Origin of the sequence: Photorhabdus sp. RM322S (genome assembly GCF_042879395.1) — a bacterium.
Classification (GTDB): domain Bacteria; phylum Pseudomonadota; class Gammaproteobacteria; order Enterobacterales; family Enterobacteriaceae; genus Photorhabdus; species Photorhabdus khanii.
On the sequence record NZ_JBHFKW010000014.1, the window covers coordinates 57,672 to 115,342 of the forward strand.

At 43.6% G+C, this 57,671-nt stretch carries 51 protein-coding genes and 1 pseudogene (2 of these 52 cut by a window edge); 21 read left to right on the forward strand and 31 right to left on the reverse strand.

The window, feature by feature from the left end:
* A protein-coding gene (gene tesB, locus ACGF63_RS10405; RefSeq protein WP_036842466.1) for an acyl-CoA thioesterase II crosses the window boundary here: on the forward strand, positions 1-289 show its end. 575 nt of this gene lie to the left of the window's left edge; only the last 289 of its 864 coding nucleotides appear in the window; its start codon lies beyond the left edge, outside the window; its stop codon occupies positions 287-289.
* 72 nt (positions 290-361) lie between these two features.
* On the opposite strand, the gene amtB is transcribed toward tesB, so the two are convergent.
* From amtB to ACGF63_RS10430, 5 genes are all read right to left on the reverse strand, one after another.
* Positions 362-1,645 carry an ammonium transporter AmtB gene (gene amtB / locus ACGF63_RS10410; protein ID WP_152962524.1) on the reverse strand — a complete coding sequence of 428 codons (1,284 nt, stop codon included), beginning with the start codon at positions 1,643-1,645 and terminating at the stop codon, positions 362-364.
* Between the two features lie 22 nt (positions 1,646-1,667).
* Positions 1,668-2,006 carry a P-II family nitrogen regulator gene (gene glnK, locus ACGF63_RS10415; RefSeq protein ID WP_152962525.1) on the reverse strand — a complete coding sequence of 113 codons (339 nt, stop codon included), beginning with the start codon at positions 2,004-2,006 and terminating at the stop codon, positions 1,668-1,670.
* Positions 2,007-2,173: 167 nt separating this feature from the next.
* A complete protein-coding gene (locus ACGF63_RS10420; RefSeq protein WP_152962526.1) occupies positions 2,174-3,958 on the reverse strand; it encodes a SmdB family multidrug efflux ABC transporter permease/ATP-binding protein in 1,785 nt (594 codons plus the stop codon).
* Positions 3,951-5,720, reverse strand: a complete 1,770-nt coding sequence (locus ACGF63_RS10425) for a SmdA family multidrug ABC transporter permease/ATP-binding protein (RefSeq protein WP_387630544.1) — start codon at positions 5,718-5,720, stop codon at positions 3,951-3,953. The genes ACGF63_RS10420 and ACGF63_RS10425 overlap by 8 nt, the downstream gene beginning before the upstream one ends.
* Positions 5,721-5,806: 86 nt before the next feature.
* A complete protein-coding gene (locus ACGF63_RS10430) occupies positions 5,807-6,268 on the reverse strand; it encodes an Lrp/AsnC family transcriptional regulator (RefSeq protein ID WP_036842459.1) in 462 nt (153 codons plus the stop codon).
* Between the two features lie 126 nt (positions 6,269-6,394).
* Here ACGF63_RS10430 and ACGF63_RS10435 point away from each other — a divergent pair, with 126 nt between their 5' ends.
* Positions 6,395-7,447: a PLP-dependent cysteine synthase family protein gene (locus tag ACGF63_RS10435; RefSeq protein WP_152962527.1), complete on the forward strand. Its 1,053-nt coding sequence runs from the start codon at positions 6,395-6,397 to the stop codon at positions 7,445-7,447.
* Between the two features lie 32 nt (positions 7,448-7,479).
* Positions 7,480-8,178 carry a 7-cyano-7-deazaguanine synthase QueC gene (queC, locus tag ACGF63_RS10440; protein ID WP_036842457.1) on the forward strand — a complete coding sequence of 233 codons (699 nt, stop codon included), beginning with the start codon at positions 7,480-7,482 and terminating at the stop codon, positions 8,176-8,178.
* Between the two features lie 28 nt (positions 8,179-8,206).
* Here the strand turns inward: queC and ACGF63_RS10445 are convergent, their stop codons facing one another.
* The 9 genes from ACGF63_RS10445 to bolA all read right to left on the reverse strand — a co-directional run bounded on the left by ACGF63_RS10445 (position 8,207) and on the right by bolA (position 18,711).
* Positions 8,207-8,614, reverse strand: coding sequence for a thioesterase family protein (locus ACGF63_RS10445; RefSeq protein WP_021323860.1), 408 nt, complete (start codon positions 8,612-8,614; stop codon positions 8,207-8,209).
* Between the two features lie 153 nt (positions 8,615-8,767).
* Complete coding sequence (locus tag ACGF63_RS10450; protein ID WP_132353768.1) at positions 8,768-9,142, reverse strand: helix-hairpin-helix domain-containing protein; 375 nt, start codon at positions 9,140-9,142, stop codon at positions 8,768-8,770.
* 150 nt (positions 9,143-9,292) lie between these two features.
* The gene (gene ppiD / locus ACGF63_RS10455) at positions 9,293-11,164 is read right to left on the reverse strand and encodes a peptidylprolyl isomerase (protein WP_387630547.1); all 1,872 of its coding nucleotides are present in this window, start codon (positions 11,162-11,164) and stop codon (positions 9,293-9,295) included.
* A gap of 177 nt (positions 11,165-11,341) precedes the next feature.
* Positions 11,342-11,617 (reverse strand): nucleoid-associated protein HU-beta, encoded by a 276-nt coding sequence (gene hupB / locus ACGF63_RS10460; RefSeq protein ID WP_081738128.1) that lies wholly within the window; start codon positions 11,615-11,617, stop codon positions 11,342-11,344.
* A gap of 230 nt (positions 11,618-11,847) precedes the next feature.
* Positions 11,848-14,202: an endopeptidase La gene (lon, locus tag ACGF63_RS10465; protein ID WP_036842448.1), complete on the reverse strand. Its 2,355-nt coding sequence runs from the start codon at positions 14,200-14,202 to the stop codon at positions 11,848-11,850.
* A gap of 209 nt (positions 14,203-14,411) precedes the next feature.
* Positions 14,412-15,683, reverse strand: coding sequence for an ATP-dependent protease ATP-binding subunit ClpX (gene clpX, locus ACGF63_RS10470; RefSeq protein WP_036842447.1), 1,272 nt, complete (start codon positions 15,681-15,683; stop codon positions 14,412-14,414).
* A 137-nt stretch (positions 15,684-15,820) separates the two neighbouring features.
* Positions 15,821-16,444, reverse strand: coding sequence for an ATP-dependent Clp endopeptidase proteolytic subunit ClpP (gene clpP / locus ACGF63_RS10475; RefSeq protein ID WP_036842445.1), 624 nt, complete (start codon positions 16,442-16,444; stop codon positions 15,821-15,823).
* Positions 16,445-16,717: 273 nt separating this feature from the next.
* Positions 16,718-18,022: a trigger factor gene (gene tig, locus ACGF63_RS10480; protein WP_152962529.1), complete on the reverse strand. Its 1,305-nt coding sequence runs from the start codon at positions 18,020-18,022 to the stop codon at positions 16,718-16,720.
* A gap of 377 nt (positions 18,023-18,399) precedes the next feature.
* The gene (gene bolA, locus ACGF63_RS10485; protein ID WP_036842439.1) at positions 18,400-18,711 is read right to left on the reverse strand and encodes a transcriptional regulator BolA; all 312 of its coding nucleotides are present in this window, start codon (positions 18,709-18,711) and stop codon (positions 18,400-18,402) included.
* Between the two features lie 244 nt (positions 18,712-18,955).
* Here bolA and ACGF63_RS10490 point away from each other — a divergent pair, with 244 nt between their 5' ends.
* The 9 genes from ACGF63_RS10490 (at position 18,956) to ACGF63_RS10530 (ending at position 28,697) form a co-directional block, all read left to right on the forward strand.
* Positions 18,956-19,534, forward strand: a complete 579-nt coding sequence (locus tag ACGF63_RS10490; protein WP_036842437.1) for a lipoprotein — start codon at positions 18,956-18,958, stop codon at positions 19,532-19,534.
* A gap of 52 nt (positions 19,535-19,586) precedes the next feature.
* The gene (gene ampG / locus ACGF63_RS10495) at positions 19,587-21,065 is read left to right on the forward strand and encodes a muropeptide MFS transporter AmpG (RefSeq protein ID WP_036842435.1); all 1,479 of its coding nucleotides are present in this window, start codon (positions 19,587-19,589) and stop codon (positions 21,063-21,065) included.
* Positions 21,066-21,306: 241 nt separating this feature from the next.
* Positions 21,307-22,068 (forward strand): outer membrane protein OmpK, encoded by a 762-nt coding sequence (locus ACGF63_RS10500; protein ID WP_036843444.1) that lies wholly within the window; start codon positions 21,307-21,309, stop codon positions 22,066-22,068.
* A gap of 364 nt (positions 22,069-22,432) precedes the next feature.
* Positions 22,433-23,359, forward strand: coding sequence for a cytochrome o ubiquinol oxidase subunit II (cyoA, locus tag ACGF63_RS10505; RefSeq protein WP_152962531.1), 927 nt, complete (start codon positions 22,433-22,435; stop codon positions 23,357-23,359).
* Between the two features lie 4 nt (positions 23,360-23,363).
* Positions 23,364-25,355 (forward strand): cytochrome o ubiquinol oxidase subunit I, encoded by a 1,992-nt coding sequence (gene cyoB / locus ACGF63_RS10510; protein WP_152962532.1) that lies wholly within the window; start codon positions 23,364-23,366, stop codon positions 25,353-25,355.
* Positions 25,345-25,959: a cytochrome o ubiquinol oxidase subunit III gene (locus ACGF63_RS10515; RefSeq protein WP_036842423.1), complete on the forward strand. Its 615-nt coding sequence runs from the start codon at positions 25,345-25,347 to the stop codon at positions 25,957-25,959. Before cyoB ends, ACGF63_RS10515 begins: the two co-directional genes overlap by 11 nt.
* Positions 25,959-26,291, forward strand: coding sequence for a cytochrome o ubiquinol oxidase subunit IV (locus ACGF63_RS10520; RefSeq protein ID WP_036842421.1), 333 nt, complete (start codon positions 25,959-25,961; stop codon positions 26,289-26,291). Before ACGF63_RS10515 ends, ACGF63_RS10520 begins: the two co-directional genes overlap by 1 nt.
* A 13-nt stretch (positions 26,292-26,304) precedes the next feature.
* Entirely contained in the window at positions 26,305-27,189 is an 885-nt protein-coding gene (gene cyoE / locus ACGF63_RS10525; RefSeq protein ID WP_152962534.1) for a heme o synthase, read from the forward strand.
* Positions 27,190-27,338: 149 nt separating this feature from the next.
* On the forward strand, positions 27,339-28,697 hold the full coding sequence (locus ACGF63_RS10530) for an MFS transporter (RefSeq protein ID WP_152962535.1): 1,359 nt from the start codon (positions 27,339-27,341) through the stop codon (positions 28,695-28,697).
* Between the two features lie 154 nt (positions 28,698-28,851).
* Here ACGF63_RS10530 and ACGF63_RS10535 read toward each other — a convergent pair whose 3' ends face one another.
* Positions 28,852-29,343 carry a YajQ family cyclic di-GMP-binding protein gene (locus ACGF63_RS10535; RefSeq protein ID WP_036842418.1) on the reverse strand — a complete coding sequence of 164 codons (492 nt, stop codon included), beginning with the start codon at positions 29,341-29,343 and terminating at the stop codon, positions 28,852-28,854.
* Between the two features lie 134 nt (positions 29,344-29,477).
* Here ACGF63_RS10535 and panE point away from each other — a divergent pair, with 134 nt between their 5' ends.
* Positions 29,478-30,389 (forward strand): 2-dehydropantoate 2-reductase, encoded by a 912-nt coding sequence (gene panE, locus ACGF63_RS10540; protein WP_152962536.1) that lies wholly within the window; start codon positions 29,478-29,480, stop codon positions 30,387-30,389.
* Between the two features lie 77 nt (positions 30,390-30,466).
* Here the strand turns inward: panE and thiI are convergent, their stop codons facing one another.
* A complete protein-coding gene (gene thiI, locus ACGF63_RS10545; RefSeq protein WP_152962537.1) occupies positions 30,467-31,915 on the reverse strand; it encodes a tRNA uracil 4-sulfurtransferase ThiI in 1,449 nt (482 codons plus the stop codon).
* Positions 31,916-32,111: 196 nt separating this feature from the next.
* Here thiI and xseB point away from each other — a divergent pair, with 196 nt between their 5' ends.
* The 3 genes from xseB (at position 32,112) to dxs (ending at position 35,298) form a co-directional block, all read left to right on the forward strand.
* Positions 32,112-32,390: an exodeoxyribonuclease VII small subunit gene (gene xseB / locus ACGF63_RS10550; protein WP_036842413.1), complete on the forward strand. Its 279-nt coding sequence runs from the start codon at positions 32,112-32,114 to the stop codon at positions 32,388-32,390.
* A gap of 4 nt (positions 32,391-32,394) precedes the next feature.
* The gene (gene ispA / locus ACGF63_RS10555) at positions 32,395-33,312 is read left to right on the forward strand and encodes a (2E,6E)-farnesyl diphosphate synthase (protein ID WP_036842411.1); all 918 of its coding nucleotides are present in this window, start codon (positions 32,395-32,397) and stop codon (positions 33,310-33,312) included.
* A 120-nt stretch (positions 33,313-33,432) separates the two neighbouring features.
* Positions 33,433-35,298 carry a 1-deoxy-D-xylulose-5-phosphate synthase gene (gene dxs / locus ACGF63_RS10560; RefSeq protein WP_152962538.1) on the forward strand — a complete coding sequence of 622 codons (1,866 nt, stop codon included), beginning with the start codon at positions 33,433-33,435 and terminating at the stop codon, positions 35,296-35,298.
* Between the two features lie 240 nt (positions 35,299-35,538).
* Here dxs and ACGF63_RS10565 read toward each other — a convergent pair.
* The 12 genes and pseudogenes from ACGF63_RS10565 to queA form a co-directional block, all read right to left on the reverse strand.
* Positions 35,539-36,548: pseudogene (locus ACGF63_RS10565) on the reverse strand (MFS transporter); the annotation flags it as partial.
* 308 nt (positions 36,549-36,856) lie between these two features.
* Positions 36,857-37,348, reverse strand: coding sequence for a phosphatidylglycerophosphatase A (pgpA, locus tag ACGF63_RS10570; RefSeq protein WP_387630560.1), 492 nt, complete (start codon positions 37,346-37,348; stop codon positions 36,857-36,859).
* Positions 37,341-38,330 (reverse strand): thiamine-phosphate kinase, encoded by a 990-nt coding sequence (thiL, locus tag ACGF63_RS10575; protein WP_036842406.1) that lies wholly within the window; start codon positions 38,328-38,330, stop codon positions 37,341-37,343. Before thiL ends, pgpA begins: the two co-directional genes overlap by 8 nt.
* Before the next feature lie 102 nt (positions 38,331-38,432).
* Positions 38,433-38,849 (reverse strand): transcription antitermination factor NusB, encoded by a 417-nt coding sequence (nusB, locus tag ACGF63_RS10580; RefSeq protein ID WP_036842405.1) that lies wholly within the window; start codon positions 38,847-38,849, stop codon positions 38,433-38,435.
* A 26-nt stretch (positions 38,850-38,875) separates the two neighbouring features.
* A complete protein-coding gene (gene ribE / locus ACGF63_RS10585) occupies positions 38,876-39,346 on the reverse strand; it encodes a 6,7-dimethyl-8-ribityllumazine synthase (protein WP_152962541.1) in 471 nt (156 codons plus the stop codon).
* Between the two features lie 126 nt (positions 39,347-39,472).
* Complete coding sequence (gene ribD, locus ACGF63_RS10590) at positions 39,473-40,582, reverse strand: bifunctional diaminohydroxyphosphoribosylaminopyrimidine deaminase/5-amino-6-(5-phosphoribosylamino)uracil reductase RibD (RefSeq protein WP_387630564.1); 1,110 nt, start codon at positions 40,580-40,582, stop codon at positions 39,473-39,475.
* 6 nt (positions 40,583-40,588) lie between these two features.
* Positions 40,589-41,038, reverse strand: coding sequence for a transcriptional regulator NrdR (gene nrdR, locus ACGF63_RS10595; RefSeq protein WP_036842402.1), 450 nt, complete (start codon positions 41,036-41,038; stop codon positions 40,589-40,591).
* Between the two features lie 114 nt (positions 41,039-41,152).
* Positions 41,153-42,121 (reverse strand): protein translocase subunit SecF, encoded by a 969-nt coding sequence (secF, locus tag ACGF63_RS10600; RefSeq protein WP_132353813.1) that lies wholly within the window; start codon positions 42,119-42,121, stop codon positions 41,153-41,155.
* Between the two features lie 10 nt (positions 42,122-42,131).
* On the reverse strand, positions 42,132-43,979 hold the full coding sequence (secD, locus tag ACGF63_RS10605) for a protein translocase subunit SecD (protein WP_071992917.1): 1,848 nt from the start codon (positions 43,977-43,979) through the stop codon (positions 42,132-42,134).
* A 27-nt stretch (positions 43,980-44,006) separates the two neighbouring features.
* Entirely contained in the window at positions 44,007-44,339 is a 333-nt protein-coding gene (gene yajC / locus ACGF63_RS10610; protein ID WP_021323460.1) for a preprotein translocase subunit YajC, read from the reverse strand.
* Between the two features lie 94 nt (positions 44,340-44,433).
* The gene (gene tgt / locus ACGF63_RS10615) at positions 44,434-45,558 is read right to left on the reverse strand and encodes a tRNA guanosine(34) transglycosylase Tgt (RefSeq protein ID WP_036842395.1); all 1,125 of its coding nucleotides are present in this window, start codon (positions 45,556-45,558) and stop codon (positions 44,434-44,436) included.
* A gap of 60 nt (positions 45,559-45,618) precedes the next feature.
* Positions 45,619-46,686, reverse strand: coding sequence for a tRNA preQ1(34) S-adenosylmethionine ribosyltransferase-isomerase QueA (gene queA, locus ACGF63_RS10620; RefSeq protein ID WP_036842393.1), 1,068 nt, complete (start codon positions 46,684-46,686; stop codon positions 45,619-45,621).
* Positions 46,687-46,790: 104 nt separating this feature from the next.
* On the opposite strand from queA, the gene ACGF63_RS10625 reads away from it, so the two are divergent.
* The 3 genes from ACGF63_RS10625 to ggt all read left to right on the forward strand — a co-directional run bounded on the left by ACGF63_RS10625 (position 46,791) and on the right by ggt (position 50,161).
* The gene (locus tag ACGF63_RS10625; protein ID WP_036842391.1) at positions 46,791-47,411 is read left to right on the forward strand and encodes an ACP phosphodiesterase; all 621 of its coding nucleotides are present in this window, start codon (positions 46,791-46,793) and stop codon (positions 47,409-47,411) included.
* A gap of 160 nt (positions 47,412-47,571) precedes the next feature.
* Positions 47,572-48,174 carry a peroxiredoxin C gene (locus ACGF63_RS10630; RefSeq protein ID WP_387630569.1) on the forward strand — a complete coding sequence of 201 codons (603 nt, stop codon included), beginning with the start codon at positions 47,572-47,574 and terminating at the stop codon, positions 48,172-48,174.
* Positions 48,175-48,397: 223 nt separating this feature from the next.
* A complete protein-coding gene (gene ggt / locus ACGF63_RS10635) occupies positions 48,398-50,161 on the forward strand; it encodes a gamma-glutamyltransferase (protein WP_036842388.1) in 1,764 nt (587 codons plus the stop codon).
* A 125-nt stretch (positions 50,162-50,286) separates the two neighbouring features.
* On the opposite strand, the gene brnQ is transcribed toward ggt, so the two are convergent.
* The 3 genes from brnQ to phoB form a co-directional block, all read right to left on the reverse strand.
* Positions 50,287-51,618: a branched-chain amino acid transport system II carrier protein gene (gene brnQ / locus ACGF63_RS10640; RefSeq protein ID WP_152962544.1), complete on the reverse strand. Its 1,332-nt coding sequence runs from the start codon at positions 51,616-51,618 to the stop codon at positions 50,287-50,289.
* A 349-nt stretch (positions 51,619-51,967) separates the two neighbouring features.
* On the reverse strand, positions 51,968-53,305 hold the full coding sequence (gene phoR, locus ACGF63_RS10645) for a phosphate regulon sensor histidine kinase PhoR (protein ID WP_036842384.1): 1,338 nt from the start codon (positions 53,303-53,305) through the stop codon (positions 51,968-51,970).
* A 23-nt stretch (positions 53,306-53,328) separates the two neighbouring features.
* Positions 53,329-54,018, reverse strand: coding sequence for a phosphate regulon transcriptional regulator PhoB (phoB, locus tag ACGF63_RS10650; protein WP_036842382.1), 690 nt, complete (start codon positions 54,016-54,018; stop codon positions 53,329-53,331).
* 261 nt (positions 54,019-54,279) lie between these two features.
* On the opposite strand from phoB, the gene sbcD reads away from it, so the two are divergent.
* Together sbcD and ACGF63_RS10660 are read left to right on the forward strand one after the other, a co-directional pair.
* A complete protein-coding gene (sbcD, locus tag ACGF63_RS10655; protein ID WP_387630573.1) occupies positions 54,280-55,515 on the forward strand; it encodes an exonuclease subunit SbcD in 1,236 nt (411 codons plus the stop codon).
* A protein-coding gene (locus ACGF63_RS10660; RefSeq protein WP_387630576.1) for an AAA family ATPase crosses the window boundary here: on the forward strand, positions 55,512-57,671 show its 5' portion. 1,527 nt of this gene lie beyond the right edge of the window; 2,160 of the gene's 3,687 nt are visible here — the first part of the coding sequence; its start codon is at positions 55,512-55,514; its stop codon lies off the right edge, out of view. The genes sbcD and ACGF63_RS10660 overlap by 4 nt, the downstream gene beginning before the upstream one ends.

Below are 57,671 nucleotides of genomic sequence, written 5' to 3' on the forward strand. Positions count from 1 at the left end.
TTTTATGCATCAATATCTGCTCGGATATGCCTCTGATTTTAATTTCCTACCAACAGCATTACAGCCACACGGTGTTGGATTCCTTGAGAAAGATATTAAGATAGCAACTATTGACCACTCTATGTGGTTCCATCGCCCGTTTAAACTAGACGACTGGTTACTCTATGCTATAGATAGTCCATCAGCTTCTGGGGCCCGTGGTTTTGTTCGTGGACAAATTTATAATCATGAAGGTGTGCTTGTTGCTTCCACTGTGCAAGAAGGGCTAATCAGGAAACGACACAGATAAAAATAATAAGGGCAGCAAATAAGAAATTAGCATCACACTTACGATCTTATTGCTGCCTGTTTATATCACAGATTAATTATAAGCGCTCTCTCCATGGGAATTAATATCCAGACCTTCTCTTTCAATTTCAACAGAAACCCGCAGCCCTACCAGCAGATCTGCTATTTTAAAAGCAATAAAAGAAACAATTACTGACCAAACCACACAAATCAATATACTAAAAGCCTGAATACTCACTTGTTCCAACATAGTTATACCCTCTGCATAACCGGTTCCGCCCAATGATTTCGCCGAAAAAACTCCAGTTAGGAGGCAACCCACGATCCCACATACGCCATGTATACCAAATACATCACACACATCATCAACGCGTAACCACCGTTTTAAGGCCACCACTCCCCAAAGCCCGGCAAAACCCGCGATTAAGCCAATAATTAGTGCACCACCAACACCAACCATTCCCGCAGCAGGTGTAATACCAACCAATCCGGCTATACAGCCTGAGCATGCCCCTAAAAGAGAAGGTTTATTACGGAAAAGCCATTCTGCAAAAACCCATGACAGAATAGCGGCGGCAGTCGCCACAATTGTATTCAAAAATGCCAGAGCAGCGATTTCATTAGCAGCCCCAGCAGAACCCGCATTAAAACCAAACCAACCGATATAGAGCACAGCAGTACCGATAAAGACCATCGGCAAGTTATGCGGTTTAAATGCTTCTTTCCCAAAACCAGTACGTTTTCCCAATAAGTAAGCACCAACCAATCCAGCTACAGCAGCATTAATATGTACAACTGTACCACCAGCAAAATCCAGCGCACCATCCTGTGAAAGAATACCACCACCCCAAACCATATGTGCCATAGGCAAGTAAGAAAACGTCAACCACAGCACACTGAAAATTAACAAAGCCGGAAAATAAATACGCTCCCCCAGCGCACCAATAATCAAAGCAACTGTGATACAAGCGAAAGAGCCCTGAAATGCCACATGAATTAACTGATAAAAATTGCCACTTAAGTTGGTGAGTGCCAAATTCTTTAGCATCATTTGACTAAAACTACCAAAAAAACCATTCCCTGGCTCAAAAGCCAGACTATAACCGTAAATCACCCACAATACACATACCAGAGCAAAGCTCACCATAACCTGAACCATCAGTGATAAAACGTTTTTACTCCGTAACAATCCACCATAAAATAGAGCAATTCCCGGAATTGTCATAAACAGAACAAGTACTGTACAAACCATCATAAAAGCATTATCGGCTTTATCAGCAACACCTTCCGCTGCCTGAGATAATGATGGTAAAAAACTGGCCACAACACCGGTAGCCACAGAGAATTGTCTTTTCATATATATCGTCTCTATCAGTGACTTACAGTGCCGCATCATTAATCTCACCAGTTCTGATACGGATAGCCTGTTGTAATTCGACGACAAAAATTTTACCGTCGCCAACTTTTCCAGTGAAAGCCGATTGCTGAATTGCATGAATTACCTCCTCAACTAACTCATCTGCTACAGCAATATCTACCTTCACCTTAGGTAAAAAATTGACGCTATATTCAGCTCCACGATAAAGCTCCGCATGCCCTTTTTGACGACCAAATCCTTTTACCTCTGTTATAGTCAATCCTTGAACACCAAGACCAGAGAGAACCTCCCTAATATCCTCCAATTTGAATGGTTTTATAATTGTCGTAATGAGCTTCATATATCCCCCTGCCATCCGGCGATTGTGTTTGCAATAAAGGAATAGCAAATGGTGTGCCAGAAATTAGAAATATATAAAAATCAAGTAATAATAGAGTAAGGGGAGAAGAAGAGAGGAGAGCAACGAATGTACTCTCCAGTTAGCGCACCAAATCAGTGCAAATCTGATTAAACCAACATCTCTTCCTCAGAGATTATGCTACATTCATTTAATGTATTGCTTACTTGTTGTAACTGATACATCTGATAATAACGCCCACGTCTTATCAATAATTGTTGATGGCGTCCTTGTTCAACAACTGCACCACGATGCAGCACCAAAATATTATCAGCCTCCACAATGGTAGACAGACGATGAGCAATCACGATCAACGTTGTTTGCTGACGAATCAATCTTAAAGCCTGTTGTACCGCCTGTTCCGTACCAGAATCAATATTTGCTGTCGCTTCATCAAGGATCAAAATTTGCGGTGCTTGCACTAACACTCTCGCCATAGCAAGCAATTGTTTTTGGCCAGCTGACAACGTATTGCCCTGTTCTCCCAAGATAGTATGAAGGCCATCAGGAAGCATACGCACTAACTCAGCTAATTGCACAGTTTCCAGTACCTGCCAAACTTTCTCTTCTGAAATATTTCGACCAAGCGTAACATTGTTAAAGAAAGAGTCAGCAAGAACAACTGGATCCTGCTGAACCATTGCCACACCATTGCGTAATACCGAATGAGACAGAGACGATACAGGCCGGCTATCAAGGTAAATCTCCCCTTTCTGCCACGGGTAATATCCCATCAGTAAATTTGCCAGCGTACTTTTTCCACTACCGGTATGACCAACCAAAGCAATAAAACCATAAGCCGGAACCTGTAAATTAATATCTTGTAAAACTATTTTGTCACCCTGGTAGGAAAAACTGACATTTTCTATATCAATTCGACCATTGGATAATGGTTGACTATCCATGCCATAACCTTGTTGAGGGCTATCCATTAATTCAAATATCCTCTCACCAGAAACTACAGCCTGTTGCAGGATTGATTGTTGAGAAGTCAGTTCGATTAGTGGTTCATTCAACCGCCCAAGATAATTGATAAAAGCATACAATACCCCGACACCAATCACTCCTGCCCCACTGAACCCAAACAAAACAATAAGACCGCACAACACCATAGTAGACAATAAACTTAGTAATGGGCGTAACAAAATCCCATCTAATCGCAATGCCTGCATTCTCGCTTTATAATGAGCACGATTTGTTGACAACATACGTTCACCAAAACGAGCCTGCTGCCGGAACTGCTGAACAACACTCATGCCATTGATGATCTCATTAAAGTTATCATTAATATCAGCTAAATAACTGCGTACCCGTCGGACAATTGGCGTACTTAGATGCTGGTATATCGCCATGACAATCAACACGGCAGGAAAAATAAGAATTGCAATCAATGCCATACGCCATTCCAGCACAAACATGGCAATCATCATCGTACCAATCAACGCTATACTACGGAATACCGTAGGAACCACATTGACATAAAGATCTTTAATGACCTCAGTATCATTCGTTACACGGGAAATCAATTGCCCTACCGGTTGATTATCAAAAGCACTCAAAGGCTGGCGCAATGCTGCATTCATCACATCAGTACGAAGTTGCTGAACCACATCAACTGACACTTGATTGAACAATAAAGTCTGGAAATAGTGTAATGCGGCCGTAATCAGTTGCAGAGAAATAAAGGTTACAGACAGCCCAATAATCACTCCTGCTGGCATATTACCCGTTGCAACCATATTATCGATAAAGTAACTAACCAAAATCGGACCACTTACTTCCGCAATTGCAGCCCCCCACAGCATTAGTACCGCCAGCCCCAACGGCTTACGATAATTTTTTCCATAAACCAGCAAACGTTTCAAAGACGGCCACAATCGGCGAACCTTAGTCATCTTTATCTCCCTCTGTGGTTTCCTCGTCATCCAATGCTGCTTCAAGCTGCTGATAATGATACATATCACGATACCATCCTGGCTGCTCCGCCAGTTGCTGATGCCGCCCTTGATGTATAACAGAACCTTGCTGAATCACCAGAATATTATTAGCATCAGTTAATGCAGACAGGCGATGGGCACTGATAATAACCGTGCGTTGTTGTCTCCACTGGTTGAGGTTTTGTAAGATATTGTGTTCAGTTTGCCCATCAACCGCAGATAAAGCGTCATCCAGAATCAAAATCTCTGCATCTAAAAGCAACGCTCTTGCAATAGAGATGCGCTGCTTCTGCCCACCAGAAAGCATCACTCCACGCTCGCCCACTTCCGTCTGGTACCCTTCAGGTAAACGAAGAATATCTTCATGAACATTGGCAAGACGGGCAACTTCTTCGATCTGTTCCTGTGTTGCCTCAGGACGTCCCAAAGCAATATTCCCGGCAACTGTATCTGAAAATAGAAAAGGAGTTTGATTGACAACGGCAAACCGTGCTCGCCATTCATCTAACCGGATATCTGCAATTTTAATCGACTGGAAAAGAATTTCCCCATCAGTCACATCAAACTGTCTCTGTATCAACGCAAGTAGTGTGCTCTTACCGGAACCGGTTGGGCCACATATCCCCAGTAACTGTCCGGGTGATAACCGGAAGTTAATTTGACTTAAAATAGTTTTGTTACTTTGCGGATAATGAAACGCGTTGATATTCACATTCAGAACACTACGCTCAGGAGATAAATGACGGTTACCATCCGCAATAACCAGAGGCTCCTGCAACAAGCTACGGATACGGCTGTATGCAGCACTTCCCCGTTCAACGATATTAAACATCCATGCCAGCGCTAACATTGGCCAAATCATCAGGCCAAGGTACATCACAAAGCTAGTAAGCTCCCCAAGAGTCAAAATGCCATTCAGCACCATCCAGCTACCACCACCGATAGCCAGAAAGTTTGACATACCGATAGCAATAAAAATCGTCGGATCAAATCGGGCATCCACCCTGGCAACATACATATTCTTACGACCAGCTTCCACAGCAACCTGTTCAAACTGATTTGATTGCAGATCTTCAAGACCAAACGCCTTGATCATGCGAATGCTGGTCAGACTTTCCTGAGCCTGGTTATTCAGAGCAGAAAAGGCACCTTGTGCAGATTTGAAACGATGATGAAGTTGATCACCATATCGTTTAATGATGATTGCCATAATTGGCATAGGTAACAAAGATAATAAAGTTAACTGCCAACTAATTTGTACACTCATCATAATCAGCACTGCGCAACCCATAACCAACGAGTCAACTAAAGTGAGCACCCCTTCACCCGCAGCAAATACCACACGGTCCACATCATTAGTAGCACGGGCCATCAAATCACCCGTACGGTGACGCAGATAAAACTCAGGGGTTTGTCGGCTAAGCTGCCGGTAAAAATTATTCCGTAATTTAACCGCTAATCGATATGACGCCCCAAACAACCATAAGCGCCATATATAACGCAGAATATAAACAATCAATGCAATGACCAGCATAACACCAATCCACACCATCAGTTGGTGAGATGGCATAGAACCAGCACGGATGCCGTCAACAATTACGCCCACCAGATATGGAGGAACCAGTAGCAGAATAGAGATGATAATAAGCAGAGTCACTGCGCCAAGATAGCGACGCCACTCGCTGCGGAAGTACCAGCTTAATTGAGAAAATAATCTCACACGCGTATATCCTGAAATAGAAATAGATAGTATAAATGTTGAACAACATTCAGAATAATGAAGTTAACTCATTGAATAATCATTAGTTAATCTGGTATCGGTAATGCTGTAGTGTACTTGATTTTTTCCATTGCAAAGCTGGATGTAACATCAATCAATCCCGAAACACCATTAACCATGCGCTTGTAGAAGAGATCATAGCTTTTCATATCCACAACTTCTACATGCATCAGATAATCACATTCACCGGCCATACGGTAAAAAGCCAGAACTTCTGGCATTTGCTTTATAAATGCAACAAATTCCTCATACCAACTACTGTTATGCTGCTGAGTTCTGATCATGACAATCACTGTCAACCCTAGTCCTAATTTTTCACTATCAAGCAGAGCAACTTTGCCAACGATATAGCCTTCGTCTTCAAGCCGTTTTAAACGTTTCCAGCAAGGGGTAGAGGTAAGATTAACAGCTTCCGCCAACGCATTCAGAGACAGGCTACAATCTTTCTGTAGTAACTTAAGCAACTTGCGGTCTATTTTATCTAACATAGCCACCTCTTATAGAAAATTTTTCCATAAAGAAACCACATATTGAAAAAAATAACAACCCATTTCTCCCAGTATAAAGTTAATCTACTCATCATCAATCATATTCTAATTAAGAGTGAACAATTTATGTCGCACAGCTGGACAACCAAGGCAATCAAAGAGATTCAGGCAGATTACCAACGCAGTTCTGATACTCATCTCATCCGCCTTAATTTACCGGCTTTTCCAGGTATCCATTTATATCTGAAAGATGAAAGTACCCACCCGACCGGCAGTCTAAAACACAGACTTGCCCGTTCTTTATTCCTTTACGCACTTATCAATGGCTGGATTAAGGAAGGTACTCCAATTATTGAATCCTCATCTGGTAGTACTGCTGTATCCGAAGCCTATTTTGCCCGTCTACTTGGATTACCTTTTATTGCGGTTATGCCCTCATACACCGCAAAACGTAAAATTCAAGAAATTGAATTCTACGGCGGTAAATGCCATTTTGTTAATCATCCAGCGCAAATTTATGACGAATCAGAACAACTAGCGAAAGAATTAAATGGTCATTATATGGATCAATTCACTTATGCTGAACGTGCAACAGACTGGCGGGGTAATAATAATATTGCTGAAAGTATTTTCCGCCAGATGCAAATGGAACCCTTTCCTGAACCAGATTATATCGTTATGAGCGCTGGCACTGGCGGGACTTCCGCAACATTAGGACGCTATATCCGTTACCAGGGGTACAACACCAAACTGATTGTTGTTGATCCAGAAAACTCTGTATTTTATGACTGCTACCGTCAAAATTGTTGTGATATACGTGGCAATTACAGCAGCAAAATTGAGGGTATTGGCCGTCCCCGGGCAGAGCCTTCTTTTATTCCTACCGTTATCGATGACATGATACAAATACCGGATTGTGCCAGCATTGCAACGATTTATTGGCTGGAAAAATTACTGGGCAGAAAAGTTGGAGCATCTACGGGGGCCAACGTTTGGGGTGCACTCCTGCTTGCCCATCAAATGCATGAACGTGGAGAACAAGGAGCAATAGTCACCTTACTGTGTGACAGCGGTGAACGTTATCTCGACACTTATTACAACCCGGATTGGGTAAAAAATAATATCGGCGATATCTCACCTTACCTAAAGCAGCTACCCAATCTCCAGGGTTATAAGTAACATAGCCGTTTTATTCCAATGAGGATGTTACAATGAGACGAACTGTTGTTGTATTCAGTGGTGGGCAAGATTCCACTACATGTCTGATTCAAGCAATTAATCAATATGACGAAGTACATTGTGTCACTTTTGATTATGGCCAACGCCATCGTGCCGAAATTGATGTTGCACGTAATATTAGCCATTCTCTTGGTGCTGTTGCACATAAGGTAATTGATGTCACATTACTTAACGAACTAGCCCTCAGCAGTCTGACGCGTGATAACATCCCTGTTCCTAACTATAGTGAAAGTAAAAAAAGTACTCTACCCAGCACATTTGTCCCTGGCCGCAATATTTTGTTCCTGACCTTAGCTGCTATATATGCTTACCAAGTTGAAGCTGAAACCGTTATCACTGGCGTATGCGAGACTGACTTCTCCGGCTACCCTGATTGCCGTGATGAATTTGTCAAGGCACTGAATAAAGCGGTAAGCCTTGGCATTGCCCGTGATATCCGCTTTGAAACTCCATTGATGTGGCTCAATAAAGCTGAAACTTGGGCATTGTCCGACTACTATCAGCATTTAGATTTCATCCGTAGCCAGACACTGACTTGTTATAACGGCATTCAAGGTAATGGCTGTGGTACATGTGCAGCTTGTCATCTCAGAGCTAGCGGACTGGAACAATATCTGAATGCGCCTGAGAAAATAATGACTGAAATGAAAGCAAAAACACATTTATCTTAATCCAAAGGACAATGAGAACATTCTCCTCTCATTGTCCCGTTTTCATCAAAGCTCCCATTATTTCACGTAATTCACCTTCAATAGACAATGCTTTTTGCGTTTTCCTATCAATCCACACAAACGTGGTTTTAGCATCTGTAATGAGTTGATTATCCCTCTTGCGTATTATTTCCTGCGAAAATACACCACTTCTGTTTCTCAACTCTGTCAATCGGCAATCCACTTCCAATTCATCACCAAGAACGGCTGAACTACGATAATTAATATTCATGTTAACCACCGCAAACCCAACATTATTTTTCTGTATCCATTCCACTACAGAGTGCTTATATAGCCATTCCCATCGAGCACTTTCCATAAACTCCAAATAGCGGGCATTGTTTACATGTTGAAATAAATCGATATGATAACCATGAACTTTTATAATTGAACTCATAATATTTCCTAACGTTAACATCACTCATCTGACCAAGCTTGGTTAACAATAGCAAAACAAAAAATTTACACGAATTAAAGTGATTTATTTGCAACCCCGATCACAACATCCCCACTCACAAAATAAATCATGAATGAGGATGCTGGATGGCTACTAATAGCTCAACTTACTTCTGTTTCGTTCAATAAAAACTGGCCCTATTCCCTGAACCTCCTGTAACTGTTCCACAGCAGTAAATGAGCCGTGTTTTTCACGATACTCAACAATTCCCTGTGCTTTTTTCACCCCAATACCATTCAGTGCTTTTGCTAATTCTTCTGCACTTGCAGTATTGATATTCACCTTTCCCTTTTCTTCTACTTTCAAAGCATCTTGCGGCTGTAACTGCTTTTCTGATGAAGAATTACTTGTAGTACTGGCTGTTTTAGCTACTTTGTCTTTTACTTGTTCAGCAGCAATTGCAAATTGCCCTCCACACGTATAAAGCAAGCCAGCAAGCAAAACAGATAAAATTCCCGATTTTTTCATACTCATTCCTCCGTGTTTTATCAGTGCAAAAAAGATTGCCACAGATAAATTTGAGCACAATAGACGAGTATCAGATATGCGAAAGGCCGCGAAAGCGGCCTTTGTTAGCAAGATAATTACAAAGATATTTGCGATATTCGCCGCAAATTTTTATTCGATATGACCGAACTTAATTTTGGCTTTTTCACGTAAGCTAATCAGTAAAGACTCCAACATCGCGTTACCCATTTCACTCTGGTAACCATCAGTCATGCTTTTAATTTGCTCCCCAGATATAACCCCTGGAGTCACTTTATCCAATTGAATCAAAACAACATCATCCAAATTATTTTTCGCTAAACCATACTCTGCCTTATCTTTTTTTGGCTGTGGTAAAGCAAATACCGCATCAACCAATACATTATTTTGAGGCATACGCTGAATAACCTGAGATTCACCAAAATGGATGTCTGCATCCTTCAGAGCTTGTTCACCTTTACCTTCTTTTAAGGCAGCAAGTAATCTCTCACTTTCAATTTGAAGCTGTTTTTCAGCTTTCTGACGCTTAACTAGTTCGACAACCTGTTCTTTAACTTTCTCAAATGGCTGTACTGTTTCTGGTTTGTAATTATCTACACGCAGAACAAACGCACGATCACCGTCAACTGAGATCACATCAGAGTTAGTGCCTGTTGGCCCTTGCCCATCAACAAGATTACCTTCAAAAATTGCATGAATAACAGAATTAAAGTTAATCTCTGCCGGCACATTATTGCGATCAAACCAATTAGTCGTCACAACTTTAATACCTGAAACTTCCTCAGCAGCAGCTAAAGATTCATTATCGCTGGTAGCCACATCACTGACCTTCTGTTGCAGAGCATAGAAAGCATCTACCGCCTTTTCCTGCTTAACTATTTTCTCAATTTCAGGGCGAACTTCAGACAAAGGCTTAGTTATTTGAGGCTTAACATCATCTAAATGGAAAATAGCGAAACCATTAGGAACTTTAATCACAGAAGAAGTTTGGCCTTTCTCTTTCAAGTTAGCTTTTTTCATCTCTTCAGGAAGAGAATCCGCTTCCATCCAGCCAATATTACCATTATTTTTCGCTGAAAACTTATCTGTGGATTTTTTAGTCGCCAATTTACCAAAATCAGCACCTTTATTCAGCTCATCAAGCACTACTTTGGCTTCTGTTTCAGTTGCAAGCTGAATCAGACTGTACTTTTTCTGCTCTGATTGAGTATAGCGCTTCAAGTTGTGCTCATAGTAAGTATCAATATCAGCGGATGTGGCTGAAACTTTATCCATTTCATTTACAGCATCCATTTTTATATAGCTGACTTTCACTTCTTCAGGAGCAATAAAGCTGTTCTTATTTCGAACATAATAATCCTGTAAATCTTTATCTGTCACTTCTTGCTGCGCCTGAATTTTCTTCAGCTCCAGTGTAGCCAGACGGACTGTTCTCTTTTGCAAAAGCAATTCAGCATTGAGTTTTGCTTCACCAGACAATGCTATTTCACTACCAGAAAAAACCATAAGTAATTGCTGATTAATTAAATTCTGGCGTGTTTGTTCAGCAAAAATATCCGGACTAAAATTGAAACGGTTGAGCAGTTCCAGATATTTGTTGTTATCAAATTTACCGTTTGTCTGAAAATAAGGGGTATTTCGGATAGAATCCTTAACTTGCTCATCACTGGCAGATAAACCCAATTCACGGGAATATTGCTCAATCAACACGTTATTAATCAGGCGTTCCAAAGCCTGGCTACGAATCTGCTTCATACTTTGTTCGTCACTTGCCAACACAGAGAATTTATCTCCCAGTTGTTCTTGCAACGTGTTTCTCTCTTGCTGAAACGCCTGCTCCAATTGAGTACGACTAATAGTCTGACCATTCACTTCGGCAGCATAACTATCAGTTCCACTTGTCAAGTAGCCCCCAACCCCCGTCAGTACAAAAGACAGGATAATGAGAGCCAGCACGATTTTAAGCACAGGACTGTTTGCCGCCGTGCGTAGGTTGTCCATCATAAAGAGGCAAAACTCCGCTTTGGTGAAATAGAAAACGCCATATTACGCTAATTCAAGCGTTAAGAGAAAAAAAGCGCACCAATCAATTGATGCGCTTCTATTTTAGCTTACCAAATCTGTCTCGTCAGTCTATGTTTACCAATATAACAGACGTTGACAAAGAATATTTGGTTTGTGTTACTCGTTAACCGCGTCTTTCAAACCCTTACCTGGACGGAAAGCAGGTACTTTAGCCGCAGCAATTTTGAGCTCTTTCCCTGTTTGAGGGTTACGACCAGTACGTGCAGAACGTTCACGAACAGCAAAAGTACCGAATCCCACCAGAGCAACATCATCGCCATCTTTCAATGCACCAGTTACAGAAGAAATGAATGCATCTACTACACGCCCGGCAGCGGCTTTAGAAATATTAGAGCCAGCAGCAATTTTGTCGATCAGTTGTGATTTATTCACTCTTATCATCCCCATATAGTATTTTACTATCGCATCAGAATCCTAACGGATAACCCGATAGCAGTGCCGTTATATCAATCCTTTCCGGTATTGGCAAGAAATCATAAAACAGCAAAATATTTATTAGACAATTCATCCAAGTTAACAATACAAAAAAAGCTGGTAAGCCTGAATTCACTTACCAGCCTATATTTCATCCATAGCTCTTGAGATCGTTCATTATTTTTATACTATTTAACTGACACTAATTCCGCGCCAAACGCAGGATCCTGCAATGTAATAGCTAAAACATCTTCAATACGCTTAACCGGATGGATCTGTAGATCCGCAATAATGTTTTGAGGAATTTCTTCCAGATCACGTTTATTCTCTTCCGGAATCAAGACTGTTTTAATGCCACCTCGATGCGCAGCCAATAGTTTCTCTTTCAAACCACCGATTGGCAAAACCAAACCACGCAGAGTAATTTCACCCGTCATAGCAACATCAGCCCGAACTGGATTACCTGTTAGACAGGAAACCAATGCTGTGCACATAGCGATACCTGCACTTGGGCCATCTTTTGGTGTTGCACCCTCAGGAACGTGGACATGAATATCCCGCTTTTCATAGAAATCAGAATTGATACCCAGTTTATCAGCCCGGGCACGAACAACAGTCAATGCAGCCTGAATGGATTCCTGCATAACCTCACCTAATGAACCGGTATAGGTTAGCTTACCTTTCCCTGGAACACATGCGGTTTCAATGGTCAATAAATCACCACCAACCTCAGTCCATGCAAGTCCTGTGACTTGACCAATACGGTTTTCTGTATCTGCACGACCATAATCCACACGTTGAACACCCAGATAATCCTTCAGATTATCTGCATTGATCTCAATGTGTTTTAAGCTCTTATCCATAAGCAATGTTTTCACCGTCTTACGGCACAGTTTAGAAATTTCTCGTTCTAAACTACGCACTCCGGCTTCACGGGTGTAATAACGGATAATGCCAATAATGGCACTGTCATCAATAGTTAATTCATCTTTTTTCAGGGCATTACGCTCAATCTGCTTGGGCAGCAAATGACGTTTGGCAATATTTAGTTTTTCATCTTCGGTGTAACCGGAAAGACGAATAATTTCCATACGATCCAGTAATGGTGCTGGAATATTCATAGAATTGGATGTTGCAACAAACATAACATCTGACAAATCATAATCGACTTCCAGATAATGGTCGTTAAATGCCACGTTCTGTTCCGGGTCTAAAACTTCCAATAAGGCAGAAGCTGGATCACCACGCATATCAGATGACATCTTGTCGATTTCATCCAACAGGAACAATGGATTTTTCACCCCAACTTTGGACATTTTCTGAATCAATTTACCCGGCATAGAGCCAATATAGGTACGGCGATGACCACGGATTTCCGCTTCATCACGAACTCCGCCCAGTGCCATACGCACATATTTCCGTCCGGTTGCCCGTGCGATAGATTGTCCTAAAGAAGTTTTACCCACACCTGGAGGCCCAACCAGACATAAAATCGGCCCTTTAATTTTACTGATTCGGCTTTGTACTGCCAGATACTCAAGGATACGTTCTTTCACGCGCTCCAAACCATAATGGTCAGTATCTAAAGTTTCCTGGGCTTTAACCAAATCTTTTTTAACTTTACTACGGACAACCCACGGAACCTGTACCATCCAATCAATGTAGCTACGGACAACCGTCGCTTCCGCCGACATAGGAGACATCATTTTCAGCTTTTGTAATTCAGCCTCCGCTTTTTCATGGGCTTCCTTTGGCATTTTTGCCGCTTCAATTTTGCGTTTGAGAGTCTCATACTCATCAGGCGCATCATCCATTTCACCCAACTCTTTCTGAATCGCTTTCATCTGTTCATTCAGGTAGTACTCGCGCTGGCTCTTTTCCATTTGTTTCTTCACGCGATTACGGATACGTTTTTCTACCTGTAACAGATCAATTTCCGATTCCATCATTGCCATTAGATATTCAAGGCGCTCAACAATATCAGACATTTCCAGAACAGTCTGTTTGTCACTGAGTTTCAATGGCATATGAGCAGCGATTGTATCAGCTAATTTAGCGACATCTTCAATATTGTGCAGTGAGGTCAAAACCTCCGGCGGAATTTTTTTATTGAGCTTAATGTAACCTTCAAACTGATTAATAGCCGTTCTGATCAGAACTTCCTGCTCACGCTCATCAACAATTGGTGAATCAAGATACTCAGCCTGAGCAGAAAAATGTTCGCCATTGTCAGTCAGAGTCGTAATACGGGCACGTTTCAACCCTTCGACAAGTACTTTTACGGTGCCATCTGGCAGTTTTAACATCTGTAAAATAGAAGCTACTGTACCAACGGAGAAAAGGTCATTAACCCCTGGCTCATCAGTTGAAGCTTCTTTTTGCGCAACCAACATGATCTGTTTGTCATGATCCATTGCTGCTTCCAGGCAGTGAATAGACTTTTCACGCCCTACAAACAGAGGGATCACCATATGCGGGTAAACCACTACATCGCGCAAAGGCAATACAGGAGTTTCTATGCGTTCGGAACGCTCAGGATTCATAGAGCTCTCTCTTCGTTTAGCTTTCGCCAGTTTTTAAGGAATCTCGTGAAATACGGTTCTCACGAGTTTCACTTCATAGAATATAAAATATATGGGGACAGGAATTTAACATTCAATGGTATGATACTTTAATTAAAAACAAAATGAGGGCAACCCCCTCATTTTATTCAATAATATCTCGTTTAGTGAATTCCCTGTCTTGGCCTCAATTATTCACCAGAAACCTGAGCATCCGGCTTGCTGTAAATCAGTAATGGTGCAGATTGACCATTAATAACAGATTCATCTACAACAACTTTCCCAACATTTTCCATTGATGGCAGATCGTACATCGTATTCAGCAATGCACCTTCAACAATAGATCGCAGGCCACGGGCCCCTGTCTTACGAAGCACCGCTTTCTTAGCGATAGCAATCAGAGCTTCACTTCTGAACTCCAAATCGACGCCTTCAAGGTTAAATAGTGCCTGATACTGCTTAGTCAGCGCATTTTTAGGTTCTTTTAGAATCTGAATCAACGCATCTTCACTCAGTTCATTAAGCGTGGCAACAACAGGTAACCGCCCAATAAACTCAGGGATCAGACCAAATTTAATCAGATCTTCTGGTTCAGCCTGTGCAAATAATTCGCCTTCAGTCGCTTTTTCTGACTCACCTTTGACTTTCGCACCAAAGCCAATACCGGTGCTGGTATTTAAACGCTGACTAATCACTTTATCCAATCCAGCAAACGCACCACCACAAATAAATAAGATCTTAGAGGTATCTACCTGTAAAAACTCTTGCTGTGGATGCTTACGCCCCCCTTGAGGAGGAACCGCCGCAATTGTACCTTCAATCAGTTTCAGCAGCGCTTGCTGTACACCTTCCCCTGAAACATCCCGGGTAATTGACGGGTTATCAGATTTACGTGAAATTTTGTCAATTTCGTCAATGTAAACAATACCGCGTTGAGCTTTCTGCACATCGTAGTCACATTTTTGCAGTAACTTCTGAATAATGTTTTCTACATCTTCGCCCACATATCCCGCTTCGGTCAGCGTAGTCGCATCTGCCATAGTAAAGGGAACATCAAGATAACGGGCCAGTGTTTCAGCCAGCAGTGTCTTACCACTCCCTGTTGGCCCAATAAGCAGAATATTACTTTTACCTAATTCAACACCGTTACTGGTATCACCATTACGTAACCGCTTGTAGTGATTATAAACAGCAACTGCTAACACTTTTTTCGCCGTTTCCTGGCCGATAACATAATCATCCAGATGCTGACGAATTTCATGAGGAGTTGGTAATGCACTACGCTCACGATGTGGTACAAGCTCTTTAATTTCTTCGCGAATGATGTCGTTACATAAATCCACACATTCATCGCAGATATACACTGACGGGCCAGCAATCAATTTCCGCACTTCATGTTGGCTTTTCCCGCAGAAAGAGCAATACAGCAGCTTTCCTGAACCGTCTTTGCGCTTATCTGTCATCAGTCACAACCTCACTTTAATCAACTGCTACCCCAGATTCATCTGGCAAAGCAGGAAACTCTGCTATTACCCCGAATGACATAGCCTTACCAAATAGTAAGGCGAATATTTATATTATAGCTTCCGGGAATAATAAATTAATCGCGATGGGTGAAAATCTTATCAACCAACCCATAATCTACGGCTTCACTTGCTGACAAGAAGCGATCACGCTCTGTATCTTTCTCAATTTCTTCAAGGGTTTTTCCCGTATGTTTTGCCATCAAATCATTCATACGCGATTTAACTTTAAGTATTTCCTGGGCATGGATCTCAATATCTGTAGCCTGCCCTTGGAAACCACCTAATGGTTGATGGATCATGACCCGGGAATTTGGCAAACAGATGCGTTTTCCTTCTGCGCCGGCGGTCAGCAAGAATGCCCCCATCGAACATGCCTGCCCCATACAAATGGTACTAACATCCGGTTTAATGAACTGCATAGTGTCATAAATGGACATGCCCGCAGTAATCACACCACCTGGGGAGTTAATGTATAAGAAAATATCTTTTTCCGGATTCTCTGCCTCAAGGAACAACATTTGGGCCACAATCAGGTTTGCCATATGATCTTCGACCTGGCCGGTCAGAAAAATAATACGTTCTTTTAACAGGCGTGAATAGATATCGAACGAACGTTCTCCACGTGCAGTCTGTTCAATTACCATCGGCACCAAAGCCATATGAGGCACATATTGATCCCGCTTGTCGCTATATGACATTTCCGTCTCCTAATAGAATTCATGTTGGTGCCATTCATAACCGATTCTACTTGAGATAAGCGATGATGACCATGATTCAAAAGTTAATCAATCAAAGGAGGATTACCCCTGAAAAATCTTGCAATCATATACATAATGTAGAAAAGGATCTGGGGTTAAACCCACTTTTTTCAAGAAAAATTTTGCCTTTTATTCATAAAAAAACCCGCAGATTTATCTGCGGGTTCAATTTCACAGAGATGATAAACTCGTTATCTCAAGCAAAGCCAACGCTTATGCCATTTGATTCTGATTCATTAACTCATTGAAAGTTGTTTCTTTTTCAGAAACTTTTGCTTTACCCAGAAGAACTTCAACAGCTTGTTCTTCCAGAGCAATATTACGCACATTACTCATCAATTCCTGGTTCTTACCATAGAATTCGATCACTTCCTGAGGATCTTCATAGGCAGAAGCCATTTCCTCAATCAATCCTTTAACACGCTCTTCGTCAGCTTTCAGTTCATTGCTACTGATAACTTCACCTAATAACAGGCCAACAACAACGCGACGTTTAGCTTGTTCTTCAAACAGTTCACGAGGCAATTCCAACGCTTGTTTTTCATTGCCACCAAAACGCTGGGCAGATTGACGACGCAGAACATCAATTTCGCCATCAACAACAGCGGCCGGAACTTCGATTTCGTTAGCTTTAACTAAGCCATCGATAACCTGAGATTTAATACGGTTACGAACTGCATTTTTCAGTTCACGTTCCATATTTTTACGTACTTCTGCACGCAAACCGTCAACAGTGCCATCAGCAATACCGAAACGTTTGATGAATTCTTCAGTCAACTCCGGCAATTCACGCTGTTCCACTTTTTTCAAAGTGATCGCAAACTTAGCTGCTTTACCTTTCAGATTTTCAGCGTGATAATCTTCTGGGAAGTTCACATCAATAGTGAACTCTTCACCCGTTTTATGACCAACAATGCCCTCTTCGAAACCTGGGATCATACGACCCTGGCCCATAGCCAGAACAAAGTCAGAAGCTTTGCCGCCTTCAAACTCTTCACCATCAACAGAACCATTGAAGTCAACAGTAACACGATCTTCTGCACTAACAGCTTCTTCGGTTTCTTTCCAGTCAGCCTGCTGCTTACGCAATGTTTCCAACATTGTATCAACATCTTCGTCTTTTACTTCAACAACAGGTTTTTCAACTTCAATGGCTTCCAGGTCTTTCAGCTCAACTTCCGGATACACTTCAAACTCTACAGAATAAGTGAAATCTTCGCCGTCTTTGAACTGCTCTGGCGCATAACTTGGCGCACCCGCTGGATTGATTTTTTGTTCGATGATTGCATTAATAAAGTTACGTTGCATCAGATCACCCAGAACATCCTGAATAACAGAAGCACCATAACGTTGTTTAACGATGTTCATAGGCACTTTGCCTTTACGGAAACCATCGATACGAACTTTTTTTGCTACATTGACCAACTCACTGCTAACTGCCTTTTCAATATCGGCAACAGGAACGGTGATTGTCACACGACGCCCAAGGCCTTGAGTGGTTTCAACAGAAACTTGCATCTTTTTACCTCAAAAAAATCATAGTGCTCGGTCAACTCCAGAGACCATACAACCGGCAGATGTTCTATGTGCCAATCGCAACACTCTCTAAGAACCGGGGCGGTCGCATTTAAAAACCGAGAATCCCTGATGTCAGAAGCATCCCGAAACCATTCTAAAAATTAGACGCAGCATTATAGCGATGCAGACGGTGTGAGTCGAGAATTGCTAACAAAAGCCCGAGGTATTCATCCATTTCATGCAACAACGATTTCTTTGCTATCAGAATTGCGTTCAATAATGTGTCACATATAAAACGCAAAAACGGCCCAAAGGCCGTTAATCGAGTACATGCTATTTTGATATTGCAATTTCAGAAGAATGCCCCAATTCAGTACTCAGGCCACATTACCACCCCGACAAGCCGGTGAAGCTAAAACAGTATCCTGCAATTCATTCCACTCCTTTTCGGTATAGGTATGTAACGCCAAAGCATGAACACCTGCGGCCAATTCTGCCGATAATGTGCCATAAACGGAACGATGGCGGTTCAGCATGCGTTCACCAACAAACTTATTACTGATGATCACTACCTTAAAATGGCTTTCAGAACCTACGGGGACATTGTGACGATAACTTTCATCAGTAACCTCAAGATATGAGGGGTTAAATGCAGCCTGTAATTTCTCTTCTATATCCTGATACACCATAATCATTCTCCTTAACTACACAGCAATCGTAACTGCCAACCATATTAATGATTTTAGTCTATTCTTCATAAGTTATAGCGTCAGAACATTAAAATATCTTTAATCGAATCCCACATCGCTAAGGTTTTTATAATGTTTACCTCATCAGAGATATGCCATGATCAAAGGCAGTGCTATTATTGGCGTAGTTTATGCTTATTGATAAATATTACTGGACATCCTTATCACTGATGAGAAAATCAACATGTTGAAAAGAATATTATTTCCGCTTATAGCCCTTTTTCTTCTTGCCGGTTGTACTGCTCCCAGCAATACCCTGACCATCGAACCTAAAATTACGCTGCCAACAGCAGATCCAACTATGGGTGCTATTACCATCAGCATCAGTGGTGCCGACAATCGCCAATCTCAGACACTCGCTCAAGTTAACCGTAATGCAAAGCTGGAAATACTAAAACCGTCCCGTGATCTGCGTTTTCTGCTCCAGGAAATCTTGGAAAAACAGATGGCTGCCCGTGGTTATATGATTGGCTCTCCAGCCAATGCTAATCTGCAAATTATTGTGAACAACCTGTATGCAGATGTTAAAGAAGGCAGCTTACGCCATAATATTTCAACAAAAGCCGATATTTCCATTATCAGTGCAGCGCAAAACGGAAGTAAACAAGTTAAAAACTATCGCACTAGCTACAATGTACAAGGTCCTCTCGGAGCAACCAATGAGAAAATTGCTGATGCGGTAAATACTGTACTATCTGAAGTCATCGCAGATATGGCTCAGGATCCTTCCGTCAGTAATTTCATCAAACAAAATGCCCGCTAATTAAGGATTAATGACTTACTCTGTCCGCCAAGGACAGAGTTTTGGGAGGCTCATGTATTATCGTTATCTCACTGTTTTTACTCAACATAACTCACGTATCCTGCTTTTACTTGGCTTTGCTTCTGGTTTACCTCTCGCATTGACTGCCGGCACCCTGCAAGCGTGGATGACCGTTGAAGATGTCGATCTTAAAACCATTGGCTTCTTTTCCCTTGCTGGCCAGGCATATGTTTTCAAATTTCTTTGGTCCCCTTTTATGGACCGTTTTGCCCCTTCTTTCCTTGGACGCCGCCGTGGATGGCTACTTATTACACAGTTATTACTGATAGCCAGTATTGCTGCAATGGGTTTTCTCCAACCATCTCAACATTTATGGTGGCTGGCCGCACTGGCCGTCGCCGTCGCTTTCTGTTCTGCGTCACAGGATATCGTCTTTGATGCTTATAAAACAGATTTACTCAGTAGCGAAGAACGGGGTGCAGGTGCTGCTGTTTCGGTACTTGGTTATCGATTAGCAATGTTAGTTTCAGGCGGGTTAGCATTATGGATTGCAGATCGCTATATAGGCTGGCAACACACATACTGGTTGATGGCTGGATTGATGCTGATCGGCGTCTATGCAACGTTAAGGGCCAAAGAACCTAAAGTTGAGGTCCCCCCACCCAAAACACTTCATCAGGCTGCAATAGAACCATTGGCTGATTTTTTCAGTCGTAATAATGCGTGGCTGATACTGCTATTAATTGTCATGTATAAAATAGGCGATGCCTTTGCTGCCAGTCTCAGCATCCCATTTCTTATCCGTGGTATTGGCTTTGATGCTGGTGAAGTCGGTATGATCAACAAAACACTGGGATTAGCCGCAACTATCGTCGGTGCATTATATGGTGGTTATTTGATGCAACGATGGAGTTTATTTCGCTCACTAATGATATTTGGCATTCTTCAAGCTATCTCTAATACTGGATACTGGCTGTTATCCATCACTCACAAAAATATCTACACTATGGGCAGTGCCATTTTTTTGGAAAATATCTGTGGTGGAATGGGAACCGCTGCATTTGTTGCCTTGCTTATGGCTTTATGTCACAAATCATTCTCCGCAACACAGTTTGCTTTATTATCTGCCTTATCGGCTGTTGGACGAGTATACGTCGGCCCAATTGCGGGTTGGTTCGTTGAATTACATGGCTGGCCAAACTTCTATCTGTTTTCCATAGCAGCCTCTGTTCCAGGTTTATTACTGCTATTTATCTGCCGCCAAACTCTGGCTTACACCCAACAAACCAATGATTTTATGCCGCGTACTGAGTTCGGAAATTTCTATCGTCTGGCTCTTGGCTTACTATCATTAGCAAGTATCCTTCTTACATTTTGGTTATTTATCATAATCACCAATGCTCTCAACTGGACTAATGCACCTAATCTGGCCGAACAATTACTATTGTTAGGAGCACAGTTCAGTATCGCCGGCATCATTTTAGGTAGCGTTCTGGATTATCTTGCATTAAGAAGGAACAAATTAGCTTAAGAAAGTAAAGATATTAAATTAACTTATTAAAGGTTGACTACGGTCAGCCTTTTTATACCCAGCTAAAAACTAAGTGATAACGATCACATTTCAGATAGTCATTTATCTAAAAGTGCTATTTTTGAGTAATTATTGGATTGTTCAATATTCATATCCGCGTAAAATCAGGCTACCATTTTTAAGGCTTACCACATAGCTTTAAAACTAAAAACCTCTTTTCATGGATGCGTTAGAGAAATTTATGAGAAAAACCCTTCTGGCTACTGCCTTATTTACTACTGTCTCAGTTCCAGCTTATGCTGAATATCAATGGGGCTTTGCCAATATCAGCATGAACTATCTTGACTGGACCAGCCACACCACACATAAATCAGGGCAAACCTCTCATAAAGACGACTTTGCCTATGTGGAACTGGAAGGCGGAACCGGGTTTGACTGGGGTGAATTATACGGGTTCTTTGATCTGGAAAATGCTTTCAACAGTAAGCATGCTCAACCAGGGGATAACCAAAGATACACCTTCAAAACAACCGGGCGCTTCTATCTGGCTGATACTGGTTTCAATCTCTACGGCCATGTTTACGGTACCTATTCCCTCCCAGGAAAAGCACATGGTGGGAATTTCCATGAGGTAAATACCCTGTATGGTATTGGCTACAACACTGACATCGCCGGTGTCTGGTTCAAACCATTCGTTGCACTACATTATGTTGATCAAACTTTCTACTCGGGTAATAACGGCTATGTTGTCGGCTGGGTGGCAGGTTATGATTTTCAGCTCTGGCAGGAAAAATTCAGTATAACTAACTGGAATGAAATAGAACTTAACCGGAATGAACGCTATGGCAATGGCGGGCGGGACGGTGTTAACGGCGCAGTAGCATTGTGGTGGACACCTCACCCATCTTTCACAACCGGCGTTCAATATCGATATGCCGATCATAAATTAGGTGAAGGGTTCTGGCAGGATGGGATTGTCTACACCATCAAATATAATTTCTAATTATTGATGTTAACTGTGAGCTACTTCTGGAGTAGCTTACAGTTAGTTTAATTTTTAAATAAAATTGCCGTTATAGAAATCTTTAAAGTAAACTTTTATATTTTTCCTTCCGCTGAAAAATATAAGAATATTTTAATATAAATTAATATTTCCATCACATTTCAGTCACACCTCGTTAAGCTTAAATAACCTTTTCAAGCTAGCTCTTGCTGCATCTTCCATTTACATGTGATCCCACTAACATAAAGGGTCAACAACCTATCAACTAACTATTACAAATGTTTACACTCCTGTGGCCTTACCGTAGAATGCCCACACTGATGAAACGACAATAGAGCTTTTGTTATTTGGAGTCGTTAGACTTATGAAATACAATAAAAGTATTGGGATATTGTCATTACTGGCAGCCACTCTTATGTTGAATGGTTGTGATATGGTATTGATGAATCCTAAAGGCGCTATCGGCGCTGAACAAAAAACGCTAATACTCACGGCTATTGGCCTGATGCTTATCATTGTTATTCCGGTAATCATCATGGCATTTACCTTTGCCGTGCGTTACCGCGAAGCCAACAAAAACGCTACCTATCGCCCTAACTGGGCACACTCAAATAAAATTGAGCTGGTAGTGTGGACGGTTCCTATCATTATCATTATCATTTTGGCGACTATTACCTGGAAAACAACCCACGAGCTTGATCCCTATAAACCACTGGTCAGCGACGAAAAACCAGTGACTATTGAAGTAATCTCTCTTGACTGGAAATGGCTATTCGTTTACCCGGAGCAAGGTATCGCTACCGTTAACGAAATTGCCTTCCCTACTGGTGTTCCTGTTAACTTCAAAATCACCTCTGATTCTGTGATGAACTCGTTCTTCATCCCACAGTTAGGTGGTCAAATCTACGCAATGGCGGGTATGCAGACGAAACTTCACTTAATTGCCAATGAACCTGGCACTTATAAAGGTTTGTCCAGCAGCTACAGCGGGCACGGCTTTTCCGGCATGAAATTTACTGCCACAGCTACCGCGGATCGTGAAAGTTTTGAACAATGGGTCCAAAAAGTAAAAGCCTCTCCCAAAACCCTGGATACCATGCAGGCATTTGATGAGTTAGCCAAACAAAGCCAGAACCATCCGGTTGAATACTTCTCAAGCGTTAAGCCTAACCTGTATCAAGACATTATTGCTAAATTTATGGGCGACATGAATATGCATGGCGGCCACGGTGCAACGACAGGTCATAACATGAACATGAGCGAAACAGCTCATGCCGGAGTTGAGGAATAAAGTAATGTTGGGAAAATTAACACTTGATGCAATCCCATTGCATGAGCCCATTATCATGGTCACTCTTGCAGGGATTCTCTTCGGAGGGCTTGCAGTTGTCGGAGCCCTGACCTATTTCCGTAAATGGAAATGGCTGTGGAGCGAGTGGTTAACCAGCGTTGACCACAAAAAAATCGGTATTATGTACATCGTCGTGGCACTAGTCATGATGCTCCGTGGCTTTGCCGATGCCATCATGATGCGTGGTCAGCAAGCTGTCGCCTCCGCTAGCGAAGCAGGTTTCCTGCCGCCACATCACTATGACCAGATCTTTACCGCCCACGGCGTCATCATGATTTTCTTCATGGCAACACCTTTCGTTGTCGGCCTGATGAACATCGTGGTTCCACTACAGATCGGTGCCCGTGACGTTGCGTTTCCATTCCTGAACTCACTGAGTTTCTGGTTCTTCGTCGTTGGTGTCGCGCTGATTAACATCTCGCTGGGTGTGGGTGAATTCGCTCAAACTGGCTGGTTAGCCTACCCTCCACTCTCAGGTATAGAGTATAGCCCTGGCGTTGGGGTTGATTACTGGATATGGAGTCTCCAGATATCCGGTATCGGTACATTGCTGACAGGCGTTAACTTCTTTGCAACAATCCTGCGGATGCGTGCCCCCGGCATGTCTATGATGAAAATGCCGGTATTCTCTTGGGCAGCACTGTGTACTAACGTACTGATCATCGCAGCATTCCCGATTCTGACTGTGACCATTGCCCTGCTGACTTTCGACCGCTACATGGGCACCCATTTCTTTACCAATGATATGGGCGGCAACATGATGATGTATATCAACCTGATATGGGCCTGGGGTCACCCTGAGGTTTATATTCTGGTACTGCCGGTCTTTGGTGTCTTCTCTGAAGTTACTGCGACGTTCTCGAAAAAACGGCTGTTCGGCTATACTTCTCTGGTATGGGCAACCATTGCCATTACCGTGTTGTCGTTCATCGTATGGCTGCACCACTTCTTTACAATGGGCTCCGGCGCGAACGTTAACGCCTTCTTCGGTATCGCCACCATGATTATCTCGATTCCGACAGGGGTTAAGATCTTCAACTGGCTGTTCACGATGTATCAGGGCCGCATTGAGTATAAAACACCGATGTTGTGGACTGTCGGCTTCATCGTCACCTTCTCGATCGGTGGTATGACTGGGGTTCTGCTGGCAGTTCCGGGTGCAAACTTCGTTCTGCATAACAGCTTGTTCCTGATCGCACACTTCCATAACGTTATCATCGGTGGTGTTGTCTTCGGTTGTTTCGCTGGTACTGCTTACTGGTTCCCGAAAGCATTTGGTTTCACACTAAATGAAAAATGGGGTGTCCGCGCATTCTGGTTTTGGCTCATTGGCTTCTTTATCGCCTTTATGCCAGTTTATGCACTCGGCTTTATGGGAATGACCCGTCGTATCAGCCAAGATATCAACCCTGAATTCCATACTCTGCTGGTTGTCTCCGCAATCGGTGTTGCACTGATTGCCGTTGGTATCCTGTGCCAGGTCATTCAATTCTACGTCAGTATCCGTGACCGTGACCAAAACCGTGACCTGACCGGCGATCCTTGGGGCGGACGTACTCTGGAGTGGGCAACATCTTCTCCACCACCATTTTATAACTTTGCTGAAGTTCCACATGTTCAAACCCGTGATGCATGGTGGGATATGAAAGAAAAAGGCACAGCTTATAAACGTCCTGCTAAATATGAAGAAATTCATATGCCTAAAAATGCCGGTGCAGGTGTGGTTATTGCTGGCTTCAGCTTGCTTTTTGGTTTCGCTATGATTTGGCATATCTGGTGGCTGGCTATCGCAGGCTTCGCTGGCATGATTATCACTTGGATCGCGAAAAGCTTTGATAACGATGTTGATTACTACGTACCCGTTGCTGAAGTTGAGCAAATTGAGAATCAACACCATGAACAAATTAGCAAGGCAGGTCTGAATCATGTCAACTGAAACTATGACTAACCATAATCATGCCCATGAGGATCATGGGCACCACGATGCGGGAGCCACTAAGGTATTCGGTTTCTGGATCTACTTGATGAGTGACTGTATTTTGTTCGCATGTCTGTTTGCGACTTATGCAGTGCTGGTTAACGGAACCGCAGGCGGCCCATCTGGTAAAGAAATTTTCGGCCTCTCTTTTGTACTGGTTGAAACTTTCCTGCTGCTATTCAGTAGTATCACTTATGGCTTTGCTATGCTGGGCATGAACAAAGGCAAAATCGGCCAGGTTAACGCCTGGCTCGGTATGACTTTCCTGTTCGGCCTTGGCTTCGTAGCAATGGAACTGTATGAATTCCATCATCTGATTGCAGAAGGCTACGGCCCTGACCGCAGTGCGTTCCTGTCCGGATTCTTCGCACTGGTCGCCACTCACGGTATCCACGTGACCTGTGGTCTGGTCTGGATTATCATCATGATGATTCAGGTAACACGCCGCGGCTTAACTGATGTTAATAAAACCCGTCTAAACTGCCTGAGCTTGTTCTGGCACTTCCTTGATGTGGTGTGGATCTGTGTGTTTACCGTTGTTTATCTGTTAGGAGCTATGTAATGAGTCATTCAAATACAGCTCATACTGGAGCTAGCCACGGTAGCCTGAAGTCTTATATTATCGGCTTTGTTCTTTCAGTCATCCTGACAGTGATTCCATTCTGGATGGTAATGGATGGTTCCGCCTCCCATGCCACTATCCTGACAACGGTAGTCGGTCTGGCTGTTGTGCAGATTCTTGTTCATTTTATCTACTTCCTGCACATGAACACTTCGTCAGAAGAGCGCTGGAACTTAGTAGCATTGCTGTTCACTATTTTGATTATCGGTATTGTTGTTGTTGGCTCGTTATGGATCATGTACAACCTCAACATTAATATGATGGTTGATTAAAGAGCTGCATATTATGATTAAGCAATACCTGCAAGTAACTAAACCAGGAATTATTTTCGGCAATTTAATTTCTGTCATCGGTGGTTTTCTACTCGCCTCGAAAGGGGTGATTGATTACCCTTTGTTCATCTCGACTCTGCTCGGCGTCTCATTAGTCGTGGCTTCTGGTTGTGTATTTAACAACTACATTGACCGTGACATCGATCGGATCATGGAAAGAACAAAAAACCGTGTCCTTGTAAAAGGGCTTATTGATCCGAAAATCAGCCTGATTTATGCATCAATACTGGGTATTGCTGGCATGGTGCTGCTCTATGTAGCAGCCAATGCCTTAGCAATGCAATTAGCGATTATCGGTTTTATCGTATATGTAGGGGTTTACAGCCTCTACATGAAAAGGAAATCTGTCTATGGCACGTTGATCGGCAGTTTGTCCGGCGCTGCGCCTCCGGTTATCGGTTATTGTGCAGTAACTGGTCAGTTTGACACGGGTGCGTTGATCCTGTTACTGATTTTCAGTTTGTGGCAAATGCCGCACTCCTATGCCATTGCTATCTTCCGTTTCAAGGATTATCAGGCAGCGAACATCCCTGTACTACCCGTGATTAAAGGCATATCTGTGGCGAAAAACCATATTATCCTTTATATCCTGGCATTTATGATTGCAACTCTCATGCTGGCAATCAGCGGTTACGCTGGTTACAAATATCTGATTGTTGCAGCAGCAGTCAGCATCTGGTGGTTGGGAATGGCATTATCCGGTTATAAAACGGCTAATGACCGCGTTTGGGCCCGTAAGTTATTTGTATTTTCCATTGTGGCAATCACTTCCCTGAGCGTCATGATGTCTGTTGACCCAAATGTGTCCTCAGAAACCCTTCTAACTTACATCCGGTAATTCTCCCTGATGGCAATGGCATACGCCTTTGCCATCAGTTTCCTTTTCATATCCTCCCCCTTATACTTCAATATTATTAATTCAATTAACTATTTACCGCTTATCAAAAACCTATCTACAATGGCACATCTAAATATTTCGAGGTAACCATGAACGATAATAAAATGACGCCACTTGAGCTTCGGGCGACATGGGGCTTAGGTTCAGTTTTTTCTTTACGTATGCTGGGCATGTTCATGGTCCTTCCTGTCTTAACAACCTATGGTCTTGATCTAAAAGGTTCTACCGAAGCACTTATTGGTATCGCTATTGGTATTTATGGTTTAACTCAGGCAATTTTCCAGATCCCTTTTGGCCTGCTTTCTGACAAAATTGGCCGTAAACCCTTAATTGTTGGTGGACTACTACTCTTCGTTCTTGGCAGTATCACGGCTGCTCTCAGTGATTCTATCTGGGGCATAATCGTTGGGCGGGCGCTTCAAGGCTCCGGGGCTATATCCTCCGTAATTATGGCTCTGCTTTCTGATTTGACCCGCGAACAAAACCGAACTAAAGCAATGGCATTTATTGGTATTAGCTTTGGCGTCACTTTCGCCATAGCAATTGTACTTGGCCCAATTTTTACTCACACCATTGGCTTAAATGGCCTGTTTTGGGGCATTACCGTTCTAGCCGGTTGTGGCATTCTGATAACATTATTTGCTGTTCCTTCCACAGATAAACACGTTCTTAACCGTGAATCAGACGTTGTTCGTCACAGTTTCCATAAAGTTTTAGCTGATAGCCAACTGCTAAAACTGAACTTTGGCATTCTAAGTTTGCACGCTTTGCTAATGGCAAGCTTTGTCGCTCTGCCTCTGGTTATGCAACAAGCTGGATTCCCAGCCCAACAGCATTGGAAGGTTTATCTGATCACCATGCTGATTTCATTCTTATCTGTTTTGCCTTTCATTATCTACGCAGAAAAAAAGCGCCGCATAAAACAAGTGTTTCTATTGTGTATCACACTGCTATTTATCGCCGAAATTGTATTGTGGTCAGCGGGGAACCATTTGTGGACAATCTTTGTTGGCATACAAATTTTCTTTATTGCTTTCAATATAATGGAAGCTATTCTGCCATCACTTATCAGCAAAGAAGCGCCGGCAGGTTATAAAGGTACAGCAATGGGAATTTACTCCACCAGCCAGTTTTTAGGTGTAGCTTTGGGGGGTAGCCTTGGTGGCTGGTTATATGAATTAAAGGGAGCATCGCTGGTATTTATGGCAGGTATCGCTCTGACAATTATTTGGTTTATTATCAGCACGACAATGAAACAACCCCCTTATGTCAGCAGTATCAGAATTTCGCTGCCAGAAAATATAGTCAATAAGACATTGCTGGAACAAAAAATTCTTGTTCAACCCGGTGTTCGCGAAGTTGTTATTGTGCCGGAAGAGTATAGCGCTTACATAAAAGTAGATATTAAGCAGACGAGCAGAGCACAACTTGAGCAATTGATAGCATAACTTACAGCGGCTTTCGCTAACAAAACCCCCTCATTCTCCGGTTAGATATTGAAGGGAAATTGGGGATGGAATTCCCGCTCAGGAATATCCCACCCCACATTAAGCCAGATATGTTAATACATTAAGCGAAGCCAGTTAGCCAATACGAGAAAAATCAATCCCGGAAATTAGTAAACTGGAATGGCTGTCCTAATTCTGCTCCACGAACCAATGCCATAACACTCTGCAAATCATCACGCGCTTTACCGGTTACCCGCACCTGCTCACCCTGAATCTGAGCCTGCACTTTCAATTTACTATCCTTAATCAGCTTCACGATCTTTTTCGCTGTAGGGGTATCAATCCCTTGTTTCAGAGTCGCTTCAACGCTATAAGTTTTACCACTGTGCAACATATCATCAGGGATATTTAGTGCAGCTCCATCAATACCACGTTTAGCCAGTTTTTCACGTATAATATCAACCAACTGATTTACCTGAAAATCTGACTCACTGGCAATCTTGATAGATTCACTTTTTTCATTTAATTCAAAATTGGCGCTGACATTACGGAAATCCCAGCGTGTAGCAAGCTCACGCTGCGCGTTTTCTACCGCATTGCGAACTTCATGTATATCAATTTCTGAGACAATATCGAAAGATGGCATTATCCGTGACCTCCTGATAATCAATAAGTTGGCATGATAACCGCTTTCCATTGTCAGCAAAAGCTCTATACTCAGATTAGCGGGATCTTGCTATTTCCATTCAATATTACAGCGTCTTGCAACGAGGGTATATTATGAAGATAACCGTTCTTGGCTGTGGCGCTATAGGAAAACTGTGGCTGGCAGCATTATCACAACGAAAACACCAGGTACAAGGTTGGCTAAGGATCCCCCAGCCTGATTTACCTGTTCATATTGACGAAATTAATGGAGAAGCATTTGACCAGCCTATCCCAACTAATGACAATGACCATCTTGCCAACAGCGAATTACTGATTGTCTGCCTGAAGGCCTGGCAAGTATCTGATGCGGTTAATAATCTACTCCCCAAACTTTCATCTGATTGCCCAATCTTATTACTACACAATGGCATGGGTTCCCAGGAAGAATTGCTATCTGCACCTAATCCAATACTCCTTGGCATCACGACTCACGGCGCATATCAGAATAACCAACAGGTTTATCATACGGCTTCTGGACTAACACATATTGGCTCTGCAACATCAAATGCAACTGTATTCAGCTCTCTGGCCGATATTCTGCATCAGGCTTTGCCGGACGTTGCGTGGCATAATGAAATTCTCGCTATTAGTTGGCTAAAACTCGCGGCTAACTGTGTCATAAACCCACTTACTGCGATTTATGAATGCAGGAATGGAGATTTGCTTCGCTACCCGGAACAATTAAATGTTTTGTGTGAAGAAATCATTCAGGTTATGGAGCGAGAAAACATACATACTTCCATCAGTAACCTAACTGCCTATGTCTACGATGTTATTGAGCGCACAGCAAAAAACTACTCTTCAATGTTGCAAGATATCCGCGCAAAACGTCACACTGAAATTGACTATATCACTGGATATTTATTGCGCCGGGCCCGTGCTCATGGCCTGCCTGCTCCTGAGAATACCCGTATATATAACCTGATAAAATGTAAGGAAAGTGATTATGAACCATTCAGCACTCATCTGCCTGGTTCATGGTAGTGAAAAAGTAAACAAAAGCGCCCTGCTTCAAACTCATCATTGAGGCTTCCCTGATGGGAAGCCTCTAAATATCGTCATTAAGGCCGATAAACTTTCACATTATCAAACCCCTGTTCACACAGATAAAGCGCCTGCAAGCGGCTCATCACTCCGCGCTCACAATAGAGCAGATAGATTTTCTCTCTGGGTAAGTCACCAAACTGGCTACTTAATTTATAGAACGGCAGTGATTTGATTTCTACGCCATTCATCTGCAATGGCCGATTATCTTGTTCATCAGGAGAACGAATATCCAGTAATACATCAGTTGGAGCAAATTCAGTGACCGTTTCAACTTCAACGACTCGCTCACTGCTTTGTTCTGCGATCTGACGGATATCAATATTCTGAGCCTCACTGATAACTTTTTCCAGAATATCAAAATCGAAATTATCCTCTTCCGCTTCAATTTTGGCTTTAACCGCTTTTACAGTTGGACTTTTTGAAATAATGCCACAAAACTCAGGCATCGTACGGGCAAAATCCTCAGTGCCAATTTCGCGTGCCAGTTTGATAATGTGCTCTTTATCATGAGAAATCAGCGGTCGCAGAATCAAAGTATCCGATGCATTATCAATCAAACGCAGATTAGTCAGCGTCTGGCTGGAAACCTGTCCCAACGCCTCACCGGTAACAATGGCCTGCACGCCATAGCGTTCTGCAACTTTAGATGCCGCTCTTACCATCATCCGTTTAAGCACCACACCCATTTGACCGTCATCAACTTTTTCCAGAATTTCAGCAACGACAGGTTCAAAGTCCACGGCCACGAAACGGACTTTATGGGAACTACCAAAGCGGTTCCAAAGATAATGAGCGACCTGCTTCACACCAATTTCATGAGCAGAACCACCAAGATTGAAGAAACAATAATGAACACGGCAGCCACGGCGCATCAACATATAGCTGGAAACACCAGAATCAAAACCACCGGAAATCAGAGACAGCACATCTTCCTGCGTTCCGATAGGAAAACCGCCAATGCCTTCATAACGGGCTTTCACCAGAATCAGTGTATCCTGCTCAATTTCCAGATTAACGGTAACATCAGGATGAGTCAGTTTTACTTTCGCAGATTCAATGTGCTGGTTTAAACCACCACCGACATAGCGTTCTACTTCATTAGAAGTAAACGCATGTTTACCACGGCGTTTAACCCGTACACAAAATGTTTTGTTATGGAGCAATTCGCCATAAGCCTCATAAGCTTGTTCAAAGATATGATGCATATCACGAAATTCACGTTCTTCTACTTGCAGAATATGGTGGATACCGGGGATACGTGTCAGCGCATCACAAATTTGAGAGCCAAGGTTTTCATCTTTAGTACGAACTTCGATATTATCCCAATGGCGAACTACTGCAATATTATCTCCCAAGGCTTTGAGCACATTGCGAATATTACTGGCAAGAATTTTAATAAAGCGCAAACGGACAGTTTGGCTCTTGATCGTGATTTCTGGGAATAATTTAATAATAAACTTCATAGTGAGTTATAGTAGTCGTTAGGAGTTTTGATAAATGAAACTGACATCATGTTCTGGTAGTCAAATCAGGCTGCGGAGTATAGCACTATCTCACGACATAGCGCGCAAAAAATACAAAACCAGTTAAGGATTTGTTTGCACCAGCATAATAGGATAGCCTGCAACCCTCAGGCGAACTCTAAATAGTAAAAAGATTATGCCAAAGAAAAACGCAACATCAGAAAGCCCAGGCAGTACACCAGAAACCACACCAGCAATGACATTTGAAAGCTCATTAAAAGAGTTAGAGCACATTGTCGTCCGTCTAGAATCCGGTGAATTAGCACTGGAAGAAGCCTTGAACGAGTTTGAGCGTGGTATTCAGTTAGCCCGTCAAGGGCAACGGACTTTGCAACAAGCAGAACAGCGGGTACAAATTCTTCTTAACGATGACGCCCAATCTCCGCTAAATAACTTCTCCCCGGATACTGAGTGAGCCTATGCCTGAACAAAACCCGATTCAATTCAAAGAACAGCTTAAGACCTGTCAACAACGTATCAATAACGTTCTGACAAGCACATTATCTTCATTGGCATTTTCAGATAGACCACTGGTTCAGGCAATGCAACATGGCGCTTTACTTGGTGGCAAACGTCTGCGTCCATTTTTAGTTTATGCCACAGGTGACATGTTCGGATTATCTGCCAATAATCTGGATGCACCCGCCGCAGCGGTTGAATGTATTCATGCTTTTTCATTAATTCATGACGACTTACCCGCAATGGATAACGATGATTTACGCCGTGGGCAACCAACTTGCCACATCAAATTTGGTGAGGCCCACGCTATTTTGGCGGGAGATGCTTTACAGTCTCTGGCATTTGAAATCTTATCTAAAAGAGAAATGCCGGATGTGACAACGGCGGATCGCCTTGAAATGCTTTCTGAGCTGGCAACCGCCAGTGGTATCGCCGGTATGTGTGGCGGTCAAGCCCTAGACTTAGAAGCTGAAGGCAAACAGATTGATCTTCATGCGCTAGAACAAATTCATCGCCACAAAACGGGTGCTCTTATCCGTTGCGCTGTCAGAATGGGAGCCTATGGCGCAGGCCAGAGTGGACATAATGCCTTACCTGAATTGGATCAGTATGCCCAGGCTATTGGCCTCGCTTTCCAGGTTCATGACGATATTCTCGATGTCATTGGCGATACCGAAATGATCGGAAAACGTCAAGGCAGTGACCAGCAATTAAGAAAAAGTACCTACCCGGCATTGCTGGGGTTAGAACAAGCACAGAAAAAAACGCACCAGCTGTATCAAGAAGCGCTAGAAGCATTGAATAAACTGGAAGAAAAATCCTATAACACAACAATGCTGCGCGCACTTGCCAGCTTTATCATTGAACGTAACAATTAATTACCTATCCCAATAAGCGTTATCATTACATAAAATAACCTAATGGGATGAGTTATAAGGTCTGTTGGTAAATTTGGCCTCCAGCAGCTCTATTAATAAACACTTCTTAACGAGCATCAAATGAGCATTGATATAGCCAAATACCCAACATTGGCATTAGCGGAAAATCCTGAAGAACTTCGTATGTTGCCAAAAGAGAGCCTGCCGAAGCTATGTGATGAACTTCGGCAATTCTTGCTAAACAGTGTCAGTCGCTCCAGTGGTCATTTTGCCTCCGGTCTTGGTACCGTTGAACTGACTGTGGCATTGCATTATGTCTATAAAACGCCTTTCGATAAACTAGTATGGGATGTTGGTCATCAGGCTTATCCGCACAAGATCCTGACAGGACGCCGGGATCGTATTGATACTATTCGTCAGAAAAATGGACTTCATCCCTTCCCCTGGCGGGATGAAAGTGAATACGACACCTTGTGCGTCGGGCACTCATCTACCTCCATCAGCGCTGGATTAGGTATGGCAATTGCCGCTCAGCGTGAAGGCAAAGACCGCCGCACAGTCTGTGTTATTGGTGACGGCGCGATAACGGCGGGTATGGCCTTTGAAGCGATGAACCACGCGGGGGATATCGATCCCGATATGCTGGTCATTCTTAATGACAACGAAATGTCTATCTCAGAGAACGTCGGTGCGTTAAATAACCATCTGGCTCAGCTTCTTTCCGGGAAACTCTATACCACACTGCGGGAAGGTGGAAAAAAAGTCTTTTCTAACCTGCCCCCCATTAAAGAATTACTGAAAAAAACCGAAGAACATATCAAAGGGATGGTCATTCCCGGCACAATGTTTGAAGAACTGGGCTTTAACTACATAGGACCGATTGACGGACATGATGTACTGACATTAACTCAGACACTGAAAAATATGCGCGAGCTGAAAGGGCCACAACTCCTACATATCATGACCAAAAAAGGCCGTGGCTATGCGCCAGCCGAAAAAGATCCTATCAGTTGGCATGCGGTGCCTAAATTTGATCCGGCTAGCGGTACATTACCCAAGAGTTCAGACAACCGCCCGACGTTCTCCAAAATATTTGGAGACTGGCTATGTGAAGAAGCCGCTAACGATAAGAAACTGATGGCGATCACTCCGGCTATGCGTGAAGGCTCCGGTCTGGTGCGATTCTCCCGCGAATATCCGGATCAATACTTTGATGTCGCTATCGCAGAACAACATGCCGTGACTTTTGCCGCTGGTCTGGCAATTGGTGGTTACAAGCCGATTGTCGCTATCTACTCAACATTCTTGCAACGTGCTTATGATCAGCTTATTCATGATGTCGCAATCCAGAATCTGCCTGTACTGTTTGCAATAGATCGCGGTGGCATCGTTGGCGCTGATGGTCAGACACATCAAGGAGCGTTTGATCTCTCATTCCTTCGTTGCATTCCCAACATGGTGATCATGGCACCAAGTGATGAGAACGAATGCCGCCAAATGCTGCATACCGGTTATCATTACCAGCAAGGTCCGGTAGCAGTACGCTATCCGCGAGGAGCAGGAACTGGCGCAGAACGTCAACCATTCGAGCAGTTGCCCATTGGTAAAGGTGTTATTCGCCGTCAGGGTAAGAAAGTAGCAATTCTGAACTTTGGCACTCTGTTACCCGATGCACTAACAGCAGCAAAATCACTGGACGCGACTGTCGTTGATATGCGTTTCGTTAAGCCACTGGATAAAGAGCTGGTTCTGCAAATGGCTGGTAGCCATGATTTACTGGTCACTTTGGAAGAAAACGCGGTTATGGGTGGTGCCGGCAGTGGTGTTAATGAACTGTTGATGCAAGAAGGCCGTCTTGTGCAAATTCTGAACATTGGCCTGCCTGACCAATTTGTGCCACAAGGCAGCCAGGAAGAAATCAGAGCTGATTTAGGGCTTGATGCCGCAGGCATTCAAAATAGTATCAATAAAAGGCTATTTTTCTGAGTATATAGGGATAATAGGACATTCTAAAGAGCCGCTGGTAGATGTGTTGCATAGCCTTATTGAAGAACCCAATGTTGTCTTCGAAGATGGCTATGCGTTCTGGTGTGCATTGGACGACTACATCAATGCAAAGCCGATTAAATGCGGCGGTAGGACTAAGCAAGCCAACTTTACGGACGCATTAATAGTGAATAAATCTCAGCGGTATGGGGCAAAAAACAAAAAGTCGGTTTCGCCGCTTTATACTTTTGATAAAGCCGCATGCTTGTCCTTAATGCGGCAAAACCACCGCCCTCCCAATAACGCCATCACAAGTTCAAGAGAAGCTATTGCGGCCAGGACAAGGATAAACAAAGCCTTGTCCCCGCTAACTAATATCCATCCACCTATCACCGGAAATCCAAATATACCTACAAAATAGGCGGCAACGAACCAGGTGAGGGCCGCATGACGATTCTCAATAGCAGAGTCGTTTACTGCCCATGTTTGAATGACAGGATACACCAATCCATACCCTATCCCCGTTAACATGGCCGCCACAATCTGGAACACGGGGTGAACCGGTATACCCAGCAGAGCCAAAATGCCCATGATTAAGAATAACATCAGCGTAGTGACTAACGGGATACGGGGCATTGTCGATAAACCTCGGGCCAACAAAAGCCGCGACACAACCACGGTCGCTGCATGTACAGCGAAGAATGTACTTGCATTTGCACGAGTTCCTTCGACAAGTGAACTCTGGAACGACATCATGCCGGAGAATACGCAGCCTCCCAGACCTACCATCACAATGGGACGGATCGCACTACTTGCGGCGATCTTCGTTATTTTTTTCACCCAAGGTCCAGTGATAACTCCCGTTGACCACGCGGCTCCCTGATCCCAAAAATCGCCAGAAGCAGTGAGGCGAAGGTACCAACGATGCCAACAAGGAGAAACGTTGTTTGGACGGGCACTCCTGCCTGTTCAACCGCTGCGGTGAGAAGGATAGGACCGCCGCAAATCCCAGCCATTTGAAACGCACTAAAGCGGGTAAACTAGTGACCCCTGTCAACATCGGTAACACGCTCCGACAATGCCATGGGCCCACTGATATAGAACATTCCCCAACCGAGTCCAATCAAGAACGCCGCGATACGCGGAATATAACTCAGTTCACCGCAGAAGCCGCCTAAAAGAAGATAACCACAAGACATCGTCAACGCCGCGAGGGCTGCAAGGCGCGATGCTTCCAGCTGCCCGGCAAACTAGTTATTCTCGTAAAAAAACAATAAAATCATCACATTACTAATGAAATCACATTATCACGGTGTCTACAAGATGAAATATCACTTGGTATTAGTGACGAAGTATTGAAGAACAGGCTTCACCCATGAAATGTTAGAAGGGCTAGAAAGCCTTCGTCATAAATCCCGCTGAAAAATGGGAGAGCCCAATGGAACAATTTGGTGGAGAGGCAGCTCCTATCCCTCTTTTGCTCGATATGCACCCAAATATTATACCCAGTCGATTTATAAAAACCGTAAATAGACTTAATAATCAAATGCACCGCACATCAGAAAGTCAAAATCTGATAAAACGCCAGTAACCAAACAATGGCGAAAGAAAATACAGCTGCGATAATATCATCTAACATGATACCTAATCCGCCATGAACATAACGATCAAACCAGCGAATAGGCCATGGTTTCCACATATCCAAAATACGGAACACAATAAAACCCGTTAAAACCCACTGCCAGTTAACCACAGGAATCGCCATTAATGTGATCCACATACCGATAAATTCATCCCAGACAATACTGCCATGGTCATGAACTTTCATATCATCAGAAGTACGCTGGCAAATCATTATCCCGAACAACATTCCGGCAATAATCACCAACCAGCAAATCCATTCTGGAAACTGCATCAGTAATAACCAGAATGGAATAGCAGCAGCAGATCCCATTGTTCCTGGCATTACCGGCGATAGCCCACTACCAAAACCCGTCGCTAATAAATGCCAGGGATTACTCATCCGTAAACGGCGTTTTGCCTCATCCATGTGCTTCCTCGGTAATAAAGTGATCGAACCCTTTTAGATCCAATTTAATCTCTTTATTATTGCTGTAATAACGAATCTCTTCTGATTCCGGCATAATCTGCCCGACACAGCTAAAACCAGCGCCAGTATGAGCCAAAGCGATTTCCAGCGCGCCGCGATTCCTTTCCGGGACAGTAAAACATAATTCATAATCCTCCCCGCCACTCAAAGCCCACATAAGTGCCTGTTGCGGTTCAACGTATTGTTTCATTGCACCAGAGTAAGGGATCGCATCCAGATTTATTCTGGCTCCACATCGGCTGGCTTTCAATATGTGGCCCAGATCGGAAATCAAGCCATCAGACAAATCAATTGCTGACGTTGCCAGGTTACGCAATGCCTGCCCTAACAAAATACGGGGTTGTGGCCGGAGATGACGTTGAATTAGCCAATCACGGGACTCTGGATCAGAAATTTGCAAATGGTTTTGCAACAGAGCCAAACCTGCCGCACTGTCACCCAACGAGCCACTCACATAAATCCAATCGCCATTTTTTGCGCCGGCACGCCGCAATGCTCTGCCTGCGGGAACCAGACCATGAATCGTTAATGTCAAACTCATTGGACCACGGGTGGTGTCACCACCGATAAGCTGCATACCGTAATAACGCAATTGTTCAAAGAGGCTGTCACTGAAACCACTTAGCCAACACTCATCTATTTCCGGTAATGTCAACGCAAGTGAAAGCCAGGCAGGATCAGCACCGACAGCGGCCAGATCACTTAAATTCACCGCCAGAGATTTATAAGCCAAATCTTCAGGAGAAATATCAGGTAAGAAATGAACGCCTGAAACCAAGGTATCCGTGCTGACAGCTAATTGCTGTTTATCGGCCAGCGTCATCAGTGCACAGTCATCACCAATACCCAGATTTACGTCACGCCGGTTAGTTACCTGGCGATCAAAATAACGCGCAATGAGGTCAAATTCGCCACATGCCATAATAGAATCCCAAAAAGTTACAGATGATTACGTACATAAGGCCGGTATCCCGGCCTTATAAATCATCGTCTACGGTGGGAAAAACCCGGCAAGCAGTGAGAATTATCTTTTCTTGCGTGCTGCTGGGCCAGATTTATCCAGTACCCCGTTCACGAATTTGTGACTATCTTCAGCACCGAAGACTTTGGCCAATTCGATAGCTTCGTTAATAGCCACTTTATAAGGGACATCATCACGATAACTTAGTTCAAACATAGCAATACGCAAAATGGCTTTTTCTACCTGACCTAACTCTTCAAGCTGACGGGAAAGATAAGGAGCCATCAAAGCATCCAGCTTAACTGCGTTCACAGCGACCCCTGACAGCAATTCACGAAAATAGGTTACGTCAACACCAGTGACGTCCTGCTCCGACAGAAACTGTAATTCAACGTCAGCAATGTCATTGCCAGATAATTGCCATGAGTATATAGCCTGAACAGCGCACTCACGAGCACGACGACGAGCAGCAGGTTTCACAAGATTCCCCTTAATTAAAACTAAAATCAGCCTTTAATGGCGTTAATTACATTGATCATTTCCAGTGCGGTTAATGCAGCTTCTGCGCCTTTATTGCCCGCCTTGGTTCCCGCGCGTTCAATCGCCTGTTCAATGCTTTCTGTAGTCAGAACACCAAATGCTACTGGGATTTTACTGGTCATTGCTACATTAGACAGACCGGAACTGCATTCACCAGCAACGTATTCAAAGTGAGCGGTACCACCACGGATAACGGTACCCAGCGCGACAACTGCGTCATATTTTTGGGTTTCGACCAATGTTTTTACCGTCAATGGTAATTCATATGCACCAGGAACCCAGACAACAGTGATATTCTCTGAGGTCACCTGGCCGATACGCTCAAGCGCATCTATCGCGCCTTCTAACAGATTATCATTAATGAAGTTGTTAAAACGTGCAATGGCAATCGCCACACGAGCTTGTGGAGCCGCAACAATACCTTTGATGACGTTCATAGCCTTCCTTATATCTGTTCATATCCGCGGGGGGGCGGATTCTATCATATTCTTTCGTTAGCCGCGCCTGCCGATTTAGCAACAGAGCATAAAAACAGGCGGGTTAACCCGCACTCACATATTCAATCAGTATACAGGCCGCAAACGTAGACGAAGATCAGGCCCGACTTGCTGTACATCAAAAATGTTAAATTCCGGCGCATCCGCCAGATTTTTAAGTTCAGGAATGGTAAACAAACCACAGGCGGCATCACCCAGCACTTTTGGCGCAACATAAAATATCAATTCATCTACCAGCCCCAAAGTCAGTAATGCACCCGCCAACAGCGGGCCGCATTCGGCCCAGACAGTATTAATCTGACGTTTACCCAATTGCATCATCAATAACACTAAATCTACACCAGCACCATGAGCAGGCAACAGTATCTGCTCTACATTTTCAGGCCAGTTATGTTCATCCGTTTTAGTACGAGCAAGCCAACAATGGCCGGGTTGTTGTATGACCTGATGCTGCGGAGTAACACGGTTCTGACTATCAACAATAACACGCACTGGTTGACGAAGAGTTTCTTCAGGATAAATCGCCTGAGTTTCTGCATCCAGTTCATTCCAGCGAACAGTCAGGCTAGGATCATCAGCCAGAACAGTACTGCTGGAACTCAGAATCGCACTGCACTGAGCACGGAATTTTTGCACATCATAACGAGCCTGGGATGAGGTAATCCATTTGCTTTCTCCAGAAGCCAACGCAGTTCGTCCGTCAAGAGAAGCCGCCATCTTCAACTGAATATACGGGAAGCCTGTACGCATCCGCTTCAAAAACCCTTTGTTGAGGGATTCCGCCGCCTCCATCATCAGCCCATGTTCGACTTCAATACCCGCCTGTTGTAGCTTATAAAACCCTCTTCCCGCGACCTGCGGGTTAGGATCCTGCATAGCAGTAATCACACGGCTAACGCCGGCAGCAATCAAGACATCGGCACAAGGCGGTGTTTTACCGTGATGGCTGCATGGCTCAAGAGTGACATAAGCCGTTGCCCCTTTGGCTTTATCTCCGGCCATGCGCAAAGCATGGACTTCAGCATGTGGCTCACCAGAACGTAAATGAAAACCTTCCCCAACAATCTGCCCATCACTCACAATCACACAACCGACATTAGGATTAGGTGATGTGGTAAAACATCCCTGACGCGCCAATTCGAAAGCACGCGTCATATATTTTTCATCGTTATTCACTACTTATTAATCCTGTAATTTAGCAATCTCTTCGCCAAATTCACGAATATCTTCAAAGCTGCGGTAGACGGAAGCAAAACGGATATAGGCGACTTTATCCAATTTCTTCAATTCATCCATCACCACATTACCAATCATTTTAGATGGAATTTCCCGTTCACCGGTAGCACGTAACTGAGATTTAATATAGCTAATCGCCACTTCTACATCATCAGAACTGACCGGACGTTTCTCCAATGCTTTTTGCATACCTCGGCGCAGTTTTTCTTCATCGAATGGCTCCCGGATATCATCACTTTTTATCACTCTCGGCATAACTAACTCAGCCATTTCAAAAGTGGTAAATCGTTCATGACACTCAAGACACTGGCGACGCCGGCGCACCTGAGAGCCATCCCCCACCAAACGGGAGTCAATCACTTTGGTATCAACAGCGGCACAAAATGGGCAATGCATATCACTTCCTGATGGTTAGTCCGAACTCAGTTTACAGTTTACCTTAATCTAAACAAAAAACACCCTGCCAGCCGAATACTCACAGGGTGTTTGAACAGCATCAAGGCAGAATAATTAAGGCAATAAAGATGGCTGATCAGCCCCTTCTTTCTCAACCTTTTGCTGGATCATGTGTTCACGCTTCATACCCAGTTTCAACGCCAATGCGGAAGCAACATAGATAGAAGATATCGTACCGATAGAAACACCGATTAACATCGCCAGTGAGAAACCTTTCAGCATTGCACCACCGAAAATATACAACATCAGCACCACCAGTAAGGTAGTCGCAGAAGTCATGATGGTACGGCTCAATGTTTGAGTCAAAGAGACGTTCATAATTTCATACGACGTACCCCGGCGGATCTTACGAAAGTTTTCACGGATACGGTCAGAAACCACGATACTGTCATTCAATGAATAACCGATAACGGACATCAGCGACGCCACAATTGTCAGGTCAATCTCGATGTGAAACAACGACAGAACCCCGAGCGTGATGATGACATCATGCGCAAGCGCGAGAACCGCCCCCAACGCCAAACGCCATTCAAAACGGAACCCAACATAAATCAAGATACAGATAAGCGCCGCCAGTAACGCCATCGCACCATTTTGGGCAAGTTCAGCACCGACACTTGGCCCAACAATTTCAACACGATTCACACTCGCGTCTTTATCAACGGAGTCATTGATGACCTTAATAACCTTTTTGCTCAGTTCCTCATTCGCCGCACCCATCAGCGGTGGCATACGCACCATCACATCACGGCTGCTACCGAAGTTTTGCAACAGAGGATCTTCAAAACCTGCTTTCGCCAGGCTATCACGCATCTTATCCAAATCAGCAGGTTGACTGAGTTTGATTTCAATTACCGTACCACCGGTAAAATCCAATCCCCAGTTAAACCCGCGGGTTGCCATCACAAAAACAGAAGCCACCAACAGTAGCAACGAAATTCCGAAAGCAACGTTGTCCCAGCGCATAAAGTCATGGACTTTGCGACCGTAGTTCAATTGTTCAACAGTATAATCCTGTGCCACAACGTGCTCCTTAAATTGACAGCTTCTTAATACGCTTACCGCCGTATAGCAGATTCACGATAGCCCGAGTACCTACAATAGCAGTGAACATAGAAGTAGCGACACCAATTGACGTTGTTATTGCAAAGCCTTTAATTGACCCTGTACCAACAGCGTAAAGAATGATCGCAGTAATCAGCGTAGTCAGGTTGGCGTCGATAATACTGGAGAAAGCACCTTTATAGCCTTCATGTATCGCTTGCTGTATGGTACGGCCATTACGCAGCTCTTCTTTGATACGTTCGTTTATCAACACGTTAGCATCGACTGCCACTGCCAGCGTCAGAACAATACCAGCAATCCCCGGCATGGTTAGCGTAGCCCCCGGTAACAGAGACATAACACCAACAATCAGCACCAGGTTAGCCAACAGCGCGCTACTCGCAATCAAACCGAATTTACGGTAGTAAATCACCATAAACAGGATTGATGCTACCAGGCCCCACAAACAGGCTTCCAACCCTTGCTCAATATTTTGCAGGCCAAGAGTTGGCCCAATAGTACGTTCTTCCACAATCTGAATCGGTGCAATCAGAGCGCCGGCACGCAGCAGCAAGGATAACTGACGGGCTTCAGTTGCATTAGAAATACCGGTGATACGGAAATTACTCCCCAGACGAACCTGAATATTGGCGATGTTAATCACTTCTTCATTTTTGACTAACACAGCACGGCCATTAGCATCTTTCTTACCGCTGTCTTTATATTCCACAAACAACGTTGCCATTGGCTTACCAACATTGTCTTTTGTGAAATTAGACATTGCGGTGCCACCAGCACTGTCCAGTGAAATATTCACTTCCGGACTACCATATTCATCCGTACCAGAGGTTGAATCTGTAATATGATCCCCGGTCAGAATAACTCGCTTATATAATACAACCGGGCTACCATCGCGGGTATTTTTCACCTCAGAATCACCCGGTACACGACCTGATATAGCCGCAGTAGAGTCAATACTGGTATTAACTAAACGGAACTCCAGGGTTGCTGTCGCACCAAGAATTTCTTTAGCACGGGCAGTATCCTGAATACCCGGTAATTCAACCACGATACGGTCAGCTCCCTGACGCTGAACTAACGGTTCGGCCACACCCAGCTGGTTAACGCGGTTACGCAAAATGGTAATGTTTTGCTGTACCGCATAAGCACGGGCTTCACGCTGACGCTCATCACTCATCACCGCTTTCAGGGTATTATTGGCTCCAACACTGAAAACTACATCACGATGGCGATTGGTAAGATAGCTCTCCGCATCAGAACGGGCTTTTTCATCACGGAAGCGGATCTCTACGCCGTAATTATCAATTTTACGGACAGTAGAATAAGGAATACCTTTTTCACGTAAATCAGTACGCAGGCCATCAATATTCTGCTCTTGCAGTTTGCCTAATGCGGTTTCCATATCCACTTCCATCAGGAAGTGCACACCACCACGCAGATCAAGGCCCAGTTTCATTGGCTCTGCGCCAATCTTACCCAACCAGGTTGGTGTTGCTGGTGCCAGATTCAATGCCACCACATACTGATCGCCCAACGCGGACATCAGAGCTTCACGGGCACGAAGCTGAATATCAGAATTATTGAAACGAGCAAGAATCGCACCATTTTCCAGCGCAATAGATTTACTCGTGATTTGATCTTTCTCTAAAACATTACGGACTTGGTCCAGCGTTTGCTCACTGGCGGCAATGCCTCGCGCGCCAGTGATTTGTACAGCCGGATCCTCACCATAAAGGTTGGGAAGTGCATAAAGCAAACCGATGAGGATCGCAGCGATCAGCATCAGATACTTCCACAAAGGATAACGGTTTAGCACGGCAGTTCCCTTCGGGAAAATCAGAAATTACAGAGCCTTCATTGTACCTTTCGGTAAAACGGCAGCGACGAAATCACGTTTAATAGTCACTTCAGTGGTGTCATTCAGTGCTAAAACGACATAACCCGTATCAGCAACTTTAGTTACACGACCAATCAAACCACCATTGGTCAGAACCTCATCACCTTTGGAAATAGAATCCATCAGTTTTTTATGGTCTTTCGTACGTTTCTGTTGTGGACGCAGGATCATGAAGTAGAAGATCAGACCGAAAACAACCAACATGATGATCAGAGAATATGGACTTCCCTGAGCCGCCGGTGCACCAGCAGATGCCGTTGCTTCAGAAATAATACTCATTAAACTTTTCCCTCATTGTTATCAAAATTGATAGTAATCAAAAAACCAACCGCAATATGCTATACACACTGAGGTCAGTCAATAACCACTTAAGTCAAACATTTAATAGCGGAACCGGTTTACCAATCCGCTGATAAAAATCTTCAACAAACTGTTCAAGATTACCTTCTTCGATGGCTTTACGGATCCCAGCCATTAGACGCTGATAATACCGCAAATTATGGATAGTATTCAGCCTTGCACCGAGAATTTCGTTACAACGATCAAGATGATGCAAATACGCACGGCTATAATTTTGGCAAGTATAGCAGTCACATTGCTCATCCAACGGTGAAATATCTTCTTTATGTTTGGCATTACGGATCTTAATGACACCCTCGGTGACAAAAAGATGACCATTACGGGCATTACGGGTTGGCATTACACAATCGAACATATCAATGCCACGGCGAACCCCCTCCACCAAATCTTCTGGCTTTCCCACCCCCATCAGATAACGCGGTTTGTCCTGCGGGATTTGCGGGCAGACATGTTCAAGAACACGGTGCATATCTTCTTTAGGCTCCCCAACCGCCAGACCGCCTACAGCGTACCCATCAAAACCAATCTCTACCAGACCTTTTACTGAGATATCACGTAAATCTTCGTAAATGCTCCCTTGAATAATACCAAACAAAGCATTTTTATTCTGTAATTCATCAAAACGCTGACGACTGCGAGCTGCCCAGCGCAAGGACATCTCCATCGAACGTTTCGCATAATCCCAATCAGCAGGATATGGCGTACATTCATCAAAAATCATCACAATATCAGAACCCAAGTCATACTGGATTTCCATTGATTTTTCCGGGCTAAGGAAAACAGGCGTACCATTAATTGGATTGCGGAAATGTACACCTTCCTCTTTGATTTTACGCATCGCGCCGAGGCTGAATACCTGAAAACCGCCTGAATCCGTTAAAATCGGGCCATGCCATTGCATAAATCCATGCAAGTCACCATGAAGTTTCATGATTTCCTGCCCTGGACGCAGCCACAAGTGGAAAGTATTACCAAGCAGAATTTGCGCCCCGGTTTCTTTCACTTCTTCCGGTGTCATGCCTTTTACTGTGCCGTAAGTCCCCACAGGCATAAATGCCGGCGTTTCCACAACGCCACGTTCAAAAACCAGACGACCGCGCCGAGCTTTACCATCAGTAGTTTGTAATTCAAATTTCACTTAACCTCCAGGCACCAGATAAACAGTCTGATGCTGATTTCATACATTAATTACAATAAATTAAGAAACTTTTTCCTTGCAAGCCAAAGGATTACGGCGAATAAACATGGCATCACCGTAACTAAAGAAACGGTATTTTTCTGCCACCGCCTCTTTATAAGCGCTCATAGTATTTTTATAACCAGCAAATGCAGAAACCAGCATAATAAGTGTCGATTCCGGCAAATGGAAATTGGTAATCAGCGCATCAACAACCTGATATTCAAAACCCGGATAGATAAAAATCTGCGTATCATTAAAAAATGGCGCAATTAACCCATCCTGGCAAGCTCTTGCTGCGCTTTCCAACGAGCGGACTGACGTTGTTCCGACAGCGACAACCTTATTACCCCGGGCCTTACATGCCAGGACAGCATCAACCACATCCTGCGGCACTTCAGCATATTCAGCATGCATAATATGGTCTTCAATGGTTTCCACACGCACTGGCTGGAAAGTACCGGCCCCTACATGCAAGGTAACAAAAACCATTGCCACCCCTTTTTCACGCAGGGCTTCCAATAATGGCTCATCAAAATGGAGACCCGCCGTTGGCGCGGCTACTGCGCCTGGGCGTTCACTGTATACCGTTTGATACAGCTCGCGATCCGCTTCTTCATCAGGGCGATCAATATAAGGCGGCAAAGGCATATGGCCGACATCATCCAGAATGGACAGCACATCACGCGGATCATCAAAACGTATTTCGAACAGCGTGTCATGGCGGGCCAGCATCGTCGCTTTAACGTTCTCACTGTCCCCCAGCAACAGCTCTGCCCCCTCTTTTGGCGCTTTGGAAGCGCGCACATGTGCAAGTACCCGCTTATCATCCAGCACCCGTTCAACCAGAACTTCCAGTTTACCGCCGGTGGCCTTCCGGCCAAAAATACGCGCGGGTATAACCCGAGTATTATTGAAAACCAGTAAATCCCCGGCATTCAGCTTATCAAGAACATCCGTAAAAACACCATGCGTTAACCCCCCTGTTTCACCATCAAGAGAGAGCAGACGGCAGCCACTGCGTTGTGGTTGAGGGTAATGAGCAATCATTTCGTCAGGAAGTTCAAAAGTAAAATCGGAGACTCGCATTGTATTTAATCATTCAGAAAAACAAGCGGACTAGTCTAGTGCCGCAGCTCTGAGGGTGCAACAAATAAGCACATAACTTCGCTGATTTATATTATAATCACCGGATGAATTTTCTCGCTCACCTTCATTTAGCTACTCTGGCTGAAAGCTCCCTGTTAGGGAACCTGATGGCGGATTTTGTTCGCGGTAATCCAGAGGGACAATACAGCGCTGACGTGGTTGCAGGCATTCGCATGCATCGACGGGTTGATGTATTAACAGATACCCACCCGTTGGTTATTCAAGCCCGTTACCTGTTCAGTAGCCAATATCGGCGGGTTGCACCGATTACATTGGATATTATTTGGGATCACTTCCTTTCCCGATATTGGGATAAACTGGTTCCCGATGACTCATTACCGGCATTTATTCACCGTGTCCACAGTCAGATAGAACCTCATCTTTATAAAACTCCCGAAAAATTTCAGGAAATGAATGAGTTTTTATGGTCACAAAACTGGTTGATCCGCTATGCAGATCTTACATTTATCGCAAATGTACTAAATGGCATGGCCCGAAGACATCCCAGATTATCTGCTTTATCGGGATCATTTCAGGATATAGAACAACATTACTCTGACCTTGAAGCATTATTCTGGCAATTTTATCCCTCTATGATGGAAAAAGCACAAAATAAAGATTTTTACAATCTCCCCCAAATGAAACTGGAAACCTCACCCAATTAACAACACGGGTAAAGCGTTATAGTAAAGAAAATAAAAATAAAGTATTGATAGGTAAAATCTATTGCAAAAATTAGTATTTTACCCTTTATTGATGTACGCTAATTCCTTATTCTACATCCAATTTTCACATAAACCCCGGTTAAAACTACAGGAGTAACTCATGGTTCTGGTAACTCGTCAAGCCCCTGACTTTACAGCAGCAGCTGTCCTTGGCAACGGCGAAATAGTTGGGAATTTCAACCTGAAAAAACACCTGAACGGTAAACCTGCCGTTATCTTCTTCTGGCCAATGGACTTCACTTTCGTATGTCCTTCCGAACTGATCGCATTCGACCACCGCTACGAAGAGTTCAAAAAACGCGGTGTTGAAGTTGTTGGTGTTTCTTTCGACTCTGAATTCGTCCACAACGCATGGCGTAAAACTCCTATCGATAACGGTGGTATCGGCGAAGTTAAATATGCAATGGTTGCTGATACTAAACGTGAAATTCAAAAATCATACGGTATTGAGCACCCAGACTCTGGCGTAGCTCTGCGTGGCTCTTTCCTGATCGACAAAAATGGCGTTGTCCGTCACCAGGTTGTTAACGATCTGCCACTGGGTCGTAACATTGACGAAATGCTGCGTATGGTTGACGCACTACAATTCCACGAAGAGCATGGCGATGTATGCCCTGCACAGTGGGAAAAAGGTAAAGAAGGTATGGGCGCATCTCCAGACGGCGTAGCTAAATACCTGTCTCAGAACGCATCTAAACTGTAATCTCAAACGTTACCCATAATTCAGACCAGTTGGCTTCTGCCAACTGGTTTCTTTATCGCTGAAATTCTTCGTTTTGCAACCTTGCGCACAAAAAATAAACCTTTCTAATAACTATCACCTCTTATAATTAAATTTACAATTAGTTAACATTAAAATTCATGTAAATAAAACAAGCACTTCCACTTTATACAAATCATCCCGCAAAACGACAGGAGTTCACAACATGTTGAAAACATGGAAAACACCACTGGTAATAATATCCTTACTCATCTCTTCCCATCTTTATGCCGCTTCAGAACCCGCCGTTGAAGCTAAGAATGGCATGGTTGTCTCAGCCCAACACCTTGCTTCACAAGTTGGTGTGGATATCCTCAAGATAGGTGGAAATGCTATTGATGCAGCTGTTGCTGTTGGCTATGCCCAAGCCGTTGTAAACCCATGCTGCGGCAATATCGGCGGCGGTGGTTTTATGACAATTCATCTGGCCGATGGCACAAATACTTTTATTAACTTCCGCGAAACCGCACCAAATGCGGCAAGTGCCAACATGTATCTGGACAAAGAAGGCAACGTTGTTAAAGGAGCCAGTTTATATGGCTACCTGGCCGCTGGAGTGCCCGGAACTGTGATGGGGCTGGACAGTACCCTAAAAAAATATGGCAAACTCAGTCGTGAACAGGTCATGGCGCCTGCAATTAAACTGGCACGCGAAGGTTATATATTGACCCGTGCAGACACAGACATTCTGGACACTTCAATCAAACGTTTCCGCAAAGATCCAGAAGCAGCCCGCATCTTCCTGCGCAAAGATGGCTCCCCTTATCAACCGGGCGACAGATTGATACAAACCGATCTGGCAAATACACTGGAATTAATTGCCAACAAAGGGCAAGAAGCGTTCTATCATGGAGATATTCCTAAACGGGTTGCAGAAGCAGCTAAAAAATCAGGCGGCATTATTACCGAAGCCGATTTCGCCAATTATAAGATCTCAGAAACAACCCCCATCACCTGTAGCTATCGCGGTTATAAATTTATCTCTTCACCGCCACCCAGTTCAGGAGGGGTAACAATGTGTGAAACCCTGAATATTCTGGAAGGTTACAACCTCAAAGAAATGGGATTCAACTCTGCTGACTATATTCACACACTGACGGAAGCGATGCGTCATGCCTATATGGACAGAAATACTCACCTTGGCGATCCAGAATTTGTCAAAAACCCAATTGATCGCTTACTAAGTAAGAGCTATGCCGAATCTCTGCGTAAAAAAATAAAACCAGGGGAAGCAACATCATCAGAAAATGTTCAGCCGGGTATTGAACCACATGAGAAACCAGAAACCACACACTACTCTATTGTAGACAAAGAAGGTAATGCGGTTTCAACCACTTATACAATCAATGGGCTTTTCGGTGCTGTCGTTATCGCACCTGGAACCGGTTTCTTCCTCAATGATGAAATGGATGATTTCACGACAAAAATTGGTGAGAAGAACCTGTATGGGCTCGTTCAGGGTGCGACTAACTCTATCGCCCCCGGTAAGCGCCCACTATCATCAATGAGCCCGACACTCGTCACTAAAGACAATAATATATTCCTTGTTCTGGGCTCACCCGGAGGCTCTCGTATTATCTCTATCACTTTACAAACTGCCTTAAACATCATTGATCACGGTATGCCTCCTCAAGAAGCGGTCAATAGCCCCCGTATTCATCACCAATGGTTACCAGATGAAGTTTATTATGAACAACGTGGTGTTTCTAAAGACTCGCTGAATTTGCTGGAAAAAATGGGATATAAGATGGTGGAACAAACACCGTGGGGCGCAGCTGAGTTGATTATGGTTGGTTTACCAAAAGCTGCCGACGCTTCAAATACCGGTTCTTCGGGTAATGATTCCGCCGTATCTGGTCAAGTTCGTGAAAACTATTTCTATGGTGCCAATGATGTTCGACGCCCGGCTGGTGCTGCTATTGGTTACTGATGACAGATAGTTAAAGAAACCAGCAAACTATGTAACAGCGGGATGGAATACCTTTCTCAGGCACGCCATCCCGCACTTTCTCTAACGATCTGACGATGACGAACGGTCAAATAAACGGACCATTGTCACTGATGACTTTGACTTTCTTGTGAACCAGAACGCCCCCAAATACGGTCATAAGCACCAAACACAACCAGAACCAACAGGGAGGGAGCTAACCAAGCTAACCCTTGATCAGCCAATGGTAAACGAGTTGCCCAGTTTGGAAATAAATACACCAAGGTTTCTGATGACTTGATAGCATCTAAAATGCCAAACAGCAGACTGATTAACATAACCGAAGCCAAAATACGGCTGAAATTATTCCACCAGCGCAGAGTAAAACTCAGAACAATCAAAACGATACAAGGTGGATAAATCGCAGTCAGTACCGGAATAGAAATATTGATCAAATGACTCAAACCAAGGTTAGAAGTCAGCATGGAGAATAAACCCAGGATCAAAACCAATAAGCGGTAAGACAGAGGCAGATAACGGCTGAAAAACTCAGCACACGCACAAGTCAATCCAACCGCAGTCACCATACAGGCGACAAAAATCAACACGGCGAGGAAAAGAGCGCCAACACCACCAAAAGTATGCTGAACATAGGCATGCAAAATTACAGCGCCATTTTCCGCATGAGGAATCAATGATCCACTGCCAGAACCCAGTTTGAACAGAGACAGATAAACCAGCACCAGACCGAACCCGGCAATCACCCCTGCCCACGTCGCATAACGGGTCAACAATGACGATGAAGCAACACCTCTTGAACGCGCCGCATTAACGATAACAATACCAAATACCATCGCGCCCAAGGTATCCATCGTCAGATAACCATTAACGAAACCACTGGAGAATGGGATTTGCTGATAAGCATCAATTGCAGGAATTGAGGCCCCCGCAGGCCAAAGTAGAGCAGCAACACCCAGTATACCTAACGCCAGCATTTTAATGGGCGCTAGCACATGCCCGACAGTATCAAGTAAACGACCAGGATAAAGCGAGACAGCAATTACCAGGGCAAAATAAATCAGACTGTAAATAAAGAGCGGTAATTCACCCGAACCGGCAAGGGGAGCAATACCCACTTCAAAAGAAACCGTTGCAGTACGTGGAATTGCGAATAAAGGGCCAACAGCCAGATAACAAACCGTCGCCAGCAGCAACCCCGCAACCTTACCAATGGGTGAACTCAGCTCTTCAATACCACCGCCTACTTTTGCCAACGCGATGATTGTAATGACCGGTAAACCAACCGCAGTGACTAGAAAGCCTAATGCAGCTACCCAAACATATTCACCCGATTGTAATCCCACCATAGGAGGAAAAATAATATTTCCCGCCCCTACAAACAGGGCAAAGGTCATAAACCCTAACGCCCAAATATCCTTAGATGATAAACGATTTGTCATAATAATTGTTAATTTTTTGTTACCATTTTAATGGCTTGAATAATATAAATACCGCCAATAGTTAAGCCTACATTGGCAATATTGAACCCTAATTTAACGATTTATTATCAAAATAATATTCACCAGTATCTGTTGAATACAAAACTATAGTGGTTATTATAGATAGAATCGCCAGCAACTGCCCACAAGTAAAACTTTTATAGCGCTAGAAGGCAATAGATAAACCATAATGCAGAACTATATGCCGCACTCTTTTTCAAAACCAGTGATTGCTGTTAGCTATCATTGAATACACACTATATGATTTGCGTTTTTTTTAACCTGTAAAGCTAATGATTAATTGCGAAGATTAATTATTACTTTTAATCAAACTATCCTTATCTCTTTTACTGGTTATTCTATCCGGTACAATCAATCCTGACAGTAAAGTAAAACTGAAGGTTGCTCCTTGTCCTATTTCACTGGAGATTTCAAGGTGGGAATGGTGATGATGTAAAGCATGCTTAACAATAGCAAGACCGAGGCCACTTCCCCCTGTTTGTCTGGAACGGGCTTTATCTACCCGATAAAAACGTTCGGTCAAACGGGGTAAATGTTCTGCATTGATACCTGGTCCATTATCTTTCACAGTAAACTCAGCACCGTGGGAGTTCTTTTTCCAACTGACATCAATCTGAGTGCCTTTCGGGGTATGGTTAACTGCGTTATAAACCAGATTCGACATTGCACTGCGAAGCTGCTCTTCATTGCCGAAAACTTTTAGTTTTTCACCAATATCAAAATTAATTTTATAGCATTCATTACCAAGCGCAGCGGCTTCCTGACGCAATACCTTAAGTATCAGAGGCACATCAACCACTTCATTCATATCAATCTGAGGAGCGGCTTCAATTTTAGAAAGCTGCAATAATTGCTTCACCAAACTATCCATCCTCCGGGCTTGCTCCTGCATCGTATTCAGCGCTTTATTATTCAGCGAACCAGACACTTCCTGATCTTGCATGACTTCCAGATAACCCTGTAATACGGTTAAAGGCGTACGCATTTCATGGCTGACATTTGCAAAAAAGTCACGGCGGGCATTTTCCAGGGCCCGTTTCTGCGTCACATCCCTGGCAACCATTAATAGTTGCTCTTCAGAGTAAGGCATAACCCTAAACTCAACAGTGAAGCCGTTATTTAACTCTATTGATAACGGACGCGTAAAATCCCTGGAAAGCATATACCGATTAAAATCAGGATAGCGAAGTAAATTAAAAATAGGCTGCCCATGGTCCTCAGGCCAACGGAAACCCAGTAAATGCTGGGCCAAACGGTTACACCAGAAAATATTACCTTCGGTTGTCATCATAACAATGGCATCCGGCAATAACTCAGCGCCACTACGAAACCGTTTGATCAATAACGCCAGTTCACGGCGCCGTTTCCGGTTCCGTTGCTGCATTTGGTGAATACCGTAAAAAATCGGCTCCCATCCCCCTCTTCCCGACGGCGGCAACATCCTGCGATCTAACCATAACCAATCCGAAAGTTTCAGCAAATTATAGCCATGCCATATCAGCGCCAAAAATACCGAAGCAAACAAACACCAGGATAAATGACCAATAAATATCGACAAAATTAATGCAGGCAAACAAAAAAGAAACAGTTCTGAAACCAGTTTTTTCCAGGATAAACGTTCTAACACATCAGGTTCTCCGGTGCGCAAACTCAGTAACGGGTAGAAAAACGATAACCAGTCCCACGAACGGTCTGCACCATTTTATCATGACCACCAATCTCTAAGACTTTACGTAAACGTCGAATATGGACATCGACAGTTCTGTCTTCAACATAAACATTTGCTCCCCAAACATAATTGAGCAACTGTTCACGGCTGTAGACCCGCTCAGGATGAGTCATAAAGAAATGAAGCAATTTAAATTCGGTCGGCCCCATATCCAGAGCCAGATCCTGGCTGGTTACACGATGGGAAGTGGCATCCAAAACCAAGCCATCCATTTCAATGATATCTTCCATCACCATAGGTGAAATACGCCGCAATACCGCTTTGACTCTGGCAACCAGCTCTTTAGGAGAGAAAGGCTTGGTTATATAGTCATCGGCCCCAACTTCGAGGCCGCGAACCCGATCTTCCTCTTCACCACGTGCTGTCAGCATCATCACCGGAATATCACGGACATTATTATCCCGTTTCATTTGCTTGATTATCTGCAAACCAGAACCCCCGGGGATCATCCAATCCAATAACACCAAATCAGGATAGGGTTCAGACAAACATGCCAGCGCAGAATCATAATCTTCCGCCTCTACCGGCTGATAGCCATTTTTTTCCAGCACAAAACAGACCATCTCACGAATCGGAGCTTCATCTTCAACGACCAGAATACGTCTTATCATGGTTAATCCTGTTAAATATTGAGATAAACGCGACTGAGTTTTAAAAGGCATTATGCGTCAGATTTATGACAGATTTATGAAATCCTGCCTCGGTTATCCTTCACCTGCAATCTGTTTCGCAATAATTAATTTAAACAACTGTCATATTTCATCATGAATGCGAGGCGGCTCGGAGATATATTCACGAAGCCAGATTTAACGGCGACATTTAAAATATAGCCATTATAATCATCATTCACTTTAACCCATTGCGGTGGCACTATGCGTATTATTCACACTTCGGACTGGCATCTTGGTCAATATTTTTTTACAAAAAGCCGGGCTGCTGAACATCAACATTTTCTGCGTTGGCTGATTAAACAGGTTGAAAATTACCAGGTCGATGCATTAATTGTTGCCGGAGATGTATTTGATACCGGCTCACCACCCAGTTACGCCCGTGAATTATATAATCGCTTTGTTGTTGAACTGCAACCTACTGGCTGTCAGTTAATTATCTTGGGTGGTAATCATGATTCCGTGGCAACGTTGAATGAATCAAAAGAGCTGCTTTCCTGCCTGAATACCACCGTTATTGCAAATGCTGACGAAGATCCACAAAAACAGATAAAAACACTTAACACTAGGGAAGGTCAAGCTGGCGCCATCCTCTGTGCAATCCCTTTTCTGCGACCAAGAGATATTATGACCAGCCAGTCGGGCCAGTCAGGAGAACAAAAACAACTGGCATTACAGGAAGCGATTGCAGAACACTATGATCGACTCTATCAGCAAGCATGTAAATTACGTGATGAGTTGAATTTACCCTTACCTGTTATTGCCACCGGGCATCTCACCACCGTTGGCGCCTCTGCCACAGATTCAGTCCGGGATATTTATATTGGGACACTTGATGCCTTCCCGGCACAAGCTTTCCCACCGGCGGACTATATTGCACTTGGGCATATTCACCGGCCGCAACTCGTCGCCAAATCTGAACATATTCGCTACAGCGGTTCCCCCATACCACTCAGTTTTGATGAAGTCGGGCAGGAGAAAAGTGTCTGTTTAGTGGAATTTACCCAAGACAAATTGGAATCCATTACACTTTTACCCATTCCTCAATATCAGCCTATACAACTTATCAGGGGTAATCTGCAACAAATTGAACAACAGTTACAAACGTTTAATGACTATAAAGGCGAGCAACCCGTCTGGTTAGATATTGAAGTTGCCACACAAGATTATCTCCACGATATCCAGAAAAGAGTTCAATTGATGGTTGCAAAACTTCCTGTCGAAGTCATTCTGCTGCGGCGTAGTAAAACACAACGGCACAATATGCTGGCACAAGAAAACAGAGAAACCCTGACAGAACTCAGCGTTAACGAGGTTTTTACCCGGCGGCTTGAGCAATCAGAACTTGAAGATGAAGAACACAAAAAACGTCTGACCTCCCTTTTCGAACAAACACTGAATAATCTCTATCAGGATAAAAACAAGGAGGAACAGGCATGAAAATTCTGAGTCTGCGGCTGAAAAACATTAATTCATTACAAGGCGAATGGAAAATTGATTTCACAACAGAACCGTTTGCCAGCAGTGGTCTGTTCGCCATAACCGGCCCTACCGGTGCGGGTAAAACCACATTATTGGATGCCATCTGCCTTGCTCTTTATCACGAAACACCGCGATTGACAGTTTCGGCATCACAAAATGAGCTGATGACCCGCCACACAGCAGAATCCCTGGCTGAGGTTGAGTTTGAAGTGAAAGGTGTCTCTTACCGCGCTTTCTGGAGCCAACGGCGAGCGCGCAACCAGCCGGACGGCAATCTGCAAGCCCCCAAAGTGGAACTCGCATTCAGCAGCAACGGCAAAATTCTGGCAGATAAGATCCAGGATAAGAAAGAGAAAATTATCGAAATTACCGGATTGGATTACGGTCGTTTCACCAAATCCATGCTGTTATCCCAAGGCGACTTCGCTGCTTTCCTCAATGCTCAGCCCAATGAACGGGCTGATTTATTAGAAGAATTAACCGGTACTGAAATTTACGGTATTTTATCCCAGCAAATTTACCAGCAACATAAAGAAGCCCAATCAGAACTGAGTATTCTGCAAGCCAAAGCCTCTACCATTGATTTGTTAACGGAAGAACAGCATCAACAATATCTCGAGCAACAGCAACAACTCGCTGATTCTGAATCACAGCTGAATCAACAAATTAAAACCCTGCAACATTCGGAGCAATGGTTGATCCGTGAGGAAGAACTTCAACAATTTGCTACTGAAAATCAGGTTATTTTACAACAGGCAGAAAACGCGCTTACCCATGCAGAACCGCAACTGCAAAAACTGGCTAACAGTGAACCAGCAGAAATACTTCGTCCATTATTGGATGACAAAAACCGAACTCAATATGAGCATCAGAGAATCAATAAGCAGTTGGAAGATATGCATCAGCAACTTCAACAGCAGCAGCAGACATTCACGCCGATACAACAAAAAGCGACTGATGCCGATTCTGCCAGAGAAGCACATCAACAACACCGACAACAACAAGAAAAACTGATATCAGAACAGGTGATCCCATTGGATCATCAGATTGATGGTCAGACTAAAGATCTTAATCTTACCCTGCAACAAATCGGCGAACAGAAAGTAGCATTTGAAAACAATGACCAGCAATATAACGCGGCAAATCAGCACGCCCTATCATTAACTAATCAAAGAAAACAACTGGAAAACTATTTCGAACAGCAGGCTTATCATCAATATTTCGGTGAAAAAATTGCTTTCTGGCAACACCAATTCTCCTGGTGGCAAGAGCAGCAGCAACAGATTGATCACCAGACTCAAAAAATTGACAAGCTCACCACCGAAATCACACAGCTCAACACTAGTCTGCATAAACAAGAAGCAGACCTAAAACAACAGATTGAAAATAACCAACCACTGAAACTGGCGTTTGAACAAGCAGAACAGCAATTTTTTCATCTGCAAAAGCAATATTCACCGGAAAGATTACAAAAACAATTAACTGAACATCAGGCACAACTGCCGCTGCAACATAAACTGGAAATACTGTCCCCGCAGATCCTGCAATTACAAGCCATGATTGCCAGTAATCATGTTCGTTTACAACAACCGGAAAGATTATTAAAGGAACTTCCTGTTCAAATTGAAGCTATTGATAAACAACTCTCAGACAAACAGCAACATTTAGCAGATCTTTCTCAACGTATTCAGTTAGAACAAAAAATTGTCAGCCTGGAAAAAGAACGGGCACAACTCAAAGAAGGCGTTCCTTGTCCACTTTGCGGTTCTGAACATCATCCGGCTATTCAAGCTTATCAAAAGATTGAATTGCCAAAATCAGAACAACGGCTAAAAGATTTACGTCAGGAATGTGAAGAACTACAAACTACCAGAATATCGTTAGCTAATAAAAACGAGTTTCAACAGCAACAATACAACCATATTTTGCAAGAAGTTGCTGACGCTGAACCAAAATTGAATTCATTAATTCAACAATGGCAGCAAACTTGCGAAACATTACAAACTGAAATTTCTCCTTCAGATAAACCGGCGCTTGAAGCATTTGTACAACAGAACCAATCGGCTTATCAGCTTTGTCTGGCCCAATTAGCCGAGTTTGAACTGGCAGAAAAA

What these genes read in the sequence shown, in the direction of transcription:
- amtB (WP_152962524.1), bottom strand. Translation starts at nt 1,645, where the DNA reads ATGAAAAGACAATTCTCTGTGGCTACCGGTGTTGTGGCCAGTTTTTTA.
- glnK (WP_152962525.1), bottom strand. Translation starts at nt 2,006, where the DNA reads ATGAAGCTCATTACGACAATTATAAAACCATTCAAATTGGAGGATATT.
- ACGF63_RS10420 (WP_152962526.1), bottom strand. Translation starts at nt 3,958, where the DNA reads ATGACTAAGGTTCGCCGATTGTGGCCGTCTTTGAAACGTTTGCTGGTT.
- ACGF63_RS10430 (WP_036842459.1), bottom strand. Translation starts at nt 6,268, where the DNA reads ATGTTAGATAAAATAGACCGCAAGTTGCTTAAGTTACTACAGAAAGAT.
- ACGF63_RS10435 (WP_152962527.1), top strand. Translation starts at nt 6,395, where the DNA reads ATGTCGCACAGCTGGACAACCAAGGCAATCAAAGAGATTCAGGCAGAT.
- queC (WP_036842457.1), top strand. Translation starts at nt 7,480, where the DNA reads ATGAGACGAACTGTTGTTGTATTCAGTGGTGGGCAAGATTCCACTACA.
- ACGF63_RS10445 (WP_021323860.1), bottom strand. Translation starts at nt 8,614, where the DNA reads ATGAGTTCAATTATAAAAGTTCATGGTTATCATATCGATTTATTTCAA.
- ACGF63_RS10450 (WP_132353768.1), bottom strand. Translation starts at nt 9,142, where the DNA reads ATGAAAAAATCGGGAATTTTATCTGTTTTGCTTGCTGGCTTGCTTTAT.
- ppiD (WP_387630547.1), bottom strand. Translation starts at nt 11,164, where the DNA reads ATGATGGACAACCTACGCACGGCGGCAAACAGTCCTGTGCTTAAAATC.
- lon (WP_036842448.1), bottom strand. Translation starts at nt 14,202, where the DNA reads ATGAATCCTGAGCGTTCCGAACGCATAGAAACTCCTGTATTGCCTTTG.
- clpX (WP_036842447.1), bottom strand. Translation starts at nt 15,683, where the DNA reads ATGACAGATAAGCGCAAAGACGGTTCAGGAAAGCTGCTGTATTGCTCT.
- clpP (WP_036842445.1), bottom strand. Translation starts at nt 16,444, where the DNA reads ATGTCATATAGCGACAAGCGGGATCAATATGTGCCTCATATGGCTTTG.
- tig (WP_152962529.1), bottom strand. Translation starts at nt 18,022, where the DNA reads ATGCAAGTTTCTGTTGAAACCACTCAAGGCCTTGGGCGTCGTGTGACA.
- bolA (WP_036842439.1), bottom strand. Translation starts at nt 18,711, where the DNA reads ATGGTGTATCAGGATATAGAAGAGAAATTACAGGCTGCATTTAACCCC.
- ACGF63_RS10490 (WP_036842437.1), top strand. Translation starts at nt 18,956, where the DNA reads ATGTTGAAAAGAATATTATTTCCGCTTATAGCCCTTTTTCTTCTTGCC.
- ampG (WP_036842435.1), top strand. Translation starts at nt 19,587, where the DNA reads ATGTATTATCGTTATCTCACTGTTTTTACTCAACATAACTCACGTATC.
- ACGF63_RS10500 (WP_036843444.1), top strand. Translation starts at nt 21,307, where the DNA reads ATGAGAAAAACCCTTCTGGCTACTGCCTTATTTACTACTGTCTCAGTT.
- cyoA (WP_152962531.1), top strand. Translation starts at nt 22,433, where the DNA reads ATGAAATACAATAAAAGTATTGGGATATTGTCATTACTGGCAGCCACT.
- cyoB (WP_152962532.1), top strand. Translation starts at nt 23,364, where the DNA reads ATGTTGGGAAAATTAACACTTGATGCAATCCCATTGCATGAGCCCATT.
- ACGF63_RS10515 (WP_036842423.1), top strand. Translation starts at nt 25,345, where the DNA reads ATGTCAACTGAAACTATGACTAACCATAATCATGCCCATGAGGATCAT.
- ACGF63_RS10520 (WP_036842421.1), top strand. Translation starts at nt 25,959, where the DNA reads ATGAGTCATTCAAATACAGCTCATACTGGAGCTAGCCACGGTAGCCTG.
- cyoE (WP_152962534.1), top strand. Translation starts at nt 26,305, where the DNA reads ATGATTAAGCAATACCTGCAAGTAACTAAACCAGGAATTATTTTCGGC.
- ACGF63_RS10530 (WP_152962535.1), top strand. Translation starts at nt 27,339, where the DNA reads ATGAACGATAATAAAATGACGCCACTTGAGCTTCGGGCGACATGGGGC.
- ACGF63_RS10535 (WP_036842418.1), bottom strand. Translation starts at nt 29,343, where the DNA reads ATGCCATCTTTCGATATTGTCTCAGAAATTGATATACATGAAGTTCGC.
- panE (WP_152962536.1), top strand. Translation starts at nt 29,478, where the DNA reads ATGAAGATAACCGTTCTTGGCTGTGGCGCTATAGGAAAACTGTGGCTG.
- thiI (WP_152962537.1), bottom strand. Translation starts at nt 31,915, where the DNA reads ATGAAGTTTATTATTAAATTATTCCCAGAAATCACGATCAAGAGCCAA.
- xseB (WP_036842413.1), top strand. Translation starts at nt 32,112, where the DNA reads ATGCCAAAGAAAAACGCAACATCAGAAAGCCCAGGCAGTACACCAGAA.
- ispA (WP_036842411.1), top strand. Translation starts at nt 32,395, where the DNA reads ATGCCTGAACAAAACCCGATTCAATTCAAAGAACAGCTTAAGACCTGT.
- dxs (WP_152962538.1), top strand. Translation starts at nt 33,433, where the DNA reads ATGAGCATTGATATAGCCAAATACCCAACATTGGCATTAGCGGAAAAT.
- pgpA (WP_387630560.1), bottom strand. Translation starts at nt 37,348, where the DNA reads ATGGATGAGGCAAAACGCCGTTTACGGATGAGTAATCCCTGGCATTTA.
- thiL (WP_036842406.1), bottom strand. Translation starts at nt 38,330, where the DNA reads ATGGCATGTGGCGAATTTGACCTCATTGCGCGTTATTTTGATCGCCAG.
- ribE (WP_152962541.1), bottom strand. Translation starts at nt 39,346, where the DNA reads ATGAACGTCATCAAAGGTATTGTTGCGGCTCCACAAGCTCGTGTGGCG.
- nrdR (WP_036842402.1), bottom strand. Translation starts at nt 41,038, where the DNA reads ATGCATTGCCCATTTTGTGCCGCTGTTGATACCAAAGTGATTGACTCC.
- yajC (WP_021323460.1), bottom strand. Translation starts at nt 44,339, where the DNA reads ATGAGTATTATTTCTGAAGCAACGGCATCTGCTGGTGCACCGGCGGCT.
- queA (WP_036842393.1), bottom strand. Translation starts at nt 46,686, where the DNA reads ATGCGAGTCTCCGATTTTACTTTTGAACTTCCTGACGAAATGATTGCT.
- ACGF63_RS10625 (WP_036842391.1), top strand. Translation starts at nt 46,791, where the DNA reads ATGAATTTTCTCGCTCACCTTCATTTAGCTACTCTGGCTGAAAGCTCC.
- ACGF63_RS10630 (WP_387630569.1), top strand. Translation starts at nt 47,572, where the DNA reads ATGGTTCTGGTAACTCGTCAAGCCCCTGACTTTACAGCAGCAGCTGTC.
- ggt (WP_036842388.1), top strand. Translation starts at nt 48,398, where the DNA reads ATGTTGAAAACATGGAAAACACCACTGGTAATAATATCCTTACTCATC.
- brnQ (WP_152962544.1), bottom strand. Translation starts at nt 51,618, where the DNA reads ATGACAAATCGTTTATCATCTAAGGATATTTGGGCGTTAGGGTTTATG.
- phoB (WP_036842382.1), bottom strand. Translation starts at nt 54,018, where the DNA reads ATGATAAGACGTATTCTGGTCGTTGAAGATGAAGCTCCGATTCGTGAG.
- sbcD (WP_387630573.1), top strand. Translation starts at nt 54,280, where the DNA reads ATGCGTATTATTCACACTTCGGACTGGCATCTTGGTCAATATTTTTTT.